We start from the raw sequence: 57,671 nt of genomic DNA, 5'->3' as shown, positions 1-57,671 counted from the left end.
GTGTGCCACTTGTCGGTGATAATAAAGAGGCAATGATTTTTAATAACGTACTTTTTCCACAGCCAGAAGGGCCTGTAATCAATTTAAATTCAGAAGGTTGTAGTGAGAAAGTCACATTATCTAGAATAATTTTGCTATCGAGTTGAAAGCCAATTTTTTCCAGACATAGTAGTGCGCGATTATTGTTCATTCTGATCCTATACATCTAGAAGAGAGAAGTTATCACTATTATACAAGGTTAATTGTATAATGATCCTGTTCCATATCAGTGATCTGATAACAAGATTTAACTTAAGTATAAGAGCATAAAGGTGTGATGATAAATTGCTTTTCTCTATCACTACTATCAGTCAATCAATATTAAATAGCCAATAGGGGAAACAGAAAGATAACGCAGCATAAAAGATTAAGCATGATAAAATAGGCCTAATCATCAGCTCGTAAAATTATCTTAATATAATAAGTCAAGATAGGATGAATGTTATTTATTATATTGCGCATACCATTGCTGTATATCTTGAACGACTTTTCCGGTTAATCGCTCACCTTGTTGATTATAAAAACCATGATTTAATTTATCATATTTAATAAATGTCACATTAGGTTGCGTTATCTCTTGAGATAATTGATGGAATGCAGCCACATCTACATTGATATCATCTAATGTTTGAACAATTAATACCGGAGTTTGCGTGTTGCGCTTAATCACCTCAAGTAGATCAATAGCAAGATATTGTTGCCACCATAATTTGCTATGTTCACTAACAAATTGCTCATCACCAATTTGATTCGTTATTATTGCATTAGCGAGTTGTTGAAAGCTATTTATTGCTTCTTCCACATGCTCTTTAGGTGTTGTATTGCGTATATTGTACAGTACATCATCAAGGAAAAAACGACCACCGCCATTTAATGCGATTGCAGCGCTAATATCATGACGTTCAGCAACAACTAAATGAACCATTGTTGCGCCTTCACTTCCTCCAAGTAATACAATATTGGTGTAATTAGGGGATAATTTATCTAGCACTGCTAAATAATCAGCAAGTCTTTGGTTAGGATTATCATGTAGTTTATAGTTTTTAGGGCAATCTTCTCTTTCACCATTATCGTCGGAATAAGTCAATTGTGCTGTAATACCATACTTTTCAACCATTAAAACATCACTACTCGGTAGCCATCTACCAAAGGTTTCTTGAATAAAAGTATTATTTTTTATGCTATTACAGTCAGAACCTTGCATTAAAACTAACAGTGTTTTGTTATGTTCAGCTTGTTTATCTAGATAATAAATCAGTTCGCTATTATCTTGGCGAATCAGTTTATGTGTGCTTATTTCTGCGTAGCTTGATGTTATTGATGATACTAAGAAAGTGGTGCATAGCAACAAAGAACAAATACGCATAGAACAACCTTATTAACCAAGGGAGGGTGAGAGAGAAGAATGGCTAAATAACCCATTAAGACGGTTAATTAGCCATATCAATAAACTGAAAGTCAAGTCGTTAAGTACTTATTACTGATTAATGAATTGGAACGTAATAATCAATTTCCAGTGTTTTTGGTAGTTCCATAATGTCGCTATCTGTTTCTATACAAATGTAGTTTTCAATATCTGGCCCTAAACGACGACATAACCCCAAAGCCGGTAAAGTATAAAAGTAGATCTTGATGGCAAATTGTTTATATTCTTCTAACGTGCCTTTAAATTGGAAACGAACATAACGCCCGCCTGCAATCGCTTTTTTTCTAAAACCACGGGGTCTGGTAAAGTGATCTAAATTGTTTAGGCCAATTTCATAATCAATCTGGATCTTATCTTTACGTAATGTATTTGGCTGATAAGAAATTAACACACTACTTTCCGTAAAGTTTTTATCTGTGTACAACAAAAAATCATTCCAAAACTGATGACGAATATCTTCATGTAGTTTGCCAATATCCTCGATAGAGCAAAAGTATTGGTATTGAATAACATAAAGAAAACTTTCAGGTAGCTCGATAATATTTGGAATAGGGAGGTCGGTAACTTCAAAATTGATGGGAGGCTGAAAATTGTCGCTACACAACACATCAACTTTACGGTATTCCGAAGGAGTAACGCCAAAAACAGCTTTAAAGCGGCGTGTAAAAGATTGCTGCGAATCAAATTGATAGCGTAGTGCGATAGTTAATACCGGAAGTTTAGTTAAGCGCAATTCAGTGGCGGCTTTGGTCAGTCGTCTACCACGAATATAAGAGGCTAATGTTAAGCCCGTTGCTTGCTTAAATACCCGTTGCAAATGCCATTTTGTATAACCTGATTTTATCGCAACATCATCAAGTAATAACGGCTTTTCTAGATTTACCTCGATCCAGAGCAGAAGTTCTTTAATCACTTCTATATTAAACGAAGATAAAGAATTGGAAGGGATAAGTCCATTGAACTGAGATGACATGATGATTTCCTGAAAAGATATTTTGTTCAGTTTACACAAAACTGATACCCATATATTATTACATACTTATGGTATGTTTTATGGGTTTTTTATCATGAAATTAAAATCACGGCAACAAGAGAATTCAGAACAAACACGCTTAGCTTTACTTGAAGCCGGGCAATATCTCTTTGTAAATCAATGCTATTATGATGTTTCCATTGATGAAATATCACGTTATGCAAGGGTCACTAAAGGGGCGTTTTATCATCATTTCAGTAATAAAAAAGCCCTTTTGAGAGAGTGTTATTTACTGCAAGTTAAGCATGCTGTTCAAAAATTAGATGAAGTGCCTACTTATGATGATAAATGGCAAGAGCTAACGGCTCTCTTCTCTCTTTGTGTTGACCATATTTATCAGTGTAAAAACGAGTTAATTCCCTTACAAGAAGTTATCTCGGTATTAGGTTGGAAAGAGTGGGAAGAGATTGACGCCAACATTCTTATTCCTCGTATCCAACACTGTGTTGATATTCTCTTTGCTGAAAAACAGATCTGTGCTTATTCACCAGCTATTGTGGTGAATTTAATTTATGGTTTTATTACTCATATTGCTATCAATCTAAAAAATGAAGCGTCATTGCCGAAAGAGGCATGTAGTGACTTTAAAGCTATTTTTGCTGATTTTTTAATCGGGGTAAAACAAGCATCACCACAGCGTCATCAACATAGGGTATAAAGAGGTATTAAAATACCTCTAAGCATTGTGCAAAAGATTAACAATCAACAAATAATTCTGTTCAATTATCACTGTATTATTGAATAGCAAAACATAGCGATTCAATAAAGAGATAAGTTTAATTGAACTAACTAAAAAATAATTAAAAATAGAATAAGTAATCTTTCTTAATATCGTTAATCTATTTGAGTTAAATAACCTAATGTCCACAGTATTAAGCAATAGCATTATTTTTTAAGAAAGTAACAACAATTCTTTCTGTTTAAATAAAAAAGTATGATTAGTTTAATTTATAAAATAAATACTGATATTGTATGATGAATTGGTCATGCTTTAAAATTTATCCTGTTCATTCTAAAAGATAATTAATCATTTAATTTTTTATCAATCAAATCATAATGCTAATGGAATATTATGTAACGAATTGCTTAGTGGACAGTGAAATGAAATGTTTATTTCAAAAATAAAAAATAGATTTCACTATGCTCTAAAGTTTTTGATAAAAATGACCGACATTATCAATGTGAGCAGTCTCTTACCTGTCTCTATAATTTAAAAAATAATCTTTAATTTATTTTGTTAACACTAGGGAATGCACTCTTTTTTACTAAAGAGTGCATTCTGATATCTTACAAATATACAGAAAAATCAAAGCTGTATATTTTGCTGGAATATGATTATGTTTAAAAACATCAGTATAGAAAAAACCGTTAAAGTTATGCTGGCTATTTTATTTGTACTTATTATGAGCATTATTTACTTTAGTTATGATGCTTCAACACGCTCTTATCATAACTTTGTTTCATCAAATAACTTAAGTCAGCAAATGTTGCTGATGGGAAAAGCGCGTTATCAAATGGCGGTGATCAGAGCGAATATTAATGGCTTGGATGGGCAGTTAAGAGTGAATGAAAAACCTTCTGCTAAATACCTTCATCAAACTCAAGAATATATAAAAATCACCCGTGAAGAGATCCACCGTTGGGCGGATGCTGAAAAGTTAACCATGGAAGGGCGTCAGGTTGCTGATGATATGACGAAACGCTTTGATGAGCTTTTAGATATATTTACCGATGCCTTAGCTAAATTACGTAAAGGACAATTGACTACGCACTCTGCTAGTCAAAAAATGGATGAACTCAACGAGATCACCATGACATATTATGCCGTCGCCAATGGTATTGAGAATAATTATATTGATATTGCGAAAACCTCACAACAGCGCATTATGCTAATGGCGTTAGTCACAGCGATTATTGTCATTATGCTCTTTATCATTATCTTACGTTGGTTCTCTCATAGCTTTATCGGCAATATTAAAGTGCTTATTAATATTTTTAGTAAAATGAGCCAAGGCGATTTAAGTATGCGAGTAGAAAATCACGGTAACAATGAATTTGGTAAGCTATTTAATGAAATGAATAAAATGAAAGTTTCATTAAGTCAAATGATTGCTTCGGTAAAAAATGCAGTAAACACCATTAGCGTCAGTGCAAGTGAAATAGCAACAGGTAATACTGACCTCTCCTCACGTACTGAAGAGCAGGCTAGTGCGCTACAACAAACCGTTGCAAGCATGGAGCAAATCAAAACCACGGTTGAAAAAAATGCTGATAACTCACGCCAAGCTAGCCAGTTGGCATTAAGAGCGACAACATCAGCACAAAACGGCGAAAAGGTGATGGATAATGTTATCGAAACCATGTCATCGATTTCTGAAAGTGCAAAGAAGATCTCAGATATTAATGACATCATTAACAGTATTGCCAATCAAACCAATATTCTCTCATTGAATGCCGCGGTTGAAGCGGCTAGAGCGGGTGAACAAGGTCGCGGATTTACCGTTGTTGCAGCCGAAGTGCGTAACTTAGCCAGTCGTAGTGCAGAGGCAGCCAAAGAGATAAATGAACTTATTACCCATTCGGTAAATAAAGTACAGGTTGGATCACAACAAGTGAGCGAAGCAGGACGCTCCATGTCGGAAATTGTGACCACCATTAGCCAAGTTAATGATTTTATGCAACAGATTGCCTTAGCCTCTAATGAACAAAGTATGGGGATTAATCAAATTGCTATGGCCGTAAGTGAGATGGATACCGTGACTCAACAAAATGCAGCACTTGTGGAAGAGTCTGCCACTATTACTGCCAATATGGATGATGAAGCTCATCAGCTTGCCAACTTAGTCTCTCAATTTAAAGTGGATGAGAAAGAAAATACTAGGCAGGCATAAAAGGGTTGGTTTGCGCTTGATAAAAATGTACCTAAGAAGATAAATATGTTGTTAATTCATTAGCTAAGACGAATAAGATAAAACCCCTTTAGCCACTCAAAGGTGACTAACAGGGGTTTTTAGAGACTTAGGCTTTCACTTCGTTAGGTGATGTTATACCTGCAGCAACCTCTTTAATATTGTGCAATGTCGTTTCACTAATACTAATTAACGCTTCTTCAGTTAAGAATGCTTGGTGCCCGGTAAACAATACGTTATGGCAAGAGGAAAGGCGACGGAACACGTCATCTTGAATAACATCATTTGATTTATCTTCAAAAAATAAATCGCGCTCATTTTCGTAGACATCCATGCCTAATGCGCCAATTTTACCTTGTTTTAAGGCATTAATAGCAGCTGCTGAATCAATTAAGGCCCCACGGCTAGTATTGATGATCATTACGCCATCTTTCATTTGCGAAAAAGCACTTTCATTTAATAAATGATGATTTTCTGCGGTTAATGGGCAATGCAACGAAATAACATGTGAATTTGCGTAAAGAGTCGCTAAGTCAACATATTCCGCACCCAAATCTAATACAGCTTGGTTTGGATAAGGATCATAGGCCAATAGCTTCATACCAAAGCCTTTTAGTATGCGTAAAGTCGCTAGACCAATTTTCCCCGTACCGATAATCCCTGCAGTGCGATTATGCATATTAAAGCCAGTTAAGCCTTCTAAGGAAAAGTTTGCATCACGGGTACGTTGGTAGGCTCTGTGAATACGACGATTTAACGAGAGCATCATCCCAACAGTATGCTCAGCAATCGCTTCTGGGGAATAAGCCGGCACACGCACTACGGTGATCCCTAATTCGGCCGCTGCCTTAAGGTCAACATTATTAAACCCCGCACAACGCAGTGCAAGGATATGGATGTTGAGACTGGCAAGCTCTTGTAATACCGCACGATTAGCATCATCATTAACAAAGATACAGACTGCATCTGCGCCGACGGCATTTTTTGCTGTTTGTTCAGTCAAATTAAAGTCAAAATATTCGATATCATAATGATATCCATTATGCTGATTGACCCATTCCATATGTTTGCGGTCATAATGTTTAGTACTATAGGAAACAATTTTCATCCTGTACTCGCTTATTATCGATTAAAATTTATTTTGAGAGTGAGAAAACAAGAATTATCTAACCCCAATAGAGAAGCATTTAATACTATTATTATAAACAATTTAATGGGTAAAGTGGATGTTCGGAATGTGGTTAATGTGATCAAAAGGAAAATGAGGTGTTGTTAAAGAAAACAATCAAATGGACAGGGATGATACTACTGGGTGTCGGCGCAGTTAGCACGACCTTGTGGCTCACCATTCCACGTTGGTTACCTGTTGTGGCTAAAACCTATTTACCTGAAGGTGTTTCACTCTCTTTAACACAACCTAGGTTACAACAATGGGGTGTTTTTATTGATGATATCGCATTAAAAAGTGATAGCTGTACCTTGGCTAATGTGCAGCAATTTACGTTTAACTATCAAAAACAGCAAATTGATAGCCTATCATTTAATAGTCAACAACTTACTATTAACGAAGGGTGTTTTTCACAATTATCTTTTGCAGATAAAAAAGAGACCGCAACAGTTCCTCTCGATATTCATGCGTTATTAGCTACTATTCCTCGCTTATCGGTTGATATTAATCATGTTTCTTTAATGGATAATCAGCGCTATAACGGCCATTTTCAGCTTAAAAGTGATACAAATGGGCGATTAATCAGCTATCAGGGAGATAATACGCAGATACAAGCGCTGATCCGTGATAATCAATGGTTAGATATTAAACAATTAAAGATTAATTTACCTGACGATAATCAGATAGAGCTGGCGGCTGAAATCGCGTTACCCCTTAATGTTGATTCATTACCAGAAAATGGTTCTATCAGCACAACATTGTTAACATCCCATTATGCTTACCCATTAGTCTTTATTGCTCAATGGCAAGGGAATAGCGGTACCATTTCTATTGCTGAACAAGGTGGAGGGCAAGCGTTAGCTGTGTTGCCTTGGAATGTAACTGCAGAAAATATCACGATAGAAAAAGGGCGTTGGGAATGGTTTGGGCTTGATCAACCCTTACGTGGTGGTGTGAATATCAACATTGCCCAGTGGCAGCAAGGATTAACGGGATTACGCTTAACTGCGCGCTTAAATGTTATGACGCAAGGGCATGCAGGAAAAGGGAATTTAGTGATGACGATACCTGAAACGGCGATTAACTGGTTAGATGCTGATATACCTATTCAATTGACAGGCATTGTAAATAAAGATCTCATGCAAGCCAGTGCACAACTTCCCGTTAAAGTGACTGGTATGTTGACAGATCCTACTATCGAATTTCAGCCCGGTTCACTATTACGCTTTAAAGGGCAACTAACAGAAACGCTGACGGTAAAAGATGCTCGTTTACCACTGGCTGGCTCAACATTATCTTCCAAAGGATTTAATGGTCACCTAAATGCGATTGTGTTAGCTGAAGATACTATTTGGGGAGATTATCGGGTCCATTTTGCTGGACGTTCGACCGATTTCTTACCTGATCAGGGCAATTGGCAATGGCGTTATTGGGGAGAGGGCAATTTATTGCCATTAAAAGCGCGTTGGGATATCGCTGGAACTGGCTCTTGGGTAGATAACATGGTGAGTTTTGAGACATTAAATACCGGATTTGATGTTTTAACTTATCAGCATACCAGTATGTTAGCACCCAGATTGACGCTCTTAACGCCATTTCGTTGGTTAAGAGACGATAAAAACCCATTATTTGAAGGAAAATTGAAGTTAACCAGTCAACGAATCGATTTTCCTGCGGGGGGATTCTTAGATAGAGCTGACTTTATTGCCAGTGTAAAAGGTCAATCTCCTTTTCGTTTTAATATGAAAGGCGAGCTCAATGCCAAGCCAAATATTGGACCGATAACGATTAATACACGTTGGGATGGTGAAAGGCTAAGAGGGCAGATGCGTTGGCCTGCACAACCAATCAATGCCTTTCAATCTTTATTGCCAGAAAAATTAGGCATCACATTAGATAATGGCGAATTTTATACACAAGCTGACTTTTCTATTGCCCCTCAACAAGGTTTAGTTGCTGGTGGACATTTAGTAGTTAAGCAAGGCAGCATGTGGCTAAAAGATGGCGTATTAGAAGGACTCGATTTTATTTTACCTTGGCGTTTAAACGGTGATGAATGGCAACTAGGTGTAAAGCAGCCAGTGCAATTACGGATTAAGCGCGTCAATAATTTATTTGAAATGACAGACATTACCGCCGATCTGCAAGGATTTTACCCTATTACAGAAGCAAAACCTTTAGTCTTATCTAATGTCAAGGTTGCTATGCTTGATGGCACTATTTCTATGGTAAAATTAGCATTACCACAGCATGAAGCGGCGATTATCTCATTAGATAATCTAGAGTTAAGTCGGCTTTTCACTTTATTGAAGGTGACCCAATTTGCCGCATCAGGTAAAGTAAGTGGCGAATTACCTTTCTTTATCAATAACAATCAGTGGATAGTGAAAGATGGGTGGCTGGCTAATTCATCGTACTTAACCCTCAGGCTTGATAAAGATTTTGTTGACTCTATTGATGATAGCAATATGACAGCCGGTGTCGCTATGGCATGGTTACGATATTTAGAGATTAGCCGCTCTTGGACGCGGGTTAATTTAAGCAACCTAGGTGAATTAGTGCTTGAAGCGGAAATCCAAGGGAAAAATCCATTGGAAGACAAACGGCGACAAGTAAATCTTAATTATCGCCATCAAGAAAATATTTTTCAGTTATGGCGCAGCTTGCGATTTGGTTCGCAATTGGAAGAGTGGTTAGAAAAGAGCCTATCCGATTTAGGGAGTGAGTCAGAATGATGTTATTATTTTTAAAAAGACTATTTTTATTTGTTATTTTCACTATCGGCATATCAGCACTCACTGGATGTATTCGATTAGAGGTTGCTACCCCGGAAAAACCGATAAACATTAATATGAACGTTAAGATTGAACATGAAATTAATGTCAAAATAGATCGCCAAGTTGAAGACTTGCTGAAAAACAATAGTGCTATATTCTAACGCTGGGGTGAATAATGAATTATAAAAAATATCTCTTTAGTTTTGCATTAATCACAGCATTGATTAGTTCAAATGCCGTTGCTTTAACACTTGATGAGGCGCGCGCGCAAGGCTTAGTAGGGGAAACTTTTAGTGGTTATGTTGAGTTAGTACAACCAAACCATAAGCAAGCTCAAATATTGGTGAATGAAATCAATCAAGCCAGAAAAGCCAAATATGCTGAAATTGCTAAAACCAATCAAGTGACTCCTGAATCTGTTGCCCGTTTAGCGGGTGAAAAATTAGTGGCAAGAGCCAATTCAGGTGAGTTTGTTAAAGGAATTAATGGGCAGTGGGTTAAGAAATAATATCCACTACCCAAGTAGCGATAAAAGAGAGACTAAATTATTCTCATAGCGTTGATATAGTGATAATACTTATTATCACTACAGTACTCTGTTTTCTACACCCGCAAATTCATTATCATTTTCAACAATCTGATCTTTTGCTTCCACAATGAACGTAATACGAGAAGATATATACCCTGGCTTTGCGCGAAGATTATCTTTTTTGACATAATTTATAAAGAAATTAAAATAAGCAGTACCACTTTCATCAATAGTTTTAGTGAATGTATTTTTCTGATTTAAATCAATAGGATTATTTTCATCATCAATTAATTGGAATGTCACATTATCACTTGCTTCAGAGCCTGTTACATCGTTGATAAGGTAACCATTATTAAAATCAATATTTGTATTATCAATACGTAAAGTTATTTTAGTATTCTTTTCTGAACAAAGACTAAAAACTATAGCAATTCTTTTAGAATATCTGTCATTAGCTAAGGTTCCTGCATAATTGCTAGGGAAAGAATCAGGACGTATACTTCTAACTTTAGTGCTATTAGGTATGTCAAAGCTACAACTTATTGGCGCTGGTAAACTACCTCTTCTATTATCAGATAAAGCAATAAAAGGGAAGTATAGTAATAATAGAGGAATTAAAAATGTTATATTTATTGATTTCATAGAAACACCTTACATAAATATTCAAGAATAAAAATTATTCATTATTGGCAATAAATTTGTTTCTTAATAATTGAATTATTTTTACTTTCATTTTTTACGTTATAATGGAAGAAACATTGTTGCTCCTCTGTATCTCCCCATTTTACTTGTACCGTTCCGCTTTCTTTTATTCCGGAGAGGAATATTCTATTGTGGTCATAGACAGAATCACTAGAAATGAGATTATTATTATCATCAAATGCCATTACATTGGCAGCAAAAGGAATTGGTGTATTTGAGGTAAATAAAACATTATAGCCGATATTTATAGGGAAATTGATTTTTGCTACCGCACCTAAAGTGGGTACGATGATTTTACTTTGAGTTTTAGTATTACTAAATTCAGGTAACGAATTTATGTTTAGTCCAATAGTATTTTTACGATATGGCATGATGTGCGGTAATATTAAATTACCGTTATTGTCTGTAGTGGTTTGTGAAGAACGATTAGTTTTAATTCCGGCAATGCCATTAGTATTTACAATAGCAAAAGTATTACCTAAATCAGGTGCCAAAGTTATTCCACTTTGATGTAACACTATCGCACCATCAATCCCCAATCTTAAATTGGTTTTATTATTAGATGATTTATTTGCATTAATAGAATAAGATTGATATCTCCCCTTATACTGAGTATTTACTGAAGTATGATAGCCAGCATTTGGGTGGCTAAAATCCCGTCGGTAATTAATAGAATAGCCTAAGCGATAGTGTTCTAATAAACTTCCACCTATAGTCGTACTATTTATATAACCTTTATTGTTTGGATGATAATCAAATTGATTGCTTACCCAATGATAGGATTGAGAGCTATTTGTTAGTGGAATATTAAAATTTAAAGAAAAATGATTGTCATTATAATATCTTTCATTTTTATATTGATATTTTATACTATAATTCATTTTTTTTATAGAAGATGATAGAGAAGTATTGATTGTAAAGTCATTTTTTCTTTTGGCATAAGAATTTTGATGATAACCAATAGAAAATGTCCCGAAAGATTTAATCGGTTGAAAGAGAGAAATTGTATAGCTATTTTTTATGTTGTCTGTTTGACTTTTTCTAATGCTAACACTATCAGATTTTATTGATTGATAATGGCTAGAAGATATATTTAAAGAAGTACCAATATTGCTCCATCGTTTATTATAGCGCAATTGGTATTTTAATAGATTATTGTGTTCAAAATAACTAATATCACTGGCTACTCCCCCCCAGCGTCCTAAATCTAATGATAATCCTGAAAAGAAAGTATTGCTATTCAGCTTCTTTCTAATTGCACCATAAGCGGTTATTTTTTGATTAATACCATAGGAGAACTCACCCAGTAAAAAAATAGGGTTATTATTTTGATTATTAAACTGGTTATATCTATCATAAGAATATCCAGAAATAAAATTATATTGATAACGACCTTTTTTTAATTGGTTTGGCATTGTAGTAAAGTAATGCGTACTTTTTCTTATACGTCCATCTGCTTCTTTTATTTCTAATACCAATTCATTGCTACCTATAACAGGTAGATCGTTTAAAATAAAAGGCCCAGGAGGAACAATAGTTTCATAAATGGTTCTTCCTTGTTGTTTCACTTTAATTTCAGCATGAGATTCTGCAATCTCTTCTATAATAGGACTATTCATATAGAGATCATTACCAGAGAGCAAATCACTAGATATAAGTTGAAATCCAATTAATTTATCTGTTGATAACATTCTACTGGTTGGTCGAAATTCCCCCACATTAAGCGTTGCCAACAGCGTATTTAATTGATGATAAGCATATAATGAGTATAGCTTAAATTGCTGTTGCTTATCCGTATGATGATAATAACTTTTACTACGTACTCGCCAAGCACCTAAGTTAGCACCTGAATTAAAACTGATTTTGTGTTCTATCTTATTTTGATTGTTATATTTGCCAAAATAAGAATATGAGCTAAACAAAGCAGTGACACCATCATCCCATAAAACTTGGCTAGCAAGCATATTTTTTTTATTATCTAAGGCTTTTTGTGGAATAGTTAAATATAATGATTGCGAGGAAAAATTATATTTAAAATCAATATTGTAATCGCTTAATAACAAATCCGAATTTAAATCAACAGGAATATTATAAAAAGATGGATCAATATTTAAACGAATTAAATCATTAATATTAATCCTTGGTGTTAATATACCGTCTTTATTTTCATAATATAAAATAATGGTTTCTTTTTTATTTTCGTTGATATAAATATTTGTTGAGTAATAACCATCAGGATGTTCATTATTTAATAACTTGCCGATGGTTTTATTATCAATGTTTGACAATACACTTTTATATAGAGAATGAATATTATTGTTAGCAATAGAAAAGAAAGGGTATGCATTTAATATCAATAGCAAAGATGTTTTTAGTCTAAAACTTATCTTACTCATAAATAAGTTCCTTTGGGGTTGCAATGATAGTCTGCTCATACTCATCGACTCTCTTCCAATGTACTTTTCTATCTTTGATATTTTTAGTTATATTTTTATTTTTTATACTGTAATTTTTAAATGGCGATAGGGTTATTCGTTCATTTAATATATCAATGTTATCTACCTTTGCTTCTGCTATGGTAATAAAATAAGGAGTGGGGTTGTTTATTTTAATAAAATCTTCATCATTAATAAAAAAATTAATATCTTTATTATCACTTTTGTTAATAATATTGCTAGGTGTATAGAAAAGATTATATATTGAGTTTAAAGAGATAAGAAGCAAGTTTTTATCAGCCATCTCATCATCTATAACTGGAACTACTTTTATATTTACTCTATATACAGATTCTTGGTTGATTTCTTTTATATCATCCGTTTTGATAATTTTTAATGTAAAATTATCATTTGGTGCTAATCTTATTAAGCTAGGAGAAATGATAAATGGTGCCTCACTATTATCTTCTTTGTTATAGTGTGATACCCAACTTTGAATAATATAGGTTTTTTGTTCGCTTTTATTTCTTATGTCAAATAGAATTTCCTTATCTTGTTCTTTATAAAAAAATCTATCCTTATTAATTTGAATAGAAGCATAACATGAGAATGTAAAGACAAATGATATTATATAAACAATATATTTTTTAATCATATGTTTTTTTAATTAACCATTAGTTAAGTTATTTATTGTATTAACCTATAAATAAAAAGCCGGTATTTCCCCGACTTTTTATTGGGTTGAAAATTAAAGCAGAATTATATTTAGTTTTGACCGTTTTTTATTGGATATCATCAGTGACGTAAGCATCAAGAGATAAGGTAGCCTTGAAAGCACCTGCGGTAACAGCATCATCAATCGATGCTGGTCTATCATATTTTAATAAAAATTCTAAGCTACCACGTTCACCGGCAACCTCCGAAGAAAATGTACGTTCTGAATTCTCACCATTAAGTGGAACAAGTTCACCTGTAGAACGCAATAATGCTACTCGAGCATTGGTATCATTTTCTGTCGAACCAGTATTCATTAAATGAGTAGTGTTTTTTTGTCCAAAAACTACTTTGACTTTTCTATCTCTTGCTTGATTAGTACAGCCAGAAAAATCCACACTAAATCGTTTTTCAGGAGTAAGTAGTAAAGAATCAACGTAAGCATCATCCAATTGAATTGGAGCAATATCTTGAACGACACAAGTTAGTTTCTCGTCAATTACTCTGCCTTGGATATCTATATTATAACCACCAAGGTGAATCTGTTGTGCAATAGCTTGTGTTGATAAAGAAAGTGTAGATAGAATTAATAGTGAAAATAATGATTTTTTCATTTTAAAGTCCATTTAAGTATTAATTGTAGTTACAAATTTGCTCATAATTAAGAGCGAGATAATAATATTTTTTTACGTGAAATTTGACAAGTTATATATAATTATGATTAGTATTATTTTGTTAAATGATTAGCGAAATATGTTTTTTTGGTTGGTTTGTTAGATTTAAATTTTAAATTATAGGCAAAAGGTGAAAGGTTTATCTATTGAAGGTTTTTTTTAAAAAAAACAGAGGTTTTTTTTGTGTAATTATATTTATAAATAAATAGCACCTTAGTTAAAGGTGCCAATAGATATATTTTTATTTTATCATTATTTCTTTATTAATTATTAAATCTATTTCTTTTTGTGCTTGAGCATGTGACTGCTGGGCATATTCTTCGCCTAGCGCAGTACCCTCGGTGAGAATAAACTGTATATTATTAATACCAATAAATGATAAAAATTGTGTTAGATATGGAATAATTAAATCAGAGGGTTGTCCTTTATGGATACCGCCACGACTCGTTAATACAATAACTTGCTTATCTTCAAGTAATCCGACTGACCCTGTTTCAGTATATTTAAAAGTTTCGCCTGCACGCGCAATAAAATCGATAGAATGTTTTAACTGAGAGAAGATGGAGAAATTATATATAGCCGTATCTTTGCCAAAAGCAAATAATATGGCTTGATCTAAAATGGGAATGGGATCTTTTGCCAGATCACGTAGGGTAATGAGGTCATTTTGATGGTATTTTTGCCAATTTATAATCTTATATTTTTTAATAAACCATTAGATAAGTTATTTATTGTATTAATCCATAAATAAAAAGCCGGTATTTCCCCGACTTTTTATTGGGTTGAAAATTAAAGCAGAATTATATTTAGTTTTGGCTGTTTTTATTGGATATTATCAGTGATGTAAGCATCAAGAGATAAGGTAGCCTTGAAAGCACCTGCGGTAACAGCATCATCAATCGATTCAGGTCTATCATATTTTAATGAAAATACTAATCTACCACTATCACCGGCAACATCCGAATAAAATGTACGTTGTTCTCGCTCACCATTAAGTGGAACAAGTTCACCTGTAGAACCCAATAATGCTACTCGAGCATTGGTATCATTTGCTGTCGAACTAGCATTCATTAAATGAGTAGTGTTTTGTCGTGCAACAACTATTTTGACTTTTCTTGCTCTTTCTTGATTAGTACAGCCAGAAAAATCCACACTAAATCGTTTTTCAGGAGTAAGTAGTAAAGAATCAATGTAAGCATCATCCAATTGAATTGGAGCAACATCTTGAACGACACAAGTTAGTTTCTCGTCAATTACTCTGCCTTGGATAGCTATATTTTCATTAACAAGGTGAATCTGTTGTGCAATAGCTTGTGTTGATAAAGCAAGTGTAGATAGAATTAATAGTGAAAATAATGATTTTTTCATTTTAAAGTCCATTTAAGTATTAATTGTAGTTACAAATTTGCTCATAATTAAGAGCGAGATAATAATATTTTTTTACGTGAAATTTGACAAGTTATATATAATTATGATTAGTATTATTTTGTTAAATGATTAGCGAAATATGTTTTTTTGGTTGGTTTGTTAGATTTAAATTTTAAATTATAGGCAAAAGGTGAAAGGTTTATCTATTGAAGGTTTTTTTTAAAAAAAACAGAGGTTTTTTTTGTGTAATTATATTTATAAATAAATAGCACCTTAGTTAAAGGTGCCAATAGATATATTTTTATTTTATCATTATTTCTTTATTAATTATTAAATCTATTTCTTTTTGTGCTTGAGCATGTGACTGCTGGGCATATTCTTCGCCTAGCGCAGTACCCTCGGTGAGAATAAACTGTATATTATTAATACCAATAAATGATAAAAATTGTGTTAGATATGGAATAATTAAATCAGAGGGTTGTCCTTTATGGATACCGCCACGACTCGTTAATACAATAACTTGCTTATCTTCAAGTAATCCGACTGACCCTGTTTCAGTATATTTAAAAGTTTCGCCTGCACGCGCAATAAAATCGATATAGTGTTTTAATTGAGAAGGGATGGAGAAATTATACATAGGCGCCGTGATCACAATAATATCATGTGCTTTTAATTCATTAATTAATGTATCAGAGAGTGCTCTAGCGGCTTTTTGTTGTTCCGATAACATAGCCGTATCTTTGCCAAAAGCAAATAATGTGGCTTGATCTAAAACAGGAATGGGATCTTTTGCCAGATCACGTAGGGTAATGAGATCATTTTGATGATGCTTTTGCCAATTTTCTATTAGATAGTCAGCCATTTTATTGCTGTGCGAGTAATTTTCTAAAATACTGGATTTTAGTACAAGAAGCTTGTTCATTTTATTCTCTCGGTAAATATCTGTTATGTTTATATAGACCAAATTTTATCTTATCTGAAAAATTTCACACCATAATCGTTTGAATATGCTATTCAAATTTATTGATTATATATATTCATAGAATAAGAAAATTCATCAACCCTTTATGTGCAAATTGGCTGTTGTGATATCATGGCAACAATATTATTTGGTTAAATAAACCTCAAAAAGGATAACAAAAGGTGGCACTATCATCTGCGATGCTCTACAAAGAGATAGAGCAACTCTCGTTGCGGGATCAGCAACGATTGAGAAAACGCTTACGTGGCGTTGATAAAATAAGTAAAGAAACGTCGAAACAGGCGGTATTAAGCGAGATTGAGCAGGATATTATTGTCGCAAAACAGCGTATATTAAATCGACAAATTCACTGTCCTAAAATTGTTTATCCAGAAAACTTGCCTGTTAGCCAGAAAAAAGAGGCTATCTACAATGCAATCAAAGATAACCAAGTGGTTATTATTGCAGGGGAAACGGGGTCGGGTAAAACAACTCAGATCCCGAAAATTTGTCTCGAATTAGGGCGAGGCGTAAAAGGTTATATTGGGCATACGCAGCCTCGACGTTTAGCTGCACGCTCTGTCGCAGAGCGAATTGCCCATGAATTAAATACAACATTAGGTGAGTCTGTCGGTTATAAAGTTCGTTTTAGTGATCATGTTGGTGATAACACGCTAGTTAAGTTAATGACTGACGGGATTTTATTAGCTGAACTACAACAAGATAAGTTGTTATTACAATATGATACTATTATTATCGATGAAGCCCATGAACGTAGCTTAAATATTGACTTTATTCTTGGTTATTTAAAGCAGCTTTTACCCAAACGCCCAGATTTAAAAGTGATTATTACTTCTGCCACTATCGATCCCGAGCGTTTTTCTAAGCATTTTAATCAAGCTCCTATTATTGAGGTATCTGGCCGAACTTATCCGGTTGAAGTGCGCTATCGTCCTATTGGTGGTGACGCTTTGGATAGTGATAAGGATATGACTGAGGGCATTATTGATGCGATTGACGAGTTAAGTCGAGAAAGTGCGGGTGATATTCTTATTTTTATGAGCGGTGAGCGTGAGATAAGGGATACCGCAGAGGCATTAAATAAATTACAACTGCGTCATACCGAAGTTTTACCCCTATTTGCTCGTCTTTCTAATAGTGAGCAAAACCGGATATTTCAGCCTCATACCGGAAGACGCATCATATTAGCAACCAATGTTGCCGAAACCTCTCTTACGGTACCGGGCATTAAATATGTGATTGATACGGGTTATGCACGTATTAGTCGATATAGTTATCGAACCAAAGTTCAGCGCTTACCCATAGAGCCTATCTCTCAAGCTTCTGCGGATCAGAGAAAAGGGCGTTGCGGTCGTGTTTCTGATGGTATTTGTATTCGTCTTTATTCTGAAGATGATTTTATTTCCCGTGCGCAATTTACCGATCCTGAAATACTAAGAACCAATCTTGCTTCGGTTATTTTACAAATGACCTCGATAGGATTAGGGGATATTAGCGGATTTCCTTTTGTACAAGCGCCCGATAAACGCAATATACAAGATGGTGTACGCTTATTAGAAGAGCTGGGTGCCTTACAAGAGGGTACTGATAATAAAGGTGCTTATCGTTTGACGCCGATGGGGAAACAATTAGCTCAGCTTCCTATCGATCCAAGATTAGCGAGAATGGTTCTTGAAGCACGCAAATATGGTGCAGTTAGAGAATTAATGGTGATCACATCGGCGCTTTCTATTCAAGATCCTCGTGAAAGACCGATGGATAAGCAACAAGCATCAGATGAAAAACATCGTCGTTTCCAAGATAAAGATTCAGATTTTCTTTCGTTACTCAATTTATGGGACTATTTAAAAACTCAGCAGAAAGAGTTGAGTCACTCTCAGTTTCGGAAACACTGTCGCCAAGAGTTTTTAAACTTTATGCGAGTTAGGGAATGGCAAGATGTCTATACGCAACTACGCCAAGTTGTGAAGGAATTAGGTTTTCCAATTAATAGCCAACCGGCCGATTTTAAAAGTATTCATGTGGCTTTATTAAGTGGGCTATTATCACATATCGGACATAAAGATAGCGATAAACAAGAGTTTACTGGCGCGAGAAATGCGCGTTTTGCTATTTATCCCGGCTCTGGGTTATTTAAAAAACCGCCCAAATGGGCCATGGTGGCAGAATTAGTCGAAACATCACGGTTATGGGGGCGTATTGCTGCACGTATTGAAGCGGAATGGATTGAACCTATCGCGACCCACTTAGTTAAATATCACTATAGTGAGCCTCATTGGTCAAAAGTACAGGGTGCGGTAATGGCTAATGAAAAAGTCACCTTATATGGTTTACCTATTGTGGCCTCACGATTAGTAAATTATGGCAAAATTGATCCACTATTATGTCGAGAGTTATTTATTCGCCATGCGTTGGTAGAAGGCGATTGGCAAACTCGACATGCTTTTTTCCGTGAAAATTTAAAATTACGTACCGAGGTTGAAGAGTTAGAGCATAAATCACGTCGTCGCGATATTTTGGTAGATGATGAAACGCTGTTTACATTCTACGATCAACGAATACCACAAGATGTTATCTCTACCCGCCATTTTGATAAATGGTGGAAAATAGCGCAAAAGAATTCACCTGATTTGCTGAGCTTTGAAAAAAGCATGCTTATCAAAGAAGATGCTAAACGTGTTAGTGCATTAGATTATCCAAATTATTGGCATCAAGCTAATTTAAAATTACGCTTAACCTATCAGTTTGAGCCAGGTACAGCAGCAGATGGTGTCACTGTCCATATTCCATTACCGATTTTAAATCAGGTTAAAGATGAAGGTTTTGATTGGCAAATTCCGGGTATTCGTCATGAATTAGTCGTTGCCTTAATAAAATCATTACCTAAACCTATACGTCGTAATTTTGTTCCTGCGCCTAACTACGCTTCAGCTTTTTTAGAACGAGTGGTTACCCCTGAAGGTGAATTACTCGATAAATTAGAAAAAGAGCTACGTAGAATGACCGGCGTTACGGTCGAACGTGATAGTTGGCAACTTGAGCAAGTGGCCGATCACTTAAAAATGACTTTTCGAGTTGTTGGTGGCAACAATAAAACCCTTGCGGAAGGAAAAGATCTTAATCAGTTAAAAGCACGTTTAAAGGACAAAGTTCAAGAAACATTATCAGCGGTAGCAGATGATGGTATTGAGCAGCAAGATTTACATATTTGGAGTTTTGGTGACTTGCCACAACGCTACGAACAAAAGCGTGGTAGCTATTCAGTTAAAGCCTATCCGGCATTAGTGGATGAAAAGAATAGTGTTGGTATCAAGCTATTTGAAACAGAAACAGAGCAACAAGCGGCAATGTGGCAGGGGGTAAGACGGTTATTACTACTTAATATTCCTTCCCCCATTAAATACTTGCATGAAAAATTGCCTAATAAAGCAAAATTAGGTCTTTATTTTAATCCTTATGGCAAGGTGCTAGATCTGATTGATGACTGTATCGCTTGTGGGGTTGATAAACTCATTGCTTCTTATGGGGGATTAATATGGCAAGAAGAGCAATATCAAAAACTCCAAGATTATGTCCGTGCTGAATTAAACGATGTTGTTGTCGAAATTGCTAAACAAGTTGAATCTATTTTAACTCAGGTATTTGCAATAAATAAACGCTTAAAAGGGCGGGTCGATATTAGTGTTGCTTTTGCATTGTCTGATATTAAAGCACAACTTAATCAATTAGTTTTTCCCGGATTTGTCACATCCCATGGCTGGAAACGACTTGCGGATATTCCTCGCTATCTCAGTGCCATTGAAAAACGTATGGAGAAATTAGCGATTGATCCTAACCGTGATAGAGCACAAATGAGCCGAGTTGAAAATGTCATTTTGCAGTGGCAACAGTGGTTAGCTAAGTTAACCGAGAAGCAAAAACAGCAAGAAGAGGTACAAAATATTCGTTGGATGATAGAGGAATTAAGAGTGAGTTTATTTGCTCAACAGATAGGAACGCCTTATACCATCTCTGATAAACGCATCTTACAAGCTATTGAGTCTATCTCATTAAGTTAAAGCTGATAGATAAACCCACAATGGTGAGTTATGGCCATTGTGGGTTTATATACTACTATTATTGATAATGTACTGAAATGGTAAATTGATCATTAATATTGTCAGCTAAAACCACTTTATTACTGTCTAAGATAAAAGATGTTATTGCGCTATTTTTTATTGAAATGGCAGTGTTCTTTTTAATATTCAATATTCTATTAGCGTTTTTTATTATTGATGGACAATTTGATATCTTCAATATAACTTCTTGGTTCTCTTTTGATTTATTATCATCCATTATGTATTCACAGCTAGTTTCATAGATATAATAAGCATTTACAGAAAACACAGGTAGTAATATTAATAACATGATAATAGGAGTTAAATGTTTTTTCATAGGGGAAATAAATTATTTATATTCTAAGTTTACATTAATTTGTGATGTTACCTTGCCAGGCAAGATGTTTTCACTCATTTTCACATAACCTACTGAAAAAGGAAAAGTATATTCCGTCGAAGGTGTTCTATGAACGCTATTATAAATAACATTACCTAAATAATATTTATTATCATTATATTTAATTGATAAACCTACCCCAGAAGGGGTGCCATTATTTAGAAGTGTTAATAAATTAGTATTTCTACTTTTATAAATAGCAGGTGCATCAAGCTTTAATGAAACTAATGTATCTTGGTTACAAATAACACCAATAGAAAAATGTGTTTCATTAGCGGGTATTGAATCGCTTAAACTGTTTTTTTCTACAGGCGCTAATTCAATATTAGGTTGTTCAATATTAAGTTCGCAAACTTTATTCTGAGGCTTCTCAATAATCAAATTATTATAAGTAAATTTTTTATTATCTAATGTATAAACAAGAAAATCATCTATAACAAATATGTCGCTCAGAGGTTCTAGAACGATTTCACCTATTTTTATTAATTGAATATATAGTCTTGGCCAACTATCAGTACAATAAATATTTTTATATCCTTCTTTTCTAGTTTGAGCGTTACAGACATTTGCATATTTAGGCGTTACATTAAACTCATCGCCTACTAAGTTAAAAGGTGTTTTATTAAATGATATCTTAAAGCCAACTCCTGGAATATTTGTTTTGAAAATATCATCTTTATAATGCCTTGCGTTAATGATTAATTTTAGATCAACTTTCTTTTTACAATGAAGAATTGACGTAGATAGAGCGGCATCAGTAAAACTCATTTCTGCGATAGGTTGGCCAATATCGACACCTAAATCAATATCACTAGCTTTAAATCTAATATTATGTACTGGAATAAAACCATTGTCTTTTATATCGTCATAAACGCAATTGTTGCTAAATTTTGATTCATCAGAATAACAATGGAATGAGAGTAAATAAATTAAAATAATAATGTATTTCATTTTTATATATTATTCCTCTTTAATGCAATTTACAGTTTTAAAATAAATTCTATTTTGTTTTTCATTATCATTTAATTGATAGTTAAATGAGCACTGTTGTTTGTTGGAACTTCCCCATTTTACAAAAATCTTTCCTAAGATGGGTAAATTAGAAATATATAATTTATTATCTTCATTTACATAGGATATATCGGATAGGGTACCATCAGAATTTTTCACATAGGCTGTTGCACCAAAAGGAATGTTTTGGTTAAATGTAAATAAAGCACTTTCTCCTTTAGTTACCTTAATATTTTTTGTAATAATAGCTCCCTTAGTAGGAATTAAATGATAGCTATAATTATCAATATTATAATTATAATCTAATGATTTCGCATCAATGTGGAACTTATTGTTATGGTAACTAGTTAAATTAGGAATGATTAAATAACCTCTTCGGTCTGATTCTATTGTTGGCTTTCCTATTATTTTTACTTTCTTAGCACCTGCAAAATTTAGGATAGCAAAACTATCATTTAGATCTTGGGCTAAAGTTATTCCTCCATTATGAAACACAATGCCGCCATTGAGTCCATAGCCTAAAGAATAACTATCTTTATTAAATCGAGAGTTTATATTTAGTTTGGCTATCCTACTTAAATAACTAATTTTCATTGATGAATCTAAGTGTTCTTTATTATTTTTAGAAAAATTAAGGTTATAATTTAACCGATTATTTTCTAATGTATTTCCACTAAATGAAATATTCTCATGAAAATATTTTTCTCTATTATCATAATTGATCCTTGCTGTTGCCCAATGAGAGAGATCTTGACCAATAGGATAATTTAAAAAAATTGATAATTGATTATTATTGCTGTACTGATCTTTGCTATTCTCTAGCTCTAATGAATAGGAAAGTTTTTTATAATTTGAACTAGTATTAATAAAAAGTCGTTGGCTTTTTTCTTTTGAGTGATAATAGGTTGCAATATTATACCCCAACGTTAAAGCAATATTATTATTTAATGATTGTGAAAAGTGAAATCCTAAATCATATTTCTTATATTCTTTATTTACAGCATAATTCTCTTTAAATCTAAAGTAGAATGATGAGTTTAATGAAATAGTTGTATTTTCCATAGAAAATACTTTTTGGTAATTAATCTTATTGGACTGATATTGTTGATGATATTTCTCTCTTATCCAAGCGTTTTCTAATGAGACTATACCCAGGATATTTAATCCTAGGGTATTTCCAATAAGTGCTTTAATATCATCTCCTTTTTTTTCAGCTCCTATCATTGTCGTTAAATAATTGCTCACTCCATAGCTTAAATTCAATTGAGTTAATAGTTCTTTTTTCTTATTAGAAGGAAACTGTCTTTTTTGAGGATTGTTTACTAAACCCATAGTATAGTAATAATTCCATTGGTTCTTTCTTAATAAATACTGTGAAGAATAATTCCAGATTTTCTTCTTTCTTACTTCGCCATTTTCTTCTTTTATAATTAATACTAATTCACCATTTGTACCTAAAGAGGGAAGGTTATTAAGAGTAAATGGCCCAGGTGGTACAGATGTGCTATATAGTGTTTCTCCATTTTGCTCAATGCTAACTTCTGCATAGGTATAGGCGGTTTCACTTATAATGGGTGCATAACCTACTAGGGAGCCATCTTTCATTGCATTATCGCTATTGATTTGCACGCCTAGTATTTTATAAGTGTTTAAGTTAGGAGAATAAGCATAGAAATCACCCATAGTTAAAATAGAATTAATATTTCTAAGTGTCCTATATACATATTGCTGGTTTATAGAAAAAGAATTATTATTATTATAGTTTAGATCTTGACGATAACGCCATGCAAATAAATTAATTCCATTATATAGCTGTAGGTTATGTATGTGTTGTCCATTTAAACTATTTTGTTTATAATAATGGCCTTGATAGTGGTATTTAATGAAAGCAGCATTATCACCATCATCCAATTTTTCTTTGGAATATGAAGTGTTTTTTTCTATCGCAATTAATGGTACTTTAAAGTAAATCGACTGTTTGTTAATTTCTAATTTTATATTAAATAATTTTTTTAATAAATCATAGTCAACGATATCGTTGTCTAACTTATTTTTTAAAGGCTCATAATAATTGGTGTTTATTCCCCATTGTTTTAAATCAAATAGAGTTATTATTGGAGTTAAGTTATTGTTTTTGTTTTTAAATGATATCTCAGAATTTTGTTTTTTATTGTTATTTATATAAATTGTTATGTTATAGGTTCCTTCGAGAAAATTTTCATTAAGCAAGAGTGAAAAATCAATATTTCCATTGTGGTTTTCAATTGCTTGTAAGTAAAGTGCATTTGCATATACATAGGGCGTAAATAATAAGAGTAAAGAAATAGGAGATAACTTTATCATAATTAATACTATTCGCTATTTTTTATGTTGATATTAACTTCATTACCAGAATCATTTATATAGCTCCAGCCTACTTTAGCTGTACCAAAATGATTTTTTCCTATATTAATTTCACTAAAAGGGGATAGCATGACTGAGATCTCTTTTTTTTCCCCATTAGAAAAAATATTTATAATAGTGAAGTAGTATTCAGAGTTGTTTTTTATTATCATTTCTTTTTTATTATTTATAGAAAAAATAATTTTTTTTGTCGCTTCTTCAACTGTTTCTGTTAAGCCATGTGGTCGGTAAAATAATTTAAACACTGACTTAATTGATATATGAATACTATTATTTTTTGATTCAGCGATAGGGATCGCTTTGCTATTTATATAAAAAAGACTTTCACGATCTGTTTGAGCTATTGATGTGATTTTGGCAATTCGCAAAATTGCAGATTGTTCTTTATTTAATTTAAATAACGGTGGGGTAATCATAAAAGGTGTATTTTTATCATTTTCATCCTTTGTGATCCAGCTTTGTATTAAATAATCAGTAGCGGAGTTTTTATTTTTTATATTAATAATAATATCATTATCGTCTTCATTATAGATAAACCGTGTTCCACTATATATTACATTTGCTTGTGTAAAAAAAGTAGAACACAGAATTATGATAAATAAAATATAAACATTATACTTCATAATAAAATAATCCTGTGTTTTTTTAATTAAGAATATTTAACGGTAAAACTTATTGATGTATTGACAGTTCCTGATGTTGGATTTGGAAGATAACTTGCGTAATTGGCATGGAATTTATAAGTTACTGTTTTATTTTCAATTCTCTTAGTTATTGCTTGGTTACCATTTAAATGAATGATATTTTTATTACCTTCATCACTACGAATGAAAATTCCTACTCCTTTAGCACCATTATTTGTGGTATTTTTATTCTTCAGAATTTTATTTTCACTCGCTAAATCAGTACCGTTAAATGTTAATGCTGCATTATTATTGCCACAATCTAATAGTTTAATTTCAAAATTACTACCTGTACTGCTTTTGGCTTTGGTCCAATCTTTATCTGAGACTATTTCCGATTTATTAATTGCGGGCAAAGTGATAAGAGAATTAGGGCTTTCTATATTGCAGGATGTTGATGTTACTGTTCCACTAAAATTAATAATATTGTTATTTTTCTTTTCTGTTGTTTTGTTATTATCTGCTAATACATTCATGCTAGAAGAGATAACTAATAATGCAGATAGTAATCTGATATGATTTTTTATTTTCATCGTTTTTCCTTTAATAAATAATTTGATAATGCAATAGGTTTATCCTATTTGTTGCGACGGAGTGGATAATATAGTTTTCTAACAAAAAGTAAATAAAGTGTATTTATCTGCTTTTTGTTAGAAAATCAGTTTATCTGTCCGTGTATTATGCTCTACATGGAGGTATTAACTAAAAATAATATGTTTTATTGTGTTATTCACTGGTTTTTTAAAAAACATCATATAAAAAATGAATTTTATATAAAAATTATATGAGTAAATTATGGTCAATTAATAAAATAATTAGTTACAACATACAATTTATTTCTCTAATATAATGCACCTAACCATCATCAATAATATTTACTTGCTAAGTAACCAAAACATGGCGTTATTTGATTTCTAATTAAAAAACTTAAGGAAATGAACAGGAGTGGCTTGGATAGAACAAGGGGATTGAAGGGCAAGAAATGCCCCCTTGCTTCTTTCTCAAGGGGGAATAATAGATCTTAATTAAATACTAAATAGCCACAAGCAGGAATTGCGCCAATTAATACCATCATCAGTAGTATTTTTTCACTAGTATTTAATGACTGTTTATCTTTATATTGTTTTCGTGAATATAAAAATATTAATACACCGGGTGCATAGAGAACGACGGAAAGTAATAAATTCATTACACCTGATGCATAAAGTAACCATAAACCATAGAGGCTTGCAGGTATTGCTATCAGTAATAATCCTCGGCTACTGCGTTCTATGGCAACTTTAAATAAGAAAGCACCAACCAGGAAATAAGGAACGAGGATCATTTCTGACGCGATGGTCAGTAGGGTATTGTAATTACTACCAGTAAGCCAAATTAATACTAGTGATAATTGAACAGCTAAATTAGTAAACCACAAGGAAGAGGAAGGCGCATCATTGTGATTTTGTTTACTCAGTTGTTTGGGAAAAGAGTGGTGTAATGCTGCAATATAAGGGACTTCAGCAGCCATAATTGTCCAGCTTAAATAAGCGCCACATACCGATAGAATAAGGCCGGCGGCAATAACTATCTCACCTATATTTCCAATTAGTTGAACCAGTAAAGGTGCCATAGATGGGTTTTTCATCATAGCAAGCTCTGGTTGGCTAACTAATCCTTGAGATAATAGGGTAACGAGAATATAAATAATCAGCGCGATCACAACCGCAAATATTGTTGCTAAACCAACATCTCTTCTATTTTTTGCTCTTGCAGATACGACAACGGCCCCTTCAATACCAATAAATACCCATAAAGTAATTAACATGGTATTTTTTACTTGTTCCCAAACGGGCACGCCCATTTTTATCCCTTCGAAATCAAGGGTAAAAATATCCATATTAAAGGCAAGTAGGGCAACAATAATAAATAACCCCAATGGTATTAATTTTGCCATCGTGGCCATTAAATTGATACTAGCGGCTGTTTGTACACCTCGTAGAACTAAAAAGTGTACAACCCAAAGCAAGATTGATTCACCCAACAATGCCTGCCATGTATTACCATCACCAAAAATAATATTATTAGGGCTGTCGGTAAAAAAACTCACAGCAGCGAAAACGATGACTAAATAAGAGACATTGGCAACTACCGCACAGACCCAATAGCCCCAAGCAGAACAAAAGCCAATAAATTCACCAAATCCTTCTTTCGCATAGGTAAAAATACCGCCATCAAGATCAGGTCTTAAGCGAGAAAGCAATAACAATGATAGGGCGAGAAAAAGGATGCCAACCCCTGTTATTATCCAACCGATAATCAGTGCCGCAGGGCTTGCAACCTCAGCCATATTCTGAGGTAAACTGAATACACCTGCACCAACCATTGAGCTTAGCACTAACGCTGTTAGTGACATTAAACCAAGTTTTTTATTCAAAGATAAGTTCCTGCATGATTAAAATTGTGAATAAATAGCGTATTTTCTTGTTTTTGGTTTAATAATTAGCATAAATATGAATCTGTTAATTTAAGACAAAGATAAAACCACTAAAAAACAGCGAGATTTTACGGAGAGTTGACTTGGTTGTCTATGCATAAAATCATAAATTTTATGCATAAGGATAAGAAATTGAGTGAGGTTATTTGGACAAGTATAAAAAAACCTTGCATAGAGCAAGGTTTTTAAAAGAGAAAGTAACAACAGATTATTTAAATAAATCCGCTGTGATTGTTACCGTACCACCATTACTCTGCCATTCACGAGTAATATGGTAGTATTTTGCACCTTTCTCTGCGGCACGTTTAGCAACTTGATAAGAAACTTCCGGTGAGTTCACAAAATAACCACTGAAAGTAATGGTATCAAAAGGTTCCATTAATGCAGCCGCTGCTTTATTAACCTCTTGAATTTCAGTGCCATCAGGTAAGGTGACAGTGTAACGTCCGCTTTTACCTGATGATTGTGTTTCAGCAAATACACCTACATTTCTATCAAAGTCACTATTTGACGCAAGTCCTGGTTTTTCAACTTTATTGGCTGCACTTCCACCTTCGGCAATAAGCGCTCGACCCGCATCAGAGTCATAAGGAACCACGGCTTCTGAAGACTGTATGGCTCTTTTAGGGGCATCTTTTTTATAGATATAAGCAGTAACTTCTTGGTTACCACCATCATTTACCGAGATATTACGGACAATAAAGAATGATGCTGCACCTTTTTTTGCTGCTTCTTTCCCGATTTCGTTATTAATATCAGGTGTTGTTGGATAGTAACCATGAATAGTAACGGTATCAAAAGGCTGTAGCAAAATAGCTTCAGGTTTTGGTAATTCTTTTACACCATGAAATACGCGGTATTCTTCTTCAGTTGCTTTTGGTGCATCTTTTCGATACAGATCGGCAGTCACACTCATGTTGCCACTATCACTGATATCATCTAGACCTTGAATGTAAAAACTATCAGCACCGATTTTATCAGCACGACGAGATACTGCGTCAGCTGCTTCATAAATCGCATTAAAACGACCGATGACTGTAATTCTTTCAAATGGTTTTAGCTCTGCCGCTTGTTCTGGAGACAGTTCCTGTGCAGCCTGCGCAACAGTAATATTAGTTAAAGATAACACCGCTGCTGCGATGACTGAGGTTTTCAGCTTCATACAAAATCCTTCCGCCTTGCGCAATTAATATTGGTCATGTGCTGAACATAGTGATCTATCACATAGAGTGCAATTATTACATGTAATAATAGCGTTTGTCGCATTATTTTATTTAGTGAATAGCCACTGGGTCAAATGACCAGTATATGTTACCAGATATTTACTTAAATATAGTGAATAATTCATTAATATGCCTTTTCGACTAAAATGATCGCATTAAGTTCAATTTTAGCTTTACACAGATCTAGATTATTGGTTTTATTTTCAGTAGGTTATTAGTACCCCAATAAATGGCATGTGAATGATAATGCTTAACAATTTTTTTGCATATTAATGAAATTAGCCATGAAATTTTAACAGTTTTCGGATGGATAAGAAGGGAAAATTATGCGAATTGGTATACCCAAAGAGCGACTTTCTAACGAAACAAGAGTTGCAGCAACACCTGCTACAGTCACACAACTCTTGAAATTAGGATTTACAGTCGCGATAGAAAATGAAGCTGGCATTGCTTCTAGTTTCGATAATGACGCTTATCAACAAGCAGGGGCTGAGATCTTAGATTGTCAAAATATTTGGCAATCCGACATTATCTTAAAAGTTAATGCCCCCCTAGAAGATGAAATTGCTTTACTCAAAAAAGGCTCGACTTTAATTAGTTTTATCTGGCCCGCACAAAATGCACCATTGCTAGAAAAATTAGCTGAAAAAGAGATTAATGTAATGGCTATGGATAGTGTACCGCGTATCTCCCGTGCACAATCTTTAGATGCATTAAGTTCAATGGCGAACATTGCCGGCTATCGTGCCGTAGTTGAAGCCGCTCATGAATTTGGTCGTTTCTTTACTGGGCAAATTACCGCTGCAGGTAAAGTACCACCAGCCAAAGTGATGGTGATTGGTGCGGGTGTCGCTGGACTTGCCGCTATTGGGGCCGCAGGTAGTTTAGGCGCTGTTGTTCGTGCATTTGACACTCGACCTGAAGTCAAAGAGCAAGTGCAAAGTATGGGCGCTGAGTTCCTAGAGCTTGATTTTAAAGAAGAAGCGGGGAGTGGTGATGGCTATGCTAAAGTGATGTCAAAAGCATTTATTGATGCAGAAATGGCATTATTTGCAGAGCAAGCCAAAGATGTTGATATCATTATTACAACAGCACTAATTCCAGGAAAACCTGCACCACGTTTAATCACTAAAGAGATGGTTGATTCAATGAAACCAGGCAGTGTGGTGGTCGATTTGGCAGCCCAAAATGGTGGTAACTGTGAATATACCGTTCCTGGTGAGATTTTTACCACTGAACATGGTGTGAAAATTATTGGTTATACCGATTTAGCCGCCCGGTTACCGGCTCAATCATCTCAACTTTATGGTACTAACTTAGTTAACCTATTGAAATTACTCTGTAAAGAAAAAGATGGTAATATCAATATTGATTTTGATGATGTGGTTATTCGCGGTGTTACCGTTATTAAAGCAGGGGAAGTGACATGGCCGGCGCCTCCTATTCAAGTTTCGGTGCAACCTAAAGCAGCTCCTGCTGCAAAACCCCAAGAAAAACCCGTTGCAAAACCTATTTCCCCGTGGAAAAAATATGGTTTATTGGCTATTGCCTTTTTACTGTTCGCATGGTTGGCTAATGTTGCGCCAAAAGAGTTCTTATCACACTTTACTGTCTTCGCACTTTCTTGTGTTGTTGGTTATTACGTTGTTTGGAATGTCAGCCATTCATTGCACACCCCATTAATGTCGGTGACAAATGCCATTTCAGGTATCATTGTCGTTGGTGCATTACTACAAATCGGTAGTGGTGGTTGGGTAAGCTTTTTCTCATTTATCGCTATTTTAATTGCCAGTATTAATATTTTTGGTGGATTTACCGTCACTCAACGTATGTTGAAAATGTTCCGTAAAGGATAAGGGAGACAATTATGTCCAGCGGTGTTGTTACAGCGGCATATATTGTCGCCGCAATATTATTTATTTTTAGCCTTGCAGGGTTATCCAAACATGAAACCTCAAAACAGGGGAATTACTTTGGTATTGCAGGGATGGCTATCGCGTTATTTGCGACTATCTTTGGGCCTTATGCTGATAATGTAGGTTGGATCATTGTTGCTATGGTTATTGGTGCCGTTATTGGTATCCGTTTAGCCAAAAAAGTTGAAATGACGCAAATGCCAGAGTTAGTGGCTATTTTGCATAGTTTTCTAGGTTTAGCCGCGGTTCTGGTTGGTTTTAATAGTTATCTAGATCACAATCCTGCCATTGATCCTGTAATGGCCAACATTCATCTCACAGAAGTCTTTTTAGGTATCTTTATCGGTGCGGTTACTTTTACCGGCTCCATTGTCGCTTATGGCAAGCTAAGTGGCAAAATGTCATCCAAACCTATGATGTTGCCTAATCGCCATAAACTTAATTTAGCGGCTTTAGTTATTTCATTTTTATTAATGATCTGGTTTGTTAAAACTGACAGTGTTGGTTTACAAGTCTTTTTAATGATTGTGATGACTGTCATTGCATTAGCATTTGGTTGGCATTTAGTTGCCTCCATTGGTGGTGCGGATATGCCTGTTGTTGTGTCAATGTTGAACTCTTATTCGGGGTGGGCCGCCGCTGCTGCTGGTTTTATGTTAAGCAACGATTTGTTAATTGTGACCGGGGCATTAGTGGGTTCATCGGGCGCTATTCTTTCTTATATCATGTGTAAAGCAATGAACCGCTCATTTATTAGCGTTATTGCCGGTGGTTTTGGTACAGATGGTAGCAGCTCCAGTGACGAAGGAGAGATGGGGGAATATCGTGAAACAACCGCAGAAGAAGTTGCTGAACTATTGAAAAACTCAACTTCAGTGATTATTACGCCGGGTTATGGCTTAGCAGTGGCACAAGCACAATACCCAGTACATGATATAACAGAAAAGCTTCGTCAGCGTGGTATAAAAGTACGCTTTGGTATTCATCCAGTTGCGGGTCGTCTACCGGGGCATATGAATGTATTGTTAGCAGAAGCGAAAGTACCTTACGATATTGTCTTAGAAATGGATGAAATCAATGATGATTTTGCTGATACAGATACCGTTTTAGTTATTGGTGCAAATGATACTGTTAACCCAGCCGCACAAGACGATCCTAATAGTCCAATAGCAGGTATGCCGGTATTAGAGGTATGGAAAGCTCAAAACGTGATCGTGTTTAAACGCTCTATGAATACCGGCTATGCGGGGGTACAAAATCCATTATTCTTTAAAGAAAATACCCAAATGTTATTTGGTGATGCTAAAGCCAGTGTCGATGCGATTTTAAAAGCCTTGTGATCTGTTTAGCTAATAATCTTTAATAAAAAACGCCCGACTATTTAAGCGATAGCGGGCGTTTTGCTATACAGTATTAAAAGCGTTATTCGTTATCTGAATCGACAGTGATAGGACAGGTAAAGCCATCAGGTTTGATAGCGCGTAAATCACATTTTATATGGTCGATCAGCTGTTCTGCTGTATTTCCTAAGAAAGCGGCAGAAAGTCCGGTTCTCCCTAAAATACCTAATACGACAATACCCGCGTTTAGCTCTTCGCATACTTGAGGGATAACTTGCTCAGGCAATCCTTCTTTGACATGTGTTTTTTCCTCAGGAATAGAGAATTTCTGGCGAAGCTCTTTCATTGCTATAAGGTGTTGTCCACGCAAAGCATTGTTATAAAGATTAGGATCAAAGTCAGGTAACTCAATTGCAATATTAATGGGTGCAACAGGGTAGGCACTGAGTAAATGAACGTCTGGATCTTTTTGTATACGGTGAGATAAATCGTTAGTTAATTCAATTAACTTTAAATTTAATGCATCATGATATGACTCTTCATTGGACAGATTAGCGGCGACAACAATAGTGCCGTATTCTGGCCACTCTTTATCTTTTACCATCCATACAGGAGCAGGGCATTTTCTTAACAATTGCCAATCTAGGGGAGTAAAAATTAAGGAGCCTAACTTATCATGTTGATGAGCCATTTTAATCAGTAAGTCATGCTTATCGGTGATCACTTCTTCAATAATGGCTTCATACGGTCGGTTATGCCAAATCACTTTTATGTCGATTTGAATGCCGGCTTCAAGATAATAGCGAGCTTGCTGTTTTATCCAAGCGGTTTTTTGATTAATCACGCCTTTGCGCATCGCATTACGTTCATCGGGAGATAAAAGGGTGGTCATGTCATATGAGAGATCATAAACAGGTAGAAAAGCTTTTATCCGCCCACCATTACGCTGAACGATATAAACAGCACGACGTAGTGCTGGTTGGTCATCTTGGTTAGGATCAATGACAACGAGAAGGTTTTGATATTTTTCCATTGCTATATCCTCTTTAGGGCTGGATTTATCCATCTACATTTTTAAAGATAACCCAAGAAGCTAAAATGCAATAGCACAAAATAGAAAACGGGACACAAATTTGTGTGCCCCGTTATAAAAATAGGTGATGTAAAAGATTAAGCTTCTGTTGAGGAAGGCAGTTTGCCTGCGAGTTCACTTAACATTTCACTATCTTCAATAGTGATGTATTTACCTTTTACACTTAACATACCACTTTTCTGGAAACGACCTAATAGTCGGCTAATAGTTTCTACTGTCAGGCCTAAGTAATTACCAATATCACCACGAGTCATGGTTAAACGGAACTCACGAGGTGAAAAACCGCGCTGCGCAAAGCGGCGAGAGAGGTTATAAATAAAGGCGGCTAAACGTTCTTCTGCATTTTTCTTTGATAGCAGTAAGATCATCTCTTGGTCACCTTTGATTTCGCCACTCATTAGACGCATCATTTGTTGACGTAAATTAGGCATTTTGCCTGATAAATCATCTAGTGTTTCAAATGGTATTTCACAAACCATTGATGTTTCAAGAGCTTGTGTAAAGCTTGGGTGTTCGGTGTTGATAATGGCATCAAATCCAACCAAGTCACCTGCAAGATGAAAACCTGTGATCTGTTCGTCGCCTTCTTCAGTGATCGTATAACTTTTAATAGTTCCTGAACGAATGGCATAAAGTGGCTTCAGCTCATCACCGGCTTTAAACAAGGTTTGACCTTTCTGGATAGGTTTTTTACGCTCGATAATATTATCCAGTTGATCAAGCTCATGCTCGTTTAAAGTAAACGGGATGCAGAGCTGGCTAATACTGCAATCTTGACAATGGATTGCACAACCGCCAGATTGGATTCGGCGAACGACGCGTTTTTCTGGGATCATAAGCTTGCTCATTACAAATAAAAATATTGATATGTGTCAATTTTAACACACATTGCTGTAATTGGTAAGGGGAATAATGGTACGCATAGAAATAATTCTGAATGTAAAAAACGATATAGATTGATTAAGCCCGTGTTTTGTTTGGTGACTTATTTAGAATAATTTGCGCTAACCCTATACACGATTGGTATATTATTCGATTTTTTAAGGAAGTCATAGGGTATTTGCTAAATTATCTTTGGTAAAACTAAAAATTAGGAGGGAACTCAAGAAATTTTATTCAAGGATTAACATCTTATTCACTTTATTTTCTTAACTTTTCGTTTTGCCAACAGAAATTAATCATCTGTTAACACTTCCTAAGTAAAGTTAGCTAAATGTATTTTTGATACAACTTAATGCTAACTTGAATTAGCTTTTCCTTATAAAATGGCAGATCCCATACAAAGACGAATGGAGTTTTGAAACATTCGCTTACCTATTAAGTGGTATTGATATGTATCAATAAGGGTTATCCACTATCTTTTATCATTTTCATTAATAAAAATAGTTATGTGAGAATGATATGTCTATAAAAAAACAAGAAAAAAGGCTTGCTAATCAAGAGGGGATGCCATTAACGCGTCGTCATTTTGTACAAGCCAGTGCAGCATTAGTGAGTATGCCTTTTTTCGCACAAAATGCACAGGCCAATCTTGATAAAAGCCTACCTATTGCCAACATTGATGAGAAACCTGCTACTGTCGTCGCAACATGTAGCACCTTTGACTGTGGTGGTAAATGTGATATCCGAGCTCATGTTAAAGAGGGGATTGTTACCCGTATTACCACAAGACCAGATGCTGATTTAGATGAACAAATGCCGATAATGAGAGCCTGCGTAAGAGGTAGAGGTTATCGTAAATTCACTTATCATGCGGATAGACTTAAATATCCCATGAAACGTGTGGGTAAGCGCGGTGAAGGCAAATTTGAGCGTATCTCTTGGGATGAAGCAACCTCTTTAATTGCTGATAATGTAACACGATTAACTCAACAGCATGGTGCAGCAAGCCGTTTTCTTACGGTAAATACCGCTGTCACTGGGGGGATCTTCTCTGGTGATACTATGATGAAAAAACTCTTTAATCTCACAGGAGGATATCTTCCTTATTATCATTCAGTGAGCTTAGGGAATACCGCTAAAGTAACACCTTATACTTATGGCGTATCTAAAACAGGAAGTTCTCTTGATACTTTAGCGGATACGCCTTTAGTTATTTTGTGGGGACATAATCCCAACGAAACCATTTTTGGTCACACCAATCACTATTTTCAAAAAATGAAAAATAATGGGACCAAATTTATTGTTGTCGATCCTCGTTATTCAGATACAGCTCAATCTTTAGCTGATCAATGGATCCCATTACTTCCTACCACAGATAATGCACTGATGGATGCAATGATGTATGTCATTGTGACCGAAAATTTACATGATAAAGCGTTTATCGATAAATATGTGGTAGGTTTTGATGAAGATCATATGCCAGAAGGGGTGCCAGCTAACGAATCATTAATGGCTTATTTGTTAGGGAAAAAAGACGGTATAGCGAAAACCCCTGAATGGGCGACAAAAATCACACGAGTCCCAGCCAATACTATCCGTCAATTAGCACGTGAATATGCGATGACAAAACCCGCGGCCTTAATTCAAGGTTGGGGGCCACAACGTCATATTTGTGGTGAACGTACCGCCCGTGGTTCAACGTTATTAGCAGCAATTACTGGGAATGTGGGTAAAAAAGGCGCTTGGGCGGCTGGATATGGCGGAATTGGTAACCGTCAATCTATTCGTGGTCCCAATATTGGCAAAAATCCGGTAACTGCACAAATATCCATTATGAATTGGATGCAAGCTGTTGAGGATGCGAGCAAAGTGACGCCAGAAGATGGCCTTATTGGCGTCGACAAACTTGATAGTAATATCAAAATGATCTTTTCTTTAGCGGGTAACTATCTTGTCAATCAAAACCCTGATGTTAATGCGGCAGCTAAGTTACTTGAAGATGAATCTAAAGTAGAGTTTATCGTTGTTAGTGATCTATATATGTCGCCGTCAGCCAAATACGCAGACTTAGTTTTACCAGAAACGAGCTTTTTAGAGCGTTGGAATATCGGTAATACATGGGGAACGGGCAACTATTTCTTACTGTCAGAAAAGGTCGTTGAACCTGCTTTTGAAAGACGTTCTGATTATGAATGGATCAGCGATGTTGCTGAGAAAATGGGAGTCAAAGAGGCTTTTACCGAAGGACGGACAGAAAAAGAGTGGATAGCTTATCTCGTTAATACTAACAAAGAACGCTTTAAAGATAGACCTGATTTCCCAACTTTTGATGAATTACTCAAGACTCGCCGCTATCTTTTCAAAGATGCACCTTTTGTTGCATTTGAAGAAAATATTCGTGATCCAGAAAATCATCCTTTCCCAACTCCATCAGGAAAAATTGAAATTTTCTCTAAACGTCTCTATGACATGAATAATGTCGATATTCCTGCATTATCTCATTATGTTCCCGCAATTGAAGGTCCAGAAGATAAATTGACCGAGAAATATCCACTACAAATGTTAACTTGGAAAGGAAAAAATAGAGCTAATTCAACGCAATATGCTAACCCTTGGCTACAAGAGGTACAACGCCAAGAAATGTGGATAAACCCTATTGATGCACAAAATAGAGGCATCAAAAATGGCGATATGGTGCGTATCTATAACGACAGAGGGATCACACAAATACCTGCTTTAGTTACCGAGCGAATTATTCCTGGTGTGGTTGGTTTACAGGCGGGGGCTTGGTGGTCTCCTGACAAAGACGGCGTTGATCATGGTGGGTGCCCTAACGTTTTGACATCAACACGTATGACACCATTAGCCCATGGTAATTCACATTTAACCGTTTTAGTTGAGGTAACCAAAGCATGAGTGAATTCAAACAATATGCGCCTGTTAGCGATGAACAGCTTGGTTTTTTTATTGATTCTTCTCGTTGCTCAGGTTGTAAAGCATGCCAAGTTGCATGTAAAGATAAAAATAATTTAGAGGTTGGGCGCCGTTTTCGCCGTATTTATGAAATACAGGGCGGGGGATTTGCGCCTAATGGGCAAGGTGCATTTGAAAATAATGTCTTTGCATACACATTAACGATTTCATGTAATCATTGTGACGATCCTATATGTGTAAAAAACTGTCCAACAACAGCAATGCATAAACGCCCCGGAGATGGCATTGTCCGTGTTGATACCAGCAAATGTGTTGGGTGTGGTTATTGCTCATGGTCATGTCCTTATGGTGCACCACAAATGAATACTGAAACGGGACAAATGTCGAAATGTGATTTCTGCGTAGATTTATTAGCAGAAGGTAAAAATCCTATTTGTGTTGATACATGTCCATTAAATGCGATTAAGTTTGGAAAAATTAAAGATTTACGCGCTAAATATGGTCATTTAAGCCAAGTTCAAGGGTTACCTGATTTTACAATCACTCACCCTAATTTGGTCATTAAACCACATACTGGTGCAATTAAAAAAGGAGGGAACCAAGCATGAGTGAATGGCCATTAGTTACCTTTACTTTGTTAGTACAAAGTTCTGTTGGTGTTACTATTTTTACTGCCCTCTATTTTTGTTGGTTAGAGAAAGAAATAGGTAATCAACGAGCAACACGCACTTTGCGCCCCGTATTACTGACAAGTGCTATATTGGGATGCTTAGGATTATTAGCCTCAACACTGCATATGGGATATCCGTGGAATGCGTTTCATGCCTTACGCCATATATCATCATCATGGCTAAGCCGTGAGATTATCTTTGCTGCTCTTTACCTGGGCGCACTATGTTTATATACCTTGCTAGTACTAATAAAAGGTCATATGAATAAAACCCTCTTAGCCATTATCGGTTTACTGGGGTTAGTGGATATTTTCTGTATGGCTTCGCTTTATTACAGCACATCGATGATAACTTGGATGCATGTTAATACCTATTTTATGTTTATCGGCTCTGTTTTTTCTGCGGGAGCGGTGATCACATTATTAATCACTTCAATAAGGGTTAAAGCCTTTGCTGATGGCGAACTTGCTAAAAAAATAGTATTAAGTGCTTTAGTTGGTATTTTTCTTGCTGTGACTATCCGTATGGCAGAGCAACCACTTTATTTATCATGGATGTCAGAAATACAATTAACCAATGATGCAATTACTTTTCCTCATACCCCTATAATTGCGTATAATGAGACTTTCGGATTAAGAATATCTGCATGGATATTGTCTATTATCAGTATATTAATGATGGGATATAGCCTGTATAAATATCGTATAGCTGTATTTACTTCTGGATTATCTCTAATTTGGAGTAGTGGTATTGTCCTGTTAATTGCTGAAATACTTAACCGATTTGCATTTTTTATTGTTAAGTAATAGTAATGGAGTTATGAAGTATGAGGCGTTTTATTAGGGTAGATCTTCCTCCTGAACCTATCATTAATGATAAATGTGTTAGGAAACGCCTCAAACAAAGCCTTTGTGATAGCTGTTCAAAAGTCTGTCCTGTGGACGCTATCACTTTTAGTCTTTTGAACGTTGAAATAGATAATGAGCGTTGTTTCCAATGCGGTAATTGTCTATTTACTTGCCCTGTTGATGCTATAGAAAATATCTCCCCCCATGAACGTAGCTTTCAAGATAATCTATTAGTCATTAATCATGATGAACCACTGGCCAGTATTGAAGAGCTTTTGGTTTGGCATCGACAATATCAAATACGCGGTATGAAAATAGCGGAACCCTTGGTTGATAAGTGGCTGCCGATACTCGCACAACTTAATTTGCAATTAAAAACCTTACAAGAGCCTATTTGGCAATTAGTTTTAGTGGAGCCTGAACCGGTCGATAGTGGTCGTCGCTTTATGTTATTTCGACAAAAATTAGATGAAAAGCCACTTAACAAAGGTCACGTAAAAACAGGATTAAATGCAAGGAAACAGCTTTATCCGCAAGATAGCTGGTTCCATATTCAATTAGATAAAGAAAGTTGTATTCTTTGTTCTGCATGTGCCAAGGTGTGTGATGAAGGTGCAATCACAATCGAAGATAATCGCTTTATCATTGATGAAAAACGTTGCACTGGTTGTATGAACTGCCAAGTTGTCTGTTTTCCAAAATCAATAAAAGTCGTAGAACAAATTGCTAAAAATAGCACACCGACACATTACCATTATTATGATGCACAATGTGATAAATGCCGCCTTGCTTTTTTTGCTTGGGAGCCTAATGCCACCTTATGTCCGATTTGTACTCAGCATCAAAAACAGGGATGGCTATAACAGTGTTTATAATTTGTTCTATGCAAAAATAAATTTATCTCAATAACATCATTACTTAAATAAAATGACTATTTTTATGCGATAGTGATTGTTGATAAAGATCTCATTCATTTCTAAGTAAGGTGACATCATGATAAAAAATAATGACTTACCTGCTTTTATGACGCAAGTGGTTATTACTGAACCCGGTGGCGTTGATAAACTGCAATTAGAAAATAGCCCATTACCGTCATTGCCCCCTCATTATATGTTGGTAAAAGTTAATGCAGCGGGTGTTAATCGCCCTGATATTTTTCAACGTCAAGGTAGTTATCCACCGCCAGCCGATGCATCTCCTATATTAGGATTAGAGATTGCTGGGGAAGTGGTGAAATTAGGTGAACATTGTACAAAATGGGCAATAGGTGATCGTGTTTGCGCTTTAGTTGCTGGTGGCGGTTATGCTGAATATTGTTTAGTCCATGAAGATATCGCTTTACCGTCGCAAGGATTAAGCGATATTGAAGCGGCAGCATTACCTGAAAATTTATTTACTGTTTGGGCAAATCTATTTCAACTCGGTCAGTTAAAAGCAGGGGAATCGGTTTTGATCCATGGGGGCACTTCTGGGATTGGCTCTATGGCGATTATGTTAGCACACAATCTTGGTTGTGAAATTTACACAACGGTAGGTTCAAAAGAAAAAGCCGAAGTTGCCCAAAAATTAGGGGCTAATCATGTTATTAATTACCGTGAGAAAGATTTTGCTACAGAAATTCCTGTATTAACTCAAGGTAAAGGCGTTGATGTCATACTTGATATTATCGGCGGCGATTATGTGGAAAAAAATTATCAAGTTGCGGCGAAATTTGGCAGAGTGATCCAAGTTGGCATGATGAAAGGGGCCCCTAAAAACTTAAATATGATGCCACTGATGCTTAAGCGATTAATTCATACAGGTTCTACCATGCGTTCTAGAACGCCAGAAGAAAAAACGCATATAGCACAAGAATTAAAACAACAAGTATGGCCGTTGATTATCAAAGGTCAAATTAAGCCTATTATTAATGCGGTCTTTTCTTTACAAGAAGTTGCCAAAGCACATCAATTAATGGAGTCTGGTGACTTAATTGGTAAAGTAGTGCTTGAGATTGATATGAATAAATCACTGGTGTAGAGCGAAAATAAATTTATTTTATTTATTATAAGTTACAAAAGCATTCTCATTCTCAATCACGATTATTCTGAAAAAACACATAATAAAGATATTATGTGTTTTTTTATTCTCTATAAAAAATTTAAGAAGCTTTAATATGATCCTGTGCTTTTTGCGTCATTATAAAAATAAACCTCACTTAATAATCCATCTTATCTAAGATAAAAAATCACTTATTTAAAATAAAACAGATTTAAGTATCGACTATGGTAAAAATATTATAATAAGTTTTGAAAAATAGCATAAATCAAAATTGATAATGAAATTTATAAACTAATTAATAAAACTAAATCATTTATCATGAAAAAGTTAAAACTTTAGAACGAACTTGGAAAATCTTATCTGATATCAATAAAATAAAGAAGATTCTTACTCATCATGTAGTATATCATTTAAAAAGAGACTAATTATTTACGTAAAATAAACTCAATTCTGATTAAAATTGATAACAAAAATTTATATATAGGTGCGATGATGGCAAATCACAAAGAAACCTGTCTGAGTGCTGCAGAGCGTGTGTTTGATACCCGAACCGTGGATACCCTAACATGTTATCATCGAGAGATGGTAAAGATGTTGATGGATAGTGAGTCCTTTTATTCTAGTCCAAATAACTCACAGATAAATACTAATGAGAGATTAGAGAAAAAAATAAAAAGCAATACTATTGAAAATAAAGCTGTGAAGGGATCTTATGGTGATATTTTAAATAATTTAAACCAGCAGCTAATGAATAATAAACCTGAGATTGAGCCTTATTTCTCACATTACAACTCTCCCGTCATGCGATTGGCGAAATTAGGCTACCTTTCTGCACTGGCCTATAATGCTGATAATGTTTTTAACAAACATTCACCCATACAAAAACAGCAAGAGCAAAAAATAACTCATGATTTGTGTAAACTAATCGGTTTTGAGCCAGATAAAGCATTTGGACATATTACCACCAGTCATGTTTTTGCTTGTTATGAAATTTTGTGGGCTTTGAGAAATTTAAAAACACTGCCGATGGCGATTGCACGTCATCCAAAATCAAGAGATCTGGTTGCAGATAAAAAAGCATTTGAGTTATTTAATATGTCTATCACTGATATTTTATCCATCAGTGAACAGCTATATGAGCGAGATATTTTTGATGATGTCAGCCATTTAACTTGTCGTGGTACAGGCATGACAAGAACGATGCATTTAGGTAAATTACTAGTACCGATATACCGCTTCGAATTTTGGAAGAAGGCGATGGATATCTTGGGGTTAGGTTATGATAATCTCATTGCCTTACCAATAGATGAAGAGTTTAAAACAGATATAGCTAAAACGCGTCATATTGTGCTTCGTCTAATCGAGCAGGGAGAGCCGATACTCGGTATTATTGGTGTGTTAGGCTCATCGACATACGGTAGCATTGACAAACTTAAGCCTCTTTTCGAATTACGTGAAGAGTGTGAAAAACAACATAACAACTCATTCTATATTCACATTGATGCATCCCAATTAGGCTATATGAAAAGCCTGTTTCTTGACGAAAATAATAGCATCATCCCTTATAACATATTGTGCGATAAACTTAAGCAAGAAGCACCTTTACTTGAGTTAACCTCAGATATTTATGATAGTTTTACTCAGCTATCAAGAGCTGATTCTGTTTCTTTTGAGCCATTTCAAGCGGGATTTGCTCCTTATCCTACGGGAATTGTTTGTATAAAAGATGCTCGATTAAGCCGTTTTCTCGCTAACCCGCCAAAACTGTGCCCAGAAGACGGGAATATTCCCGATGAAATCGATGGGATCCAATCAGCACCTGCAGTTGCATCAATGTGGGGGATCCATCAGCTATATGCTTTTAATAATTTTGGGTATGGACAATGCGCTCAAAATCAATGGGAAGCTAGAGTAAAACTGGAACAACAATTAAAACAAGAGAACGAATTTGAAAAATCGGGTATCTCTTATGCTATTCATATTTTGCCAGTTTCAGATTTTAATAAACTCACTTTTGCCATTGCTCTTAAAGGCAACCAATGTTTAAAAATACAAAATCAGCTAAATAATGCTATTTATAAAAATTTAGAAATAAAGAGCCAATATAAGCCAGATCTCAACCTATTAGTGCTGTGTGCTCGTAATAGCGATGATATACCTGCTCAGTTTTGTCAACAATGTCATTTAGGTAAAGATGAATGGAAGCAAGTTAACCACTTAAGTCTTTTACAATTAACGATAAAAAACACTGATAAATGGAGTGAAGAGCATATTAAAGCAGGGTGCGACTATATTAAAAAAGTTGTCCTATCTGCATTAAAATAGCTATTTTGTTCTATTTATTATTTAACATAGTAAAAGTTAGCAAGGAAAAGGTTGCTAACTTTTTTAGTTTACCCTTATAAAAGTGACGCTGTCACTAAAGTTACTCCTTCCTTTGCTTATTTCGTTTGTCTAGCTCCTTATTTTCGTTATGAATAGCACATAAAATCAAGATCGAGAATGAGAATTATTCATAATTAGGCGTGAATTATAGAATGTAACTATAGATAAATCATATTGTTACTATTCCTTATGATAGATAAAAGTAAATAGATATATCTAAAACTTGATCATTTAGATATATCGGATTATATTGGTCATCAATGATTTCGATATATCTAAAAAAATGAGGGAATATTATGATGATCCAAGCGTTACATTCGCTTTATCAACAACACACCGATAATGGTGGTCATGGCATCGGACGTTGTGGTGGTAAAGGTAAACACAGAGGACAACACCATAATGGCAATAATGAACATTGTTGTCATGGTGAAAGAGGCCATCACCAAGAAGGTCATGGCAAATGTTGCCAACAGGGTGAGCAAAGTCATGAGCATAATGATCATGCCGATCATGGCTGTTGTCACGGTGAAAAACAGCAAGAGCATGGTAAACGACATGGCCGAGGTTGTGGTGCCGGTAAAGGAAAAGGAAGAGGCCAAGGTCGTCAATTAAAACGTATGTTTGACCATGGTGATTTACGTGTCCTTTTGTTGAGTATGATCGCGGCAAAACCTAGCCATGGGTATGAAATTATTCGAGGAATAGATGAAGCATCTTCAGGACTATATGTACCAAGTCCAGGGGTTATATATCCAACACTGACACTATTAGAAGAGCAAGATTTAGTTGTTGCTAATATCGCTGAAAAAGGCCGTAAAAATTATAGTATTACGCCAGAAGGTTCAGCATTTTTAGCAGAAAACCAAGAAACAGAAAAAAATATTCAAAATAAACTGGCTTATGCACGTGATTTATCACAAAACGCAGGGGGAGTTTCTGAGGAAATCGAATTTGCGGTAGGAAAATTAAAAGCGGTATTACGTCATAAGTTAGTATTGAAACAACTTTCTGTAGAAAAAGCGCAACGCATTGCTTTTATACTTAATGAAGCAGTCGAAAAAATAGAAGCCATTAATGAGGCATTGATCTCTGAGGTAAGGGAAGATGAATAAAACAGAAACACCATTACGGAACAGAAGCAAAAATAATGATATTGAAAAAGAAGAGCTAGAAAATAATCCAGCCGTCAAAGAGCAAATTTGTCCTAAAATGCCAGTATCCTATTTTCGACGAGCGTTACGAAAAACAGGTAGACTATGATAATGCTAGACAGAGGCTATCCATATGCTATAGCTTCTGTCGTTTTGAGCATGCTGCCTCGCATATTTCTTTTATCATGTCATCATTTTTTTCAACGCACTGTTTTTTCAAATAGTTCTCACTACTAATGAGGCACTTTATAACTATTTCGGTGGTTTTTTATTAGTTTTTTATTATAAGTTGTGAGACTCCTCGCTTTTTTATTCTTAGTTCATTACTTGCTGATTTTATTGATACTGTTATTTTTTAATTTGTCATAATATTCGAGATACCATTGATATATGGTAAAACCAAAATGCTACCCATGCATCTATATGAATAAGATGATAGATAAGATAAATAAGATGACAGATAAGATAAACAGTACCTATATGCCTTACAAACATTATAAAAATAGCATAGCAATATTATTCCTCGCCTCTGCCTTGCTACCTAGATTTTCTGTGGCTGAATCACTCACTCATTTACCTCAAAAAGATCGTATTTCTTATTTTGCTCAAGCGGAGAAAATGGCCATCACTGGTGTGGCAATTAAAACCAAACCCGTTTTAGCCAGACCTGCAAAAGAAGGAGAAGTGATCACCACTTACATAAAAGGTGAAGGGGTTGAAACTATTTCGGAGCCAGCCAAAGCGGGTGATTGGGTTGTACAAAATATTTGTCCAGCAACAGGTAATGAAGAAATTCTGGTCAGAAAAGATAAATTTGCTCAGCGCTATAATCTGGCTGATGCAGACAAAGCGAAAAGCATCACACCGATAAGGCAAGGCTATCAAGTTTTTATCCCTAAAGGGATTGAAATGAATTATTTTATTGTTCCAAAACAAACCGCTGAGTTTGCAATGGAAGCGCCTTGGGGAGAGCTACAACGTTTTCAAGCCGGTGATGCAGTTGTGCAATCTACCACCGATAAAAAAGATATTTATCGGATCCAACAGGCCGCTTTTAAATGCACTTATACTATTTTAAAAACCGCCAAAGAGATTTGATCTGTATATATGTGATAAAAAGCGCTAAATTGAAAAAATAATTGTTACTTTTTATAGAGTTAATTTTATATTTTTACTGCTAAAAATAGCAATAATTAGCTTGTTTTGTCATTAAATCGTGTTTTTTTGTATTTTTTTTAGTCATTTGCGTTAGTCGCTACATTTCGTTAATCTATCTCTATCAATTTATTAAACTCATTAGGTAAAACCTATTGATATGATAGTAGGAATGTATTAGATATTCTCAATTGGAATAGGTACATTAGATTCATACTAAACAGGAGGAAATACAATGTCTTTAATTAATACCCCAATCAAACCATTCAAAAACATGGCATTTAAAGACGGTCAATTCGTAGAAGTGACTGAAAAGGACGTCGAAGGCAAATGGAGCATTTTCTTCTTCTATCCAGCTGACTTTACCTTTGTTTGTCCAACAGAATTAGGTGACTTAGCTGATCATTATGAAGAATTCCAAAAAATGGGTGTAGAAATTTACTCTGTTTCTACTGACACTCATTTTACTCATAAAGCATGGCATAGCAGCTCAGAAACTATCGGTAAAATCAAATATGGCATGATCGGTGACCCAACTGGCGCATTAACTCGTAACTTTGAAAATATGCGTGAAGCGGAAGGTCTGGCAGATCGTGGTACTTTCGTTGTTGACCCACAAGGTATCATCCAAGCAATCGAAATTACTGCTGAAGGTATTGGCCGTGATGCAGCTGACCTGTTACGTAAAGTAAAAGCAGCTCAATATGTTGCTAGCCACCCAGGTGAAGTTTGCCCAGCAAAATGGAAAGAAGGTGATGCAACTTTAGCTCCATCACTGGATTTAGTTGGCAAAATCTAAAAAATTCTAAATAAGAATCAAGCCACTAAAGAAGCTACTAACGTAGTTATTTATCGGGTGTTTCGGCACCCGATTTTATTGAGGGTGCAAAAATGTTAGATAATAATTTAAAAGCTCAACTGAAAGCTTACCTAGAACGATTAACCCAGCCAGTTGAGTTAGTTGCAACATTAGACGACAGCAAACATTCTGCTGATATCCAAGCCTTATTAAAAGAAATTGAACCGTTATCTGATAAAGTCACATACCGTGAAGATAACAGTGCTAATGTGCGCAAACCATCTTTTCTTATTACCAACCCAGGGAAAACAACGGGCGTTCGTTTTGCAGGCTCGCCATTAGGTCATGAGTTTACTTCTTTAGTCTTAGCATTATTACAAACCGGTGGTCATCCATCTAAAGAAGCCCCAGAATTACTTGAACAAATTCGTCAGTTAGACGGTGAGTTTCATTTCGAAACCTATTATTCGCTCTCTTGTCATAACTGCCCTGATGTTGTTCAGGCATTAAACTTAATGGCGATTTTAAATCCGAACATCACCCATACGGCGATTGACGGAGGCATGTTCCAAAATGAAATTCAGGAACGTAATATCATGGGCGTTCCTGCGGTATTCTTAAATGGCAACGAGTTTGGCCAAGGTCGTATGACTTTAGCTGAAATTGTTAGCAAAGTAGATAGCAATGCAGAAAAACGCACTGCAGAGTTATTAAATAAAAAAGATGCCTTTGATGTTTTGATCGTCGGAAGCGGCCCTGCGGGGGCGTCAGCGGCGGTATATGCTGCACGTAAAGGCTTAAATACAGGTCTTATCGGTGAACGTTTTGGTGGACAAGTTCTCGATACTGTTGATATTGAAAACTATATCTCTGTACCTAAAACAGAAGGCGCAAAATTAGCTGGGGCTTTAAAAGCTCACGTTGATGATTATCAAGTTGATGTCATTGACAGCCAAACTGTCAGCCGTTTAATTCCGGGAGCAGCAGAAGGTGATCTACACCAAATTGAAACCGCATCTGGTGCGATTTTAAAAACCCGTAGCTTAATTATTGCCACGGGCGCTCGCTGGAGAAATATGAACGTACCGGGTGAAAACGAGTACCGTACTCGCGGTGTAACATACTGCCCACATTGTGATGGTCCTCTATTTAAAGGTAAAAGAGTGGCTGTTATTGGTGGTGGTAACTCCGGTGTTGAAGCTGCCATTGACTTAGCGGGTTTAGTGGAGCACGTGACCGTACTAGAATTTGCCTCAGAAATGAGAGCCGATGCTGTTTTACAAAAGAAACTGCGTAGCTTAAGTAATGTCGATGTTATCTTAAATGCCCAAACAACAGAAGTATATGGAGATGGCACTAAGTTAACAGGACTGAAATATAAAGATCGCACTAACGATTCAATGCATGATATTGCCTTAGCGGGTATTTTCGTCCAAATTGGTTTACTGCCAAACACACAATGGTTAGACGGAACTGTTGAGCGTAATAAAATTGGTGAGATCGTGGTTGATTCACGTGGTGAAACCAATATTAAAGGGGTATTTGCTGCGGGTGACTGTACAACTGTTCCTTATAAACAAATTATTATCGCCGCAGGTGAAGGTGCAAAAGCCTCATTAAGCGCTTTTGATTACTTAATTCGCACAACTGCAAAATAAGCAAATCAAAGATAATCAATAAGTTATAGAGAAAGGCATCTTTTTTAAGATGCCTTTTTTTGTACATAAAACCATCAAAAAGAGCTAAAAAGTGCCCCTGAGTGTTCAAGTGTGGACAGAATGTTGTTTAAAACAATTTCTCAAAATAAAAGCCGTTTTCTGCCTATTTAATTTTTAAGCAATTTAACCATTCCAATTAAGATACTTTTTACATCTATTTTTCTTTGTTCAAGAAAAATGCTATTCAAAATTTTTAAGCAATCTATACTATTATTCCACTACTTAAATAATCTATAAGGAAATTGATTGATATGGTTCTAAAAAAGAGATGTTTTAGACAAATTGCTCCTGCGCTTATTTTTTCTTTACTAACAATTGGTACTTTCTCGGCGAATGCGAATATCGATGTTCGCGATGAAACCTTATTTGAAGCACATCAGCGTTTTAAAACACAAATTATAAATGATAGTTTTGACAATACTGAAGCACCTTGGGAAGCACCAGCAGAAATATTCAATGTAGTTAAATATCCGGCCAAACTAGGTGATATGTATGCTTATTTAACCCCTCCGCCGGCGAATAAAAAAAATAAACTACCTGCGGTTATTTGGCTGAATGGAGGATATGGTGGGATAGGAGGAGATGATTATTTTTGGACACCACAACCAGTTGAAAATGACCAAACAGGAGCGACGTTTCGTGATCCTAATATGGTACTCATGATACCTTCTTTTCGTGGTGAAAATACCAACCCTGGTCGCTATGAAATGTTTTATGGTGAATTAGAAGATTTAGACTCAGCTAGAGAATATTTAGCGTCATTACCTTATATTGATCCTAAACGTATTTACGTAGTAGGACATAGCACTGGGGGAACGAGAGCATTATTGGCTAGTGAATACAGTGATAAATTCAGGGCAATATTCTCTTTAGGAGGAATACCTGATCTTAAACTACGCACAGAAGGGCGGATGATGGTTGAATTACCCTTTGATAAAAACAACGAAGAAGAATTTAATGTCCGCTCTGTATACCGCTATATTAAATCAATAAAAACACCAACATTTTATTTTGAAGGTCATGATTATTTTTGGAATGAATTCAATGAATTACGTGTGGTTGCAATGGAACACGATATTCCTCTGAAAATTTATAATATAAAAAATGGAGACCATTTTAATATTATTGTCCCTGTTAGCCAATTAATTAAAGACAAAATCTTGCAAGATACTGATACAAATAAAGAAAGCAATATTCGATTCACGAACGAAGAAATTAAGTGGATCAATAAAATGGTGAAATAAATTTTAAAATAATAAAACTGCTCTATTATCAATTAGATAAAAGAGCAGTGATGTCTATTTATTTATAGCCAATATAGTGCGTCTAAATTTTCATCATCTGTACTTGAAGGTATTTAGAACTTTTCTTTCAATAATCAAAACAGAAGATGTTAGAATTGCTTATACTGTCTTATAAACATATAGGTTTAGGTAAAAATATTAAGTATATTATATATGATATGAAAGAATACAATTTTAAAATAGAAAGGATTGAATATGAAAACTAAAATAGTTTATCAATGGAAGGAAAAAAGACGGGATAGACTCTCTTTTTTAGGAGCAGAAGTGGTTTTTTCTGTGTTATTTGGTATTGTAAACGGTTTAATATATATGTTATTTATGACCTTGTTACCTGATTCCGTTGAGAATGATCCTGATAAATTATTTTTCTACCAATTCTCTTTTAGTTCTTATGGTATAGTCGAATTCATATTATTAATAGCACAAATCTACGTATTTGCACTTATTTTAACTCAACGAGTAAGAGATTTCGGTTTCAAATATCCTATCACTATTGCACTGATCTTTACCATTGGCACCATGGTCCTTACACCATATCCATTACTTATTTCTTCAGATACAATGGTGATAGTGCGTTTTATTTTATTATTAGGATATATTATTGCATTATTATTGCCATCTTCGAATAATGTTGAGTGTAATAACGATGAAAATAACAAGATAACTATACTAAAATAGTTAACTAACAAGTGAATTAGCCTAAGTGTATCAGGCGTAATGGATACACTTAGGACATTATAAAAATAATCTTATAATAGTGATATAAAAATAAAATAGTGAATAATAACTTCTATAATTACAATATATACAGTGGCTAATGAGGTTATAATGGAAGGTGTTCAACTTAGGCTTGCGGAGCCTCATGAAGCAAAACGATTATGGTATTTAAGAAATAAAGCGTTACGTTTTGGCTGTCAACATGTCTATCCGCCCGATATATTAGCCGCTTGGACTCCTGATGAAATGCCTGACGGCTATAGACAATCTATTATTAATAATCCTTTCTATGTTATTGATGATAAAAAGTTGTCTATTCCCGTGGCTTCTGGTTTTTTAGATCTTAAAACTGGCTTTGCTGAAGCCATTTTTACATTACCGGAATGCATGGGAAAAGGATATGCAGGACTTATTCTTAAACAGCTACAATATGAAGCTAAACAAAGAAATTTTGTTCAGTTATTTTTAGATGCAACGCCTAATGCGATGCTATTTTATTTAAAACAAGGGTTCATTGTTTTAGAAGAGCGAGAGTACTATTCTAGCTTGGCTCAGGCAAGTTTACACTGTTATCGAATGTATATTGATTTATAAAATTTATAAATAGTGCCTTATTGACATAAAAATTATACCTAGCATTATAGAACAGAAAAAGTTGGGCTTAAAATGCGAAAATTTTTTATTTTTATCATTTTTTGAATTAGCTTTTATATTAACAATATCAGTTGGTAATTTTGCTAATGTTACGATATTGTAAATTATGACTATTTTTCTGGGGCAAACACTATGCAAAATGTGTTGTTAACGTTATGGCCTTTATTTGCGTTAATTGCGCTAGGCGCTATTTTAAGAAGAAATAAAGCATTTGAACCTGCATTTTGGGTAGGGGCTGAAAAATTAAATTATTTTTTACTCTTTCCTGCATTACTTCTCAATAGCTTGGCTAATGCTCCTTTATCTGATCCTCAATTACCTCACCTTGCTGGGGCTATTTTCTCAGTAGTCATCATTACCACTATTTTGTGTGTTATTTTTAAAAAAATAACCGGCTGGTCTGCTGGCCGTTTTGGTGCGATCGTTCAAGGCAATATTCGGTTTAACACTTATTTAGGTTTAGCTATTGTCGCTGATTTATTTGGCGTTGAAGGCTTAGGAATAGCTGCTTTGATATTAGCAACCTTGGTTCCTCTATCAAATGTGACTTCAGTGCTTTGTTTAACCGCAGGGCAAAATGTAACTTTTCGTCAATTAATCTTCCCAATTATTAAAAATCCATTAATTATCTCTTGCGTAATAGGGATTGTTATCAATTTATCAGGAATAGGGCTTCCTTTTGGTAGCGATCAATTTCTAAAATTGTTAGCTGCGACTAGTTTACCTTTAGGGCTTATCTGTATTGGTGCGGCATTACATTTATCAACACTAAAAGCAGAAAGTAAAATGATTAGTATTAACACAGTGACTCGGTTGCTTATTGTACCGATAATTGCATATAGTGTTGCTAATTTTTTAGGTTTGTCTCCATTAGTTATGATGCTTTTAGTCATTTTCTTTTCTATCCCTACAGCCCCAACTTCTTATATTTTAACTCGACAGCTAGGAGGGGATTCTGAGCTAATGGCGGGGATCATTACATCACAAACCATGCTTGCAGCAGTTACCTTGCCGATCGTATTAAGTTTTTTAATTCCATAAACTTAAAGGAAATACGACTAATATGATTTATAGTGGGTGATTTTTTATAGCATAGTTTCACTAAAAGTGTTCTTCTCTTAAATGTAATTTTAATTATTATATGGTTAATTTAAGAGGAAAATATGATGAGTGTAAAAATTAATCACAATGATATTTCTAATTCACAAATATTAAGAATATCACAAGGAGAAAAAACAAAAGATGTGATGTCATTATGGGATAAAATAAAAGACTGGTTCCAATCAAACAAAAGAGAAAAAGCACTAAAAACAGTTGAAAATATTGTATATCAAGATCTATTTGATGACAAAAATCATTTTAAAATGCTATATCATGTTTTAATGCTAAAAACTATGGCTTCAGATGCATATAAAGAAAGAATAAAAATTGATATTAATGATAATGATAAAAATATTACGATTTCAATAGATAATTATAATATTTCTATAACGGATATAGACAATGAAAAACTTAATAAAATGTCAACAATAATTAATGCATTTAATCGGCATTCATCAATTTTTTCTAATGAAATTGCATTGAAATGTCTATATGAAAAGTTAGATAAAAATGAGCTTAATGATCAAATTTTTGCTGAGTTGTATATTGAATTAGATAATAAAATACGTTCTGGTGAAATAGACTTAAAGCTTAATAAAAGTAACTTTAATCAAGTTAACTTTAGTGCTATAAGACAGCTCGTAAGCAAAGCGATAGAAAATGATAATACTAACTTAGATACAGAAAATGATAATGCGAACTTAGAAAATGATAATATTAACTTAGAAAGTGATAATACTAACTTAAATATAAAAAAGGCACTAATAAAAGATATAAATAGAAATACTTATATTTTCAATGGTAAAGAAATAAAAAGTAAAAATCAAGACGAGGCAATGGAAGAATTTGAAACTTTAACTAAAGATATCTCAGAGGAAAATAAAAAGGCAATTTATTATTTACTAAATCAAGAAGGGATCACCTTAATTAAATCATATAATGATTCTTTTGATTACTACACATTAACAACATCTTTTTCTATGAGTAATGTTGTTAAGCAAGAACAAATTTATAGTATAAAGACTCTTTCTGATGATTTAATTGAATTAAAAATAAAATTTTTTAAAAAAAGTAGCGATAAAATAAATCTAGATATTCCCTTAGCTCAACCATTTGAAAGTAAGTTATATAATTTTATCTATGATATGGTTGCTATTAATAATAATATCGAAATAACTTATGATAAAATTTTAAATGAAAAGATGAAAGAGATAATAAAACAACTAAATAATAAAAAACCAAGGCTAGGAGAGCTATTCTCCCATCTATTGAGTCGAAATAAAATCATTAAAGAAGACAGCGTTGATATTACGTTAAAACTAAATAAAGGACAACTAGTCTCATTAGGTGGAGAATGCTCATATAATTTTTATTAATTTTATTCTTTGGTCAAAATAGAGCTTCTTGCTATGATGTGAAAAACGTGAGAATAAGTAGAGGCTCCTTTATGTCAAAACCTCATAACCCAGAAATTCAAAAAATTATTAATGAGTTAAAACAACAATATCAAAATGCTGTTGATGCCTTGCGTAATGCTATTATTATGTATGCTCAAGATGGAAAATTACCTGATATAAAACAAAGGGCTGAAGGTCTATTTGCTTATCCGCAATTAACCGTGCATTGGTATGGTGATGTTAAAAAAGAAGATAAAACAAGAGCTTATGGGCGTTTATCAAAATCAGGTACTTATTCTACTACTATCACCAATCCAACTTTATTTGAAAATTATTTAACTGAGCAACTGCAACTTATTGCAGATGCTTATCATGTCTCTTTTGAAGTGACGGCCTCAAAACAAGAGATACCATATCCTTTTGTCATTGATGGCACTGGCATTGGTTTTGATCGGTCAATGAGCGCCTCTTTAGCAAAATATTTTCCGACTACCGATCTCTCTAAAATTGGTGATGATATTACCGATGGTTTAATTGATGACAGCGAGCTTTTACCTCTTTCACATTTTGATGCACTACGGACGGATTTTTCTTTGGCTCGTTTAAAGCATTATACCGGAACTTTACCTGAAGATGTGCAACCTTATATTTTATTCACCAATTATAACCGCTATGTGGATGAGTTCGTTCGTTGGGCCTGTGCACAAGTTGCTGATAAAAATAGTCCATATTGCGCACTTTCTTGTGCAGGTTTTCAGCAAATAACCGCCGATACGGTTGATCCGGAAAAATTAATTTCTGATCTGACATGGAAAAAATATCAAATGCCCGCCTATCATTTAATTGCAAAAGAAGGGCCGGGAATAACATTAGTGAATATTGGTGTTGGGCCGTCAAACGCCAAAACAATTTGTGATCATCTGGCGGTTTTACGTCCTCATGTTTGGTTAATGATTGGTCATTGTGGAGGCTTAAGAGAAAGCCAATTATTAGGTGATTACGTTTTAGCTCATGCTTATTTACGAGATGATCATATTTTAGATGCTGTATTACCGCCAGATATTCCTATTCCTAATATTGCTGAAGTTCAGCGTGCACTTTATGATGCCACTAAAGCCATTAGCGGTAAGCCTGGACATGAAATCAAACAACGATTAAGAACAGGAACGGTTGTGACAACAGATGATCGCAATTGGGAATTACGTTTTTCAGCAACATCAAGGCGATTTAGTTTAAGTCGAGCCGTTGCCGTGGATATGGAAAGTGCCACTATTGCCGCTCAAGGTTATCGTTTTCGCGTTCCTTATGGCACTTTGTTATGTGTATCTGATAAACCGTTACATGGTGAAATAAAATTACCAGGACAAGCTAATCACTTTTATGAAGGTGCGGTATCAGAGCATTTGCAAATAGGTATTCATGCAATTGAGTTATTAAAAGACGAAGAAGATAAATTACATTCTCGTAAATTAAGAACCTTTAATGAGCCGCCATTTAGATAAGCCATAGCTAAAATTAATAAGATGAAAATTTATATACCCAATATCATTGATTGAATTGGGTATATTTTTACAATATAAAAGGCTAAAAACGTAAATGTCGAGCCGCTTTTCTAAGACGATCATCACCACGTCTATCATAGCGCTGTGTAGTCATAATACTGGCATGACCCATGGCATCTTTTACGGTTACAATATCTTCGCCATTATCTAACATTGCAGAGGCAAAAGTGCGTCGCAGATCGTGAGGAGCAAATTTATCAATGCCACTTTCTTGTTGGCGTGTCTCTAAAATATAATAAATGGCTTGGTCTGTTATTCGTTCATCCGTTACATCATCAAAGCGGCGAATACGTGTGAAAAGGGCGCCATCTTGTGATCCCCTTATTTCATCGATCCATAATTGAACACGCTCCCAAGTATCTTCTGGCATATAGGATATTCTTTCTTTATTACCTTTTCCTCTAACAATAAAGGTTTGATCACGAAATTGAATATGCTCGTAATTAAGCGCAACAATTTCTGAACGGCGTAATCCACAGCCAAGTAGTACACTTAATATGGCCGCATCTCTTAAACCTTTTGAGGAGTGGTCTTTTTCACAACAGCGAAAAAGTGCGCGAATTTCATGTCCAGTAAGCGCTCGACCTTTAGGTAATCGACTGCCTCTTACCGATTTAACTTGGCGAATATGTTGATAGCTTTCTGTATCCATCAATTTCATCGCCCATGCTTCTAAAGCGACACCTTTTAGTGCAGCTAAATAAGTGTTAATCGTGGCGGGTGCTTTATCCGCATCAGATAACATGTCGATAATTGCTTGAATATGGTGGCGGCGAAGTGCTCCCCATTGGCAATGCTTTATTGAAGAGAAGCCAATCATTTTTGCCACGATTGTTAAAAACGATCCCATCGTTTGGCGACTACGTTTAGAGCCTAAACTGCGTAAATAAGCCAGTGCAGGGTTAGTTTGTGTCGGAGAGGTGAAAGTTGCATTGAGATCTAATAATGGTTGTTTTTCCGCCAATACAAGTGATGTTTCTGGTGTTATTTCTTGATCGTCGTGGTGAAAATCCACAGCAATTTCCTTATTAAATCAATATAACTATGCTGAATATTCTAACAGATCTAAAAAAGAAAAAAGCTACTTTTTCAAAGGATCATTTTAATAAGTAGAGGCGATCATGTTTGTTTTTAGTGCATAATGTTTGTTTTATAAACGGTTTTGGAGTACAAAGTGAACAGTGGGTTTTACCCATGAAAGGAATAAAGAGATCAAAATAGAGGGATGATCGTGGAAATGGCTTAATATTATGCCCTTGGTTTATCTGTATTTTTAATAACAGTCGCTAAAAACCAAAGGCATAGTTTTAAAATAATGAAGGTTAATCTTTATAAATGGCGACTAGTGGTTTGCCATCATTACCAATGGTGCCTCGATACATTCCCTCAGAGTTAAAGCTCATCGTGTAGTTTCCAGATTTGTCTAATACGATAACACCACCACTTCCATTTATCGCTTTTACTTCATCAAGTGCATTTTGTGCCGCTTGCTCTAGAGGTAGTTTTTGATATTTAACTTGGGCTGCAATATTAAATGCGGTCAGCGTTCTAATAAACATTTCACCTGATCCTGTTGCCGATACCGCAACCGTTTCATTATCCGCATAATTACCTGCACCGATAATAGGGGAATCGCCCACACGACCATAACGTTTATTGGTCATTCCACCTGTTGATGTTCCCGCCGCTAAATTACCATGTTGGTCTAATGCAACAGCGCCAACAGTGCCGTATTTATAATCATACATCATCGGATCAGCAAAAAGAGCCGCAGTTTTACCATCATGATCTAATACAACTTGTTCTTTTTCTAATGCTTTTTGTAGTTGTTGCCAACGATATTCAGTACGAAAATAACTCGGATCAACGATGGTTAACCCTTGCTCTTTGGCAAAAAGATCAGCCCCTTGAGAAACCATCATAACATGTGGACTTTTTTCCATTACCGCAATCGCGGCATTAATCGGATTTTTTACTGTGGTAACACCAGCAACAGCACCCGCTTTGCGCGTTTTACCATCCATAATAGAAGCATCAAGTTCGTTTCTACCATCGTGAGTAAAAACAGCACCTTTACCTGCATTAAAAAGAGGAGAGTCTTCCATAACATTAATCGATTTTTGTACGGCTTCAATACTGGTGCCTCCACTATTTAAAACAGCATATCCAGCATTTAATGCTTCGGTCAGTTTGGCTTTATATTCTTTTTCTTGTTCTGGGGTGATGGTATCCTTCGTTATTGTACCTGCACCACCATGAATAACGAGGCGGATAGGGGCTTGTGTATTATTAGCTAACGCAGAAGAGGCAAAAAGAGTACAAAGGGTAAGTGTAGCGAGCTTATAGTTAATGTTTTTCATATAAACCTTCTCTTAATCGGATTGAGTTGTGTATTTGCAGGGAAGTTATTACTTTAATTGTATATTGTTATTTGATATATAATTATTAACTGCAATAATCACTATATAAAAACTTTACCTAATAAGTGGTCTGATGACAGGCAAAAATAACAAATAATTTCAATTTAAATTAATGCTATAATAATCAAACTGTTATATTTAAGGAGTTTTATGCAATTAATTTAAAATTAAACCTTGCAAATAAAATATTAAAATAAAAGTATGTTGGTTATTATTTATTTTTAACGCTGTTAAATTTATAGCAAAATCAAAAAATAGCTAACTCCATCAACATTAAATATGTGACTTCGATCAATTATCGTAACCAATTGTTATTATTATATTTTGATTTTAATAAAGCTAATGGATGCTAAATTTTATACATTTTGTGTGTTATCTCGAATAATCAAATTTTGATAGTGTATTATGTGATAAAAGTACTACATTAAATTCACACAACACACTATCATATTCTTATTATATTTTATAATTCATATGGTTAACTTTTGTTTTTCTCTTTTTTTATTTTATTTTAATTCGCTTTATATATATAAAT

Annotated in this window: 46 protein-coding genes (1 of these 46 running past the window's edge); 25 read left to right on the top strand and 21 right to left on the bottom strand. The window is 34.9% G+C overall.

All coding sequences use genetic code 11. The features are described 5' to 3' along the window. From fetA to ACYUCW_RS09470, 3 genes are all read right to left on the bottom strand, one after another. Nucleotides 1–190: the 5' portion of an iron efflux ABC transporter ATP-binding subunit FetA gene (fetA, locus tag ACYUCW_RS09480; protein WP_004242790.1), read on the bottom strand. The gene continues 461 nt to the left of window position 1, outside the view; only the first 190 of its 651 coding nucleotides appear in the window; the start codon lies at nucleotides 188–190; its stop codon lies beyond the left edge, outside the window. A 291-nt stretch (nucleotides 191–481) separates the two neighbouring features. Continuing rightward, nucleotides 482–1,405, bottom strand: a complete 924-nt coding sequence (locus ACYUCW_RS09475; protein ID WP_004247995.1) for an alpha/beta hydrolase family protein — start codon at nucleotides 1,403–1,405, stop codon at nucleotides 482–484. 118 nt (nucleotides 1,406–1,523) lie between these two features. Continuing rightward, the gene (locus ACYUCW_RS09470; RefSeq protein ID WP_004242792.1) at nucleotides 1,524–2,438 is read right to left on the bottom strand and encodes a helix-turn-helix domain-containing protein; all 915 of its coding nucleotides are present in this window, start codon (nucleotides 2,436–2,438) and stop codon (nucleotides 1,524–1,526) included. Nucleotides 2,439–2,532: 94 nt separating this feature from the next. Here ACYUCW_RS09470 and ACYUCW_RS09465 point away from each other — a divergent pair, with 94 nt between their 5' ends. Further along, the gene (locus tag ACYUCW_RS09465) at nucleotides 2,533–3,156 is read left to right on the top strand and encodes a TetR family transcriptional regulator (RefSeq protein WP_004247996.1); all 624 of its coding nucleotides are present in this window, start codon (nucleotides 2,533–2,535) and stop codon (nucleotides 3,154–3,156) included. 679 nt (nucleotides 3,157–3,835) lie between these two features. After that, nucleotides 3,836–5,389 (top strand): methyl-accepting chemotaxis protein, encoded by a 1,554-nt coding sequence (locus ACYUCW_RS09460; RefSeq protein ID WP_004247997.1) that lies wholly within the window; start codon nucleotides 3,836–3,838, stop codon nucleotides 5,387–5,389. Between the two features lie 127 nt (nucleotides 5,390–5,516). Here ACYUCW_RS09460 and ACYUCW_RS09455 read toward each other — a convergent pair whose 3' ends face one another. After that, entirely contained in the window at nucleotides 5,517–6,515 is a 999-nt protein-coding gene (locus ACYUCW_RS09455; RefSeq protein ID WP_004247998.1) for a 2-hydroxyacid dehydrogenase, read from the bottom strand. 158 nt (nucleotides 6,516–6,673) lie between these two features. Between ACYUCW_RS09455 and ACYUCW_RS09450 the strand changes: the two genes are divergently transcribed. Genes ACYUCW_RS09450 through ACYUCW_RS09440 form a run of 3 tightly spaced genes read left to right on the top strand, consistent with a single transcriptional unit; the run spans nucleotide 6,674 to nucleotide 9,860 of the window. After that, a complete protein-coding gene (locus ACYUCW_RS09450; protein ID WP_460408461.1) occupies nucleotides 6,674–9,310 on the top strand; it encodes a YdbH family protein in 2,637 nt (878 codons plus the stop codon). Next, nucleotides 9,307–9,513: a YnbE family lipoprotein gene (locus ACYUCW_RS09445; RefSeq protein ID WP_004242803.1), complete on the top strand. Its 207-nt coding sequence runs from the start codon at nucleotides 9,307–9,309 to the stop codon at nucleotides 9,511–9,513. The genes ACYUCW_RS09450 and ACYUCW_RS09445 overlap by 4 nt, the downstream gene beginning before the upstream one ends. A gap of 14 nt (nucleotides 9,514–9,527) precedes the next feature. Next, complete coding sequence (locus tag ACYUCW_RS09440) at nucleotides 9,528–9,860, top strand: YdbL family probable chaperone protein (protein WP_004248000.1); 333 nt, start codon at nucleotides 9,528–9,530, stop codon at nucleotides 9,858–9,860. Between the two features lie 78 nt (nucleotides 9,861–9,938). Here the strand turns inward: ACYUCW_RS09440 and ACYUCW_RS09435 are convergent, their stop codons facing one another. The 7 genes from ACYUCW_RS09435 to ACYUCW_RS09405 all read right to left on the bottom strand — a co-directional run bounded on the left by ACYUCW_RS09435 (nucleotide 9,939) and on the right by ACYUCW_RS09405 (nucleotide 16,696). Then, nucleotides 9,939–10,523 carry a fimbrial protein gene (locus tag ACYUCW_RS09435; RefSeq protein ID WP_004242805.1) on the bottom strand — a complete coding sequence of 195 codons (585 nt, stop codon included), beginning with the start codon at nucleotides 10,521–10,523 and terminating at the stop codon, nucleotides 9,939–9,941. A gap of 41 nt (nucleotides 10,524–10,564) precedes the next feature. Further along, entirely contained in the window at nucleotides 10,565–12,979 is a 2,415-nt protein-coding gene (locus tag ACYUCW_RS09430) for a fimbria/pilus outer membrane usher protein (protein WP_004251318.1), read from the bottom strand. Next, a complete protein-coding gene (locus tag ACYUCW_RS09425; protein ID WP_004251315.1) occupies nucleotides 12,972–13,673 on the bottom strand; it encodes a fimbrial biogenesis chaperone in 702 nt (233 codons plus the stop codon). The genes ACYUCW_RS09430 and ACYUCW_RS09425 overlap by 8 nt, the downstream gene beginning before the upstream one ends. Before the next feature lie 127 nt (nucleotides 13,674–13,800). Then, complete coding sequence (locus ACYUCW_RS09420; protein ID WP_223304280.1) at nucleotides 13,801–14,346, bottom strand: fimbrial protein; 546 nt, start codon at nucleotides 14,344–14,346, stop codon at nucleotides 13,801–13,803. A 301-nt stretch (nucleotides 14,347–14,647) separates the two neighbouring features. Next, nucleotides 14,648–14,983, bottom strand: a complete 336-nt coding sequence (locus ACYUCW_RS09415) for an NAD(P)H-dependent oxidoreductase (RefSeq protein ID WP_261984738.1) — start codon at nucleotides 14,981–14,983, stop codon at nucleotides 14,648–14,650. A 245-nt stretch (nucleotides 14,984–15,228) separates the two neighbouring features. After that, nucleotides 15,229–15,774 carry a fimbrial protein gene (locus ACYUCW_RS09410; RefSeq protein WP_223310121.1) on the bottom strand — a complete coding sequence of 182 codons (546 nt, stop codon included), beginning with the start codon at nucleotides 15,772–15,774 and terminating at the stop codon, nucleotides 15,229–15,231. A gap of 301 nt (nucleotides 15,775–16,075) precedes the next feature. Further along, nucleotides 16,076–16,696 (bottom strand): FMN-dependent NADH-azoreductase, encoded by a 621-nt coding sequence (locus ACYUCW_RS09405; protein ID WP_049206448.1) that lies wholly within the window; start codon nucleotides 16,694–16,696, stop codon nucleotides 16,076–16,078. A gap of 221 nt (nucleotides 16,697–16,917) precedes the next feature. Between ACYUCW_RS09405 and hrpA the strand changes: the two genes are divergently transcribed. Then, nucleotides 16,918–20,814: an ATP-dependent RNA helicase HrpA gene (hrpA, locus tag ACYUCW_RS09400; protein WP_460408457.1), complete on the top strand. Its 3,897-nt coding sequence runs from the start codon at nucleotides 16,918–16,920 to the stop codon at nucleotides 20,812–20,814. 388 nt (nucleotides 20,815–21,202) lie between these two features. On the opposite strand, the gene ACYUCW_RS09395 is transcribed toward hrpA, so the two are convergent. The 6 genes from ACYUCW_RS09395 to ydgH form a co-directional block, all read right to left on the bottom strand. Beyond that, nucleotides 21,203–22,201 carry a fimbrial protein gene (locus ACYUCW_RS09395; RefSeq protein WP_163748879.1) on the bottom strand — a complete coding sequence of 333 codons (999 nt, stop codon included), beginning with the start codon at nucleotides 22,199–22,201 and terminating at the stop codon, nucleotides 21,203–21,205. 9 nt (nucleotides 22,202–22,210) lie between these two features. Next, a complete protein-coding gene (locus ACYUCW_RS09390; RefSeq protein WP_163822998.1) occupies nucleotides 22,211–24,604 on the bottom strand; it encodes a fimbria/pilus outer membrane usher protein in 2,394 nt (797 codons plus the stop codon). An 8-nt stretch (nucleotides 24,605–24,612) separates the two neighbouring features. Next, on the bottom strand, nucleotides 24,613–25,287 hold the full coding sequence (locus ACYUCW_RS09385; RefSeq protein WP_460408455.1) for a fimbrial biogenesis chaperone: 675 nt from the start codon (nucleotides 25,285–25,287) through the stop codon (nucleotides 24,613–24,615). A gap of 26 nt (nucleotides 25,288–25,313) precedes the next feature. Beyond that, a complete protein-coding gene (locus ACYUCW_RS09380; protein WP_460408453.1) occupies nucleotides 25,314–25,880 on the bottom strand; it encodes a fimbrial protein in 567 nt (188 codons plus the stop codon). Nucleotides 25,881–26,368: 488 nt separating this feature from the next. Next, complete coding sequence (locus ACYUCW_RS09375) at nucleotides 26,369–27,763, bottom strand: amino acid permease (protein ID WP_163748793.1); 1,395 nt, start codon at nucleotides 27,761–27,763, stop codon at nucleotides 26,369–26,371. Nucleotides 27,764–28,031: 268 nt separating this feature from the next. Then, entirely contained in the window at nucleotides 28,032–28,985 is a 954-nt protein-coding gene (gene ydgH, locus ACYUCW_RS09370; RefSeq protein WP_004242823.1) for a DUF1471 family protein YdgH, read from the bottom strand. A 387-nt stretch (nucleotides 28,986–29,372) separates the two neighbouring features. Here ydgH and pntA point away from each other — a divergent pair, with 387 nt between their 5' ends. Both pntA and pntB read left to right on the top strand, forming a co-directional pair. Beyond that, the gene (gene pntA / locus ACYUCW_RS09365; RefSeq protein WP_049203301.1) at nucleotides 29,373–30,902 is read left to right on the top strand and encodes a Re/Si-specific NAD(P)(+) transhydrogenase subunit alpha; all 1,530 of its coding nucleotides are present in this window, start codon (nucleotides 29,373–29,375) and stop codon (nucleotides 30,900–30,902) included. Nucleotides 30,903–30,913: 11 nt separating this feature from the next. Then, nucleotides 30,914–32,302 (top strand): Re/Si-specific NAD(P)(+) transhydrogenase subunit beta, encoded by a 1,389-nt coding sequence (pntB, locus tag ACYUCW_RS09360; RefSeq protein WP_460408451.1) that lies wholly within the window; start codon nucleotides 30,914–30,916, stop codon nucleotides 32,300–32,302. Between the two features lie 82 nt (nucleotides 32,303–32,384). Here the strand turns inward: pntB and uspE are convergent, their stop codons facing one another. Together uspE and ACYUCW_RS09350 are read right to left on the bottom strand one after the other, a co-directional pair. Further along, entirely contained in the window at nucleotides 32,385–33,335 is a 951-nt protein-coding gene (gene uspE, locus ACYUCW_RS09355) for a universal stress protein UspE (RefSeq protein ID WP_460408450.1), read from the bottom strand. Nucleotides 33,336–33,472: 137 nt separating this feature from the next. Further along, the gene (locus ACYUCW_RS09350) at nucleotides 33,473–34,231 is read right to left on the bottom strand and encodes an FNR family transcription factor (RefSeq protein ID WP_460408449.1); all 759 of its coding nucleotides are present in this window, start codon (nucleotides 34,229–34,231) and stop codon (nucleotides 33,473–33,475) included. A 565-nt stretch (nucleotides 34,232–34,796) separates the two neighbouring features. Between ACYUCW_RS09350 and ACYUCW_RS09345 the strand changes: the two genes are divergently transcribed. The 17 genes from ACYUCW_RS09345 (at nucleotide 34,797) to ACYUCW_RS09265 (ending at nucleotide 54,656) form a co-directional block, all read left to right on the top strand. After that, nucleotides 34,797–37,193, top strand: a complete 2,397-nt coding sequence (locus ACYUCW_RS09345) for a DMSO/selenate family reductase complex A subunit (RefSeq protein ID WP_036918287.1) — start codon at nucleotides 34,797–34,799, stop codon at nucleotides 37,191–37,193. Beyond that, the gene (locus ACYUCW_RS09340) at nucleotides 37,190–37,819 is read left to right on the top strand and encodes a DMSO/selenate family reductase complex B subunit (RefSeq protein WP_004242832.1); all 630 of its coding nucleotides are present in this window, start codon (nucleotides 37,190–37,192) and stop codon (nucleotides 37,817–37,819) included. Before ACYUCW_RS09345 ends, ACYUCW_RS09340 begins: the two co-directional genes overlap by 4 nt. Further along, nucleotides 37,816–38,688, top strand: a complete 873-nt coding sequence (locus ACYUCW_RS09335; protein ID WP_004251287.1) for a dimethyl sulfoxide reductase anchor subunit family protein — start codon at nucleotides 37,816–37,818, stop codon at nucleotides 38,686–38,688. The genes ACYUCW_RS09340 and ACYUCW_RS09335 overlap by 4 nt, the downstream gene beginning before the upstream one ends. Nucleotides 38,689–38,708: 20 nt before the next feature. After that, a complete protein-coding gene (locus ACYUCW_RS09330; protein ID WP_004242836.1) occupies nucleotides 38,709–39,593 on the top strand; it encodes a 4Fe-4S binding protein in 885 nt (294 codons plus the stop codon). A 130-nt stretch (nucleotides 39,594–39,723) separates the two neighbouring features. Further along, a complete protein-coding gene (locus ACYUCW_RS09325) occupies nucleotides 39,724–40,749 on the top strand; it encodes an NAD(P)H-quinone oxidoreductase (protein ID WP_004242837.1) in 1,026 nt (341 codons plus the stop codon). Nucleotides 40,750–41,262: 513 nt separating this feature from the next. Continuing rightward, nucleotides 41,263–43,095 (top strand): swarming inhibition tyrosine decarboxylase DisA, encoded by a 1,833-nt coding sequence (gene disA, locus ACYUCW_RS09320; RefSeq protein ID WP_460408445.1) that lies wholly within the window; start codon nucleotides 41,263–41,265, stop codon nucleotides 43,093–43,095. Between the two features lie 356 nt (nucleotides 43,096–43,451). Beyond that, nucleotides 43,452–44,270, top strand: a complete 819-nt coding sequence (locus ACYUCW_RS09315; RefSeq protein WP_036918291.1) for a PadR family transcriptional regulator — start codon at nucleotides 43,452–43,454, stop codon at nucleotides 44,268–44,270. Beyond that, a complete protein-coding gene (locus ACYUCW_RS09310) occupies nucleotides 44,263–44,418 on the top strand; it encodes a hypothetical protein (RefSeq protein ID WP_004242841.1) in 156 nt (51 codons plus the stop codon). Before ACYUCW_RS09315 ends, ACYUCW_RS09310 begins: the two co-directional genes overlap by 8 nt. A gap of 281 nt (nucleotides 44,419–44,699) precedes the next feature. Next, entirely contained in the window at nucleotides 44,700–45,407 is a 708-nt protein-coding gene (locus tag ACYUCW_RS09305) for a hypothetical protein (protein ID WP_163748807.1), read from the top strand. A 292-nt stretch (nucleotides 45,408–45,699) separates the two neighbouring features. Then, complete coding sequence (ahpC, locus tag ACYUCW_RS09300; protein ID WP_004242845.1) at nucleotides 45,700–46,263, top strand: alkyl hydroperoxide reductase subunit C; 564 nt, start codon at nucleotides 45,700–45,702, stop codon at nucleotides 46,261–46,263. A 92-nt stretch (nucleotides 46,264–46,355) separates the two neighbouring features. Beyond that, nucleotides 46,356–47,921 (top strand): alkyl hydroperoxide reductase subunit F, encoded by a 1,566-nt coding sequence (gene ahpF / locus ACYUCW_RS09295; RefSeq protein ID WP_017628129.1) that lies wholly within the window; start codon nucleotides 46,356–46,358, stop codon nucleotides 47,919–47,921. 311 nt (nucleotides 47,922–48,232) lie between these two features. Beyond that, nucleotides 48,233–49,225, top strand: a complete 993-nt coding sequence (locus ACYUCW_RS09290) for an alpha/beta hydrolase family protein (protein ID WP_063215611.1) — start codon at nucleotides 48,233–48,235, stop codon at nucleotides 49,223–49,225. A 255-nt stretch (nucleotides 49,226–49,480) separates the two neighbouring features. Continuing rightward, a complete protein-coding gene (locus ACYUCW_RS09285) occupies nucleotides 49,481–49,963 on the top strand; it encodes a hypothetical protein (protein ID WP_004248034.1) in 483 nt (160 codons plus the stop codon). 150 nt (nucleotides 49,964–50,113) lie between these two features. After that, nucleotides 50,114–50,596 (top strand): GNAT family N-acetyltransferase, encoded by a 483-nt coding sequence (locus ACYUCW_RS09280; protein WP_163748809.1) that lies wholly within the window; start codon nucleotides 50,114–50,116, stop codon nucleotides 50,594–50,596. 192 nt (nucleotides 50,597–50,788) lie between these two features. Further along, nucleotides 50,789–51,697 (top strand): AEC family transporter, encoded by a 909-nt coding sequence (locus ACYUCW_RS09275; RefSeq protein ID WP_004248036.1) that lies wholly within the window; start codon nucleotides 50,789–50,791, stop codon nucleotides 51,695–51,697. A gap of 122 nt (nucleotides 51,698–51,819) precedes the next feature. Next, nucleotides 51,820–53,133 (top strand): transcriptional regulator, encoded by a 1,314-nt coding sequence (locus ACYUCW_RS09270; protein ID WP_004248037.1) that lies wholly within the window; start codon nucleotides 51,820–51,822, stop codon nucleotides 53,131–53,133. A 71-nt stretch (nucleotides 53,134–53,204) separates the two neighbouring features. Continuing rightward, the gene (locus ACYUCW_RS09265; RefSeq protein ID WP_004248038.1) at nucleotides 53,205–54,656 is read left to right on the top strand and encodes an AMP nucleosidase; all 1,452 of its coding nucleotides are present in this window, start codon (nucleotides 53,205–53,207) and stop codon (nucleotides 54,654–54,656) included. A gap of 82 nt (nucleotides 54,657–54,738) precedes the next feature. Here ACYUCW_RS09265 and ACYUCW_RS09260 read toward each other — a convergent pair whose 3' ends face one another. Then, nucleotides 54,739–55,731: a tyrosine-type recombinase/integrase gene (locus tag ACYUCW_RS09260; RefSeq protein ID WP_004248039.1), complete on the bottom strand. Its 993-nt coding sequence runs from the start codon at nucleotides 55,729–55,731 to the stop codon at nucleotides 54,739–54,741. 307 nt (nucleotides 55,732–56,038) lie between these two features. Continuing rightward, nucleotides 56,039–57,076 (bottom strand): isoaspartyl peptidase/L-asparaginase family protein, encoded by a 1,038-nt coding sequence (locus tag ACYUCW_RS09255; RefSeq protein WP_004242876.1) that lies wholly within the window; start codon nucleotides 57,074–57,076, stop codon nucleotides 56,039–56,041. Nucleotides 57,077–57,671 lie beyond the last annotated feature (595 nt).

Source organism: Proteus sp. MB838, from assembly GCF_054767435.1.
This window is presented reverse-complemented; position numbering and strand designations above follow the sequence as displayed.

Excerpts from the sequence above, each read along its gene's own strand:
- ACYUCW_RS09475 (WP_004247995.1), bottom strand. The coding sequence starts at position 1,405 with ATGCGTATTTGTTCTTTGTTGCTATGCACCACTTTCTTAGTATCATCA.
- ACYUCW_RS09470 (WP_004242792.1), bottom strand. The coding sequence starts at position 2,438 with ATGTCATCTCAGTTCAATGGACTTATCCCTTCCAATTCTTTATCTTCG.
- ACYUCW_RS09465 (WP_004247996.1), top strand. The coding sequence starts at position 2,533 with ATGAAATTAAAATCACGGCAACAAGAGAATTCAGAACAAACACGCTTA.
- ACYUCW_RS09460 (WP_004247997.1), top strand. The coding sequence starts at position 3,836 with ATGTTTAAAAACATCAGTATAGAAAAAACCGTTAAAGTTATGCTGGCT.
- ACYUCW_RS09455 (WP_004247998.1), bottom strand. The coding sequence starts at position 6,515 with ATGAAAATTGTTTCCTATAGTACTAAACATTATGACCGCAAACATATG.
- ACYUCW_RS09445 (WP_004242803.1), top strand. The coding sequence starts at position 9,307 with ATGATGTTATTATTTTTAAAAAGACTATTTTTATTTGTTATTTTCACT.
- ACYUCW_RS09440 (WP_004248000.1), top strand. The coding sequence starts at position 9,528 with ATGAATTATAAAAAATATCTCTTTAGTTTTGCATTAATCACAGCATTG.
- ACYUCW_RS09435 (WP_004242805.1), bottom strand. The coding sequence starts at position 10,523 with ATGAAATCAATAAATATAACATTTTTAATTCCTCTATTATTACTATAC.
- ACYUCW_RS09430 (WP_004251318.1), bottom strand. The coding sequence starts at position 12,979 with ATGAGTAAGATAAGTTTTAGACTAAAAACATCTTTGCTATTGATATTA.
- ACYUCW_RS09425 (WP_004251315.1), bottom strand. The coding sequence starts at position 13,673 with ATGATTAAAAAATATATTGTTTATATAATATCATTTGTCTTTACATTC.
- ACYUCW_RS09420 (WP_223304280.1), bottom strand. The coding sequence starts at position 14,346 with ATGAAAAAATCATTATTTTCACTATTAATTCTATCTACACTTTCTTTA.
- ACYUCW_RS09410 (WP_223310121.1), bottom strand. The coding sequence starts at position 15,774 with ATGAAAAAATCATTATTTTCACTATTAATTCTATCTACACTTGCTTTA.
- ACYUCW_RS09405 (WP_049206448.1), bottom strand. The coding sequence starts at position 16,696 with ATGAACAAGCTTCTTGTACTAAAATCCAGTATTTTAGAAAATTACTCG.
- ACYUCW_RS09395 (WP_163748879.1), bottom strand. The coding sequence starts at position 22,201 with ATGAAATACATTATTATTTTAATTTATTTACTCTCATTCCATTGTTAT.
- ACYUCW_RS09390 (WP_163822998.1), bottom strand. The coding sequence starts at position 24,604 with ATGATAAAGTTATCTCCTATTTCTTTACTCTTATTATTTACGCCCTAT.
- ACYUCW_RS09385 (WP_460408455.1), bottom strand. The coding sequence starts at position 25,287 with ATGAAGTATAATGTTTATATTTTATTTATCATAATTCTGTGTTCTACT.
- ACYUCW_RS09380 (WP_460408453.1), bottom strand. The coding sequence starts at position 25,880 with ATGAAAATAAAAAATCATATCAGATTACTATCTGCATTATTAGTTATC.
- ydgH (WP_004242823.1), bottom strand. The coding sequence starts at position 28,985 with ATGAAGCTGAAAACCTCAGTCATCGCAGCAGCGGTGTTATCTTTAACT.
- pntA (WP_049203301.1), top strand. The coding sequence starts at position 29,373 with ATGCGAATTGGTATACCCAAAGAGCGACTTTCTAACGAAACAAGAGTT.
- pntB (WP_460408451.1), top strand. The coding sequence starts at position 30,914 with ATGTCCAGCGGTGTTGTTACAGCGGCATATATTGTCGCCGCAATATTA.
- uspE (WP_460408450.1), bottom strand. The coding sequence starts at position 33,335 with ATGGAAAAATATCAAAACCTTCTCGTTGTCATTGATCCTAACCAAGAT.
- ACYUCW_RS09350 (WP_460408449.1), bottom strand. The coding sequence starts at position 34,231 with ATGATCCCAGAAAAACGCGTCGTTCGCCGAATCCAATCTGGCGGTTGT.
- ACYUCW_RS09345 (WP_036918287.1), top strand. The coding sequence starts at position 34,797 with ATGTCTATAAAAAAACAAGAAAAAAGGCTTGCTAATCAAGAGGGGATG.
- ACYUCW_RS09340 (WP_004242832.1), top strand. The coding sequence starts at position 37,190 with ATGAGTGAATTCAAACAATATGCGCCTGTTAGCGATGAACAGCTTGGT.
- ACYUCW_RS09335 (WP_004251287.1), top strand. The coding sequence starts at position 37,816 with ATGAGTGAATGGCCATTAGTTACCTTTACTTTGTTAGTACAAAGTTCT.
- ACYUCW_RS09330 (WP_004242836.1), top strand. The coding sequence starts at position 38,709 with ATGAGGCGTTTTATTAGGGTAGATCTTCCTCCTGAACCTATCATTAAT.
- ACYUCW_RS09325 (WP_004242837.1), top strand. The coding sequence starts at position 39,724 with ATGATAAAAAATAATGACTTACCTGCTTTTATGACGCAAGTGGTTATT.
- disA (WP_460408445.1), top strand. The coding sequence starts at position 41,263 with ATGGCAAATCACAAAGAAACCTGTCTGAGTGCTGCAGAGCGTGTGTTT.
- ACYUCW_RS09315 (WP_036918291.1), top strand. The coding sequence starts at position 43,452 with ATGATGATCCAAGCGTTACATTCGCTTTATCAACAACACACCGATAAT.
- ACYUCW_RS09310 (WP_004242841.1), top strand. The coding sequence starts at position 44,263 with ATGAATAAAACAGAAACACCATTACGGAACAGAAGCAAAAATAATGAT.
- ACYUCW_RS09305 (WP_163748807.1), top strand. The coding sequence starts at position 44,700 with ATGGTAAAACCAAAATGCTACCCATGCATCTATATGAATAAGATGATA.
- ahpC (WP_004242845.1), top strand. The coding sequence starts at position 45,700 with ATGTCTTTAATTAATACCCCAATCAAACCATTCAAAAACATGGCATTT.
- ahpF (WP_017628129.1), top strand. The coding sequence starts at position 46,356 with ATGTTAGATAATAATTTAAAAGCTCAACTGAAAGCTTACCTAGAACGA.
- ACYUCW_RS09290 (WP_063215611.1), top strand. The coding sequence starts at position 48,233 with ATGGTTCTAAAAAAGAGATGTTTTAGACAAATTGCTCCTGCGCTTATT.
- ACYUCW_RS09285 (WP_004248034.1), top strand. The coding sequence starts at position 49,481 with ATGAAAACTAAAATAGTTTATCAATGGAAGGAAAAAAGACGGGATAGA.
- ACYUCW_RS09280 (WP_163748809.1), top strand. The coding sequence starts at position 50,114 with ATGGAAGGTGTTCAACTTAGGCTTGCGGAGCCTCATGAAGCAAAACGA.
- ACYUCW_RS09275 (WP_004248036.1), top strand. The coding sequence starts at position 50,789 with ATGCAAAATGTGTTGTTAACGTTATGGCCTTTATTTGCGTTAATTGCG.
- ACYUCW_RS09270 (WP_004248037.1), top strand. The coding sequence starts at position 51,820 with ATGATGAGTGTAAAAATTAATCACAATGATATTTCTAATTCACAAATA.
- ACYUCW_RS09265 (WP_004248038.1), top strand. The coding sequence starts at position 53,205 with ATGTCAAAACCTCATAACCCAGAAATTCAAAAAATTATTAATGAGTTA.
- ACYUCW_RS09255 (WP_004242876.1), bottom strand. The coding sequence starts at position 57,076 with ATGAAAAACATTAACTATAAGCTCGCTACACTTACCCTTTGTACTCTT.